Genomic DNA, 57,671 nt, shown 5'->3' on the forward strand with positions numbered 1-57,671 from the left:
CTCAGAGAATTTATTTACCAGACGGTTTACAGCCTGACCTGGGCTCTGGGTGCCTTGCTCACCAAGACCAACCACTTTACCTGTTAGCATAAGGCCCCATGTTGATGCGTTAACAAACACAGAGTCAGAGTTTTTCAGGTGAGATTTCCAGTCTGCGACACTCAACTTATCTTTAATCAAAGAATCTGCTGTCGCGGCATCTGGGATGCGCATTAATGCTTCTGCAAGACACATCAGCAAGATACCTTCTTGAGTATCTAAGCTGTATTCCAGCAATAAAGCATCAATCATCTGGATTGACTTCTTATCGGCACGAATGGCTTCGATAAGGTGGGTCGTTTGGGTAGTGATCGCCGATTTTTCATCCTCTGTCGGCGTCGCTAGTGGCAATAGTTGCTCTAGCCATTGAGACTCGTCCACCATATATAATGGCGAGATCAGTGACCACAACTTATCAAGCGGCTGCCCGATAAATTCCGGTGTCAACACGTTCGTAGCTGTAAACATGTGTGTTCCTCAATCTCACTCCTCGAAAACCGCTTCGAGGATTATCAATGGCTGGCAGTGTATTTTGAGGCCGATAAGAATACTTGTCAAAAACTACGACATTTTTGCCAAAAACTCGCTTTTATAACAAAACATCCACATAGTCACATTCAAATAGGTAATATTTTGTGTTGTAAATTTTAATTTTTTCATTGCATTCACAACAAAATATCAAGAATATCAATAAGATTTTTGTGAAGAGCTCGTTCTAAGAGAAAATGTAGGATCAAGTGGCATATCAACCACTGCAAAGAACAGAGAATTTAAAAAAACGAGAGATAGGTCACGTGAATAAAACATAAAAAAACCATGCATAGTGCATGGCTTTATTCTAATTGATGATTATTTAACCTAAAAAAACGCGTTGTTATCCAACTTGTTTTTTATAACGGGAAGGTGATATTCCCTGTAAGCGAGTAAAAGTATGAGTAAAAGTACTCTGGCTTGAGAAGCCAGTAAACTCGGCAATTTGCCCTAAAGAAAGGTGACCTTGCTCGATTAATTCGCGAGCCATGTCGATTCGCTTTCCGAGAACATATTGATGAGGTGTAATCCCCATCTGCTCTTTAAACAAGCAATGGAACTGACTTTCCCCAAGAAACACTCGCCCGGCCAATTGAGCCACACTAATCTTATGACTCAGGTGCTGCTCAATGTAACGATCAATCGCCTCCAAATCAAAGCGCGACTCTTTTCGACTGGTCTCAAATGCCGAGATATGGCGCTGCATTAACGCAATCACAGTGTCGTTACACGCACGACTTAACAGCAGGTCATCCGGATGGTTGCGCATTTCCTGAACCAACATCTGTATCAGCTTCTGAATTTGACTATCTAACTGGAAGTAGACATGGTCTCTCTCCAGGTTATTGATTTTTTGAAGCATTTCAGGATCATCATTTGTCGGTTTGGGCATATTCAGCACCAAAATATCCGATTGATTGATGACGCCACCGAAAGCATGATCAGAGCATGCGGTAACCACACAACCTTGACCAGGGCCGACAAGATTACCTCGCCCGCGCACTTCAAATTCGGCTTGCCCTTTTAAACCAATCACGATCTGCGTATAAGAATGATCGTGGCAATCCATATAAGACGGAAGTGTGATCAGCTCCGCCGGCTTTGGCAGCATAATCTCTTGATATGAAAGGATTTTTTGTTTATCTGAGTCACTCATTTTAAACAGTCGTCTTTACACGGTCAGCTTACGTCTTCGCATCATATACCTTCTTTGTTGGGTTGCAACTTTTACCCAACTCAATCGACAAGATCAAATCAGCATGATCAAGTTCATTTACATGATCATAGTTCCGGAACGATGATCATGCGAGGTTAATTTACGGTCAGTGAGCAACCAATTTTATTAACAAAAACGGATAGATAGGCAACACCTTACGTATACATAATCAATCAATGTAAAGATCCTTATTACCGAACAATCTGTTATTTTGTAAAACACCGTGCTCCATATTAGATAAGTCGCCCCTGAAACGGATCGAAACCCACTCTTAAGCTCAACATAGAGGGATTTCCCCCCTTACTAATATGCCTCTGATTCAATACATTAGTTATCGAGCTTTAAGATGCATACGATCTAAAGCTCTCGGTATCTCATTGATACCTCTAACTTACTTAGCAGACCCTCGCTAGGTAATTTAGAACCTCTTCTACACGTCGACAAGATTATATCTTGTGTTGCCAGCCCGTCTTCAGGCTGGCTTTTTTTTCGCTTCTCAACAATGAAAACAATGGCATAAGCTGATATCATAGCTTTTGTCTCACTGTCCCTCTCATATGCTTAGGTGCTGCTCTTTCGCTCACAAGTGATATGAACGTCAACCACATTACAACTGAGTTGTAGGAAGCATGATCAAGGACGATACGAGTTGTAAGCCGAACATTGGCGGACATCCGTGAGCGCACATATCTGTAATGAAACAGACCATTTTCCCAATTAAACTCTTCGTTCCATTTCGTCGTTGTCTATGACTACCTGACGAAAACATCGAACACCATGAATTTAATTGGATTGAGCGCCAATCAACGAACGTGTTCTAGCAACGTAACTGCCTACTTGGCAACATCAATACGAGCCATGTAACACGGACGTCTCTGTATTGGTAAAAGCAGTATGTAGTGAGTCCTTTTGTGAATATTTCAGTCGATACCATAGAACAATCCCTCCTTAAACAGCTACCAGGTTGTTGGGGATGCAAAGATAAAGATTCGGTATTCCTATACGTAAACCAGGAATACGCAGAACTGTTAGGGCACACGTCGCCCGAGGAGTGCTTGGGTAAAACTGATTTTGATATGGCCAGCCCAACCACTGAATGCGCGCAAGAATTTCAACGCCAAGATAAACACGTTCTCGAAACTGGCGAGTCACTAAAAATTCTGGATATCCACCCTTATCCAGATGGCCGCTGGCGAGCACATATATTTACTAAAACACCGTGGCGAAATGACAAAGGCGACATCGTAGGCACCATTTTCTACGGAAGGGAACTCACCGACACCGCCGTGATTGAAGTCGGGTATTGGGTTTGTCGTGCAATCAGTACCAACCCAAATCAACAATCCATCTTTCGTTTTTCTGACTTACAACCAAAACCAGAGAAGCTCACATGCCGCGAGCAAGAAACGCTTTTCCTCTTGCTCTATGGCAAAAAGCCTCAATTTATCTCTCAGGTCATGGGCATATCAACAAAAACCGTTGAAGGTCACGTCGCACGCTTACGTAATAAGTTTGCAGCGAACAGCAAGAACGAGCTAATAGATAAAGCAATGGAAGCAGGCTACGGCTCTGTTGTACCCAAAACGCTGCTTAAGCATCAATTATCGGTTGTGTTGAATGGAGAGCGATAATTCGCATCGCTTCTACCTACAAAAACACCGCCCCAATTCGGCGGTGTTTGTTTATTCATGAGGAACCATAAGCCTATGGCGCTAAACGATCAATGTCCCAACTTCCATCATGCTGGGAGAAAAGAAAACGATCGTGAAGGCGATGCTCGCCACCTTGCCAAAATTCGATGCTCTTTGGTTTTACGCGAAAGCCACCCCAAAAGGTTGGTACTGGTATTTCACCCTTAGCAAACTTCTGTTTTAGCTCTAAAAACTTACCTTCCAACACACCTCTGGCAGAAATACGGCTACTTTGTTTGCTCGCGATTGCGGCCAACTGGCTCTCTTTAGGACGAGAAGTAAAGTATTTCATATTCTCTACGGCGGTAAGCTTTTCAGCCACACCAGTAATATGAACTTGGCGCTCTAACGGATGCCAAGGGAAGTGCAAACTAATATTGCTGTTATGCTCTAGCTGCTGGGCCTTGCGACTGCCTAGGTTGGTGTAAAACACAAAACCATCTTTGTCGACGTTTTTCAATAGAACAATGCGTTGAAACGGCATGCCATTTTCATCAACCGTTGCAACTGTCATCGCTGTCGGGTCCGTTAAACCCGCTTCAACTGCTTGCTCTAGCCACAGATTAAATTGATCAATAGGATCAGCTTTCAAATCTTTACGACGCAGCCCACCTTTGGTGTACTCACGACGAATATCAGCAAGTTCCATCTTTACTCCTTCACTCGTTTTTGTCGATTGTGCTCCCGATACTGAGGAAATACAAGGACATCATTGTGCTTGTTATCGTTGCCGCTCACAGCATCACAGTGCTTCATTTGATACCATGACACAAAAAACCAGTGAGCCGATCGTGAACTTACTCAACCCCAAAGCCCTACGTCATTTTTTACTGCTACTGTGTGCCGTTGGCATTTCAGGGCTTGCGCTTACTCATCATTACGCAACTCAATACCAACATGATCAATGGCAACAAAAGCTAGAGAGACAAGCCGCGCAAGTATCACAAGAAGTGGACTACGAGCTGGCAAAGTTTGAACAGATACCAAACCTATTAAGTCACGATCCGAGATTACTCCAAGCAGTAGAGCGCGGAACGCCCTCTCACGAGCTCAACCTATTGTTAGCAGATTGGTTGAAGCAAAGTTTGGCCGATACGATTTACGTTCATGACCGCACCGGGTTAGTCATTGCCTCAAGTAACTTTCAGCAAGAAGATACGTTTGTTGGCTCTAGTTTTAGCTATCGCCCCTATTTTAAAAATGCGCGACGCGGTGAGCCCGCTCAATACGTTGGATTAGGCGTTCGCTCGAATAAACGTGGGTACTTCTTCTCATCTCCGCTGTGGGTAAATGAGGAAGTCGTTGGCGTGATCACAGTAAAAGTGAATTTGGAGCAATTAGAACAGCGCCTTTCGCAAACCACGACTGACGTACTCATTACAGATAAACACAATGTCGTGTTTATGAGCAATTTACCAGACTGGCGCTATCGTGCACTTTTCCCACTGTCATCGAGTGCAATAAATGAACTTACCGAAACGCGTCAATATGGCGATACCTTACCCGAATATTTTGGTGAGTTAACGGCACACAGTGGTGTCACGGAGTTTGATGACAATCAATTGCTTCTATCACCGAATTACCTCGCATACGCAACACACTTATTGGATAAAGGGTTTCGCGTCGTTGCCTTAATTAACCACAACAGCGTTCTTGCCGCCGTTTTACAGGCCGATATCGTCTTCCTGATCTTATATGCGCTCATTGCTCTAATTGCGTTAGCGTGGTTCCAAACCCTAGTTAACAAAGCACGCCTTGCCCATCTCAATGTGAGCCTAGAAGAAAAAGTAGTGCAACGGACACTAGTTCTGAGTGAAGCCAACCAAAAGCTACAACAGACCATCCGCCAATATGAGCAAAGCCAACAAGAGCTTAAACAAACACAACAAGAACTGACGCAAGCCGCGAAATTGGCACTGTTGGGCGAGCTATCAGCCAGTATTAATCATGAGATAAATCAGCCACTTTCCGCACTAAGAACCTATACCGAAAACTCGCAGCGTTTGTTGGCAATGGAAAAATACCCAATGGTCGCCGACAATTTGGACAAAATGCTGACACTTAATGACACCATTTCGGAAGTCATTGCCCGCTTAAAAGTCTTTACTCGGAAAACCACGCACGATTCACACAATGAAATCTCAGTACTGCACGACGCGGTACATACTGCCACCAGCATTTTGAGCAACAAGCTTATTAAGCAAGGAGTAACACTAAAAGTTCCGGCCATCGACTATGATGTGAAGCTGGCCATTCACAGCGTTGAATTAGAACAAGTGCTGATCAATCTCTTCCACAACGCGGCACAAGCGATGGAAAACCACTGTATCGATCCGCAAATATCCATTGCTGTTCAGTGTCATGATGACAGTTGCGACATTCTTGTTTCCGATAACGGACCAGGGATGTCAGACGAAGCCCTAGCAAAAGTGTTCGACCCATTTTTTACGACTAAGCCGGAGGGTCTTGGATTAGGTTTAACAATCTCCAAGCGGATTATAGAGAGCTATCACGGCTCCCTCTGTGCCTATAAACATCAGAACACAGAACAACAAGCAGGAGGGATGACCTTTATCGTGACGCTACCAATAGTCAATCAGAATAAACGTACCCCAGAAGTGGAAAACGACCATGAATAACCCAGTTTTCTTTGTTGATGACGAACCACACATTCGTGATGCCGTGTCTCAAGCCCTGCTGATTGAAGGGATAGACGTCACCTGCTTACCAAACGCAGTAGAAGCCTTACGCGTAATCGACTCAAATACACCTGCGATTATCATTACCGATATCCATATGCCCGTGATGGATGGCTTGGAGTTTATGCGAACTTTGCGAAGCAAAAACGATCACTTTCAATTCATCGTACTTACTGGACATGGAGATGTGAAAACCGCGGTAGATGCGATGAAAAGCGGCGCGTACGACTTTCTAGAAAAACCGTTTTCAACGGAACAGCTCATGAAATCGCTCAACAATGCCAGCGATAAACTGAACTTGTTGCAAGAAAACATCTGGCTTAAGAAAGAGCTCGACATGCAAACTCATGTTGGTCCGAAAATGATTGGTCACAGTAAGGCCATGGTTAGTATTCGTCGCGCCTTGATCAGTGCGCCCACAAGCCAGCAGCTCATTTTTGTAGGTCAAGATGGTACGGGTCGGCGACTCGCTGCACAATTTGCCCACGACATACATGCAACACCGGATAGTGAGCTAATCGCCGCTTCTGGTGAAGACCTCTATGAGCTTTCATTAGAAGCGCTCGACAAAGCCATACACCGCTTAAGTGAAGGAAAACGCCACTGCAGTTTGTACTTACATAGCGCAGAGCATGTATCATTTGAGCAATGGGAATACTTATTCAAGCACCCAAAACTTGAACGTGTTTTTGGCGCGACCACCCAAGCCGAGCCGCCTCTAAAATCCCTGGCGACTCTAATTCACTTACCGACGCTCGATGAGAGAAAGGAAGATATAGGGCCTTTATACAAGCACTTTGTGCGCCACACCGCGAGCCGATATCAGTTACAGCCGCCACATATCAGCCTAGAAGAGGTCAAACACCTCACCAGTCTCGAATGGCCAGAAAACGTTAAGCAGCTACGCCAATTTGCTGAACTTCGTGCCCTCAAGCCAGATACTTTTAGAATGGAAGATTGGAACAGTGAGAAAAGTCTTGAAATTCAGAGTATGACTCAGCGCACAGAATACTTTGAATATTGCTTGTTATTCGATGCATTGCAAAGACATCGCGGCAGACTCAAAGAGGTTCAACTAGAATTACAGGTATCACGCAAAACCTTGTACGACAAACTAAAAAAACATCAGTTGGATAAAGCCAAGTTCAAGGCGTAATAGCTATACTCCGGCGCTAATTATGCTTTTGTTTGATTTAGAAAGTGTAAGAAAGCTCATTTGAAGAGAGAATAACCCTCTTCTCATATTTTATTAGCCGAGCATGCTGACACGATCGGTTAATAATAATAAGATCAAAAAGATAATCCGTAATTATATAAGCAGGGACTGTGATGAGCCGAGATAACTACAACAAACTCAACGATGAAGAGTTGGATTTTGTTGATGACAAAACTGCAGCATTGCTCCTCAATACCCCCAACAGCGCGCGTTTTATGCTTTGGGTTATGGTGCTATTTTTCATTGCAGCAATAGGTTGGGCATCTTGGGCTGAAATCGACAAAGTCACGGTTGGTCAAGGCAAAGTGATTCCCTCCTCACAGATACAAGTAGTCCAAAACTTAGAAGGTGGCTTAGTCAAAGAAATCTTGGTCAAAGAAGGTCAGTTGGTTGAAAAAGGCCAACAGTTACTGCTTATCGACGACACCCGCTTTCGCTCAGATTTTCGTGAACGTGAGCAACAAGTTGCCAACCTTACCGCATCTGTGCTGCAACTATCCGCTTCTATTAACAGTGTTGCCGTTAATCGTGATTTTGAAACGGAAAACTGGCGTCAAAGTGTACTACTTGATTACGGTAAACTGACCTTCCCACCAACCTTGGAAGAGACTCGACCTCAACTCACACAGCGTCAAAAAGCAGAATATCGCGAAGATCTAGATAATTTACGCAACCAACTTTCTGTTATTGACCAACAAGTGCAGCAAAAGCAGCAGGACTTGGTAGAGATCCAAGCACGAGTAAGGAACTTGCGTCAAAGCTACCAATACGCGAAAAAAGAACTCGATATCACCAAACCTTTGGCAGACGAGGGCGTTGTTCCTCGTATTGAACTGCTCAAATTACAGCGCCAAGTCAACGATACCCGTCGTGAAATGACGTCCAGTGAGCTCAAGATTCCCGTATTGCAATCAGCGATTCGAGAATCCATGCTCAACCGTATTGATGTTGCACTCAAATTCCGCTCTGAACAGCAAGAGAAACTCAACAGCGCCCAAGACCAGTTATCTGCCTTGGTTGAATCAGCGGTGGGCTTGGAAGATAGAGTAAACCGAACGGTTGTGAATTCGCCAGTAACAGGCAAAATCAAAACACTGAACATCAATACTGTCGGTGGTGTTATCCAACCTGGTATGGATATCGTCGAGATCGTACCAACAGAAGACACACTATTGGTAGAGGCGAAAATTGCGCCAAAAGACATCGCATTTTTACGCCCAGATCTTCATGCTATCGTGAAATTTACAGCTTACGACTTCACAAAGTACGGCGGTTTAGAGGGAGAGTTGGAACATATCAGCGCGGATACCACTCAAGATGAAGAAGGCAACAGCTTCTACATTGTTCGTGTACGCACCGAAAAAACAAACTTTGGTCAAGATGCAGATTTACCAATCATTCCAGGAATGACAGCATCGGTCGATATCATCACAGGGAAGCGAACCGTTTTGGAATATCTACTTAAACCGATTTTAAGTGCCAAAACGAACGCCTTGAAGGAGTAAACCACATTAAGATACTCGCGATAGGGAGTATTGAGCGATAAGTGATTAAATAAAAAGCACTTATTTCTCACTGACGAACTCTCTAGAAGAGTATACTTGTGATACGAGTCGAATATGCGATCCAATTTGCAGCGTAAAGTTACATTATTAATCAGCTTAAGTTGTTTGTCGTTCCAACTTGGTGCGCTGAACAGTAAAGAACAACGATGGGTCAATACGGTCACAGCGGTGTACGGCGAACGTGCGGGATTGCGCGTAAATACATGGCGAAAGAACCTCGACTTATTTAAACAATTAGAGACTCATGAACAGCTCGCTGGCGTTAACGACTTTTTTAATCAGCTGTATTTCGTTGACGACATAAAACTGTGGGGAAAGACAGATTATTGGGCTACGCCACTCGAATTTTTAGGGAGTAACGCAGGAGACTGTGAAGATTTCACTATTGCTAAGTACTTCTCTTTACTCGAGCTAGGAATACCAGATTCAAAGATGCGGTTAATATACGTAAAAGCCATCGAACTGAATCAGTTTCACATGGTATTAGCTTACTACCCTACCCCAAGTTCTGAGCCGCTCATTCTCGATAATATCAATCCTGACATTGTCCGAGCCTCTAAGCGTAGCGACTTGCTACCGATATACAGTTTTAATGGTACAAACCTGTGGTTGATGAAGTCATCTGCTAGCACTGGAGAGCTGGCAGGGAAAGCATCACGGTTGAGCCTTTGGAATGACTTACGCTCGCGCGAACGTAAGTTGCAGTTAAATAAACCTAAAATTAACTATGACGAGTGAGAAACATGACCCTATATAAGAAGCTTGTGGTGGGGATGGTTACGGTCTTTATACTCTTGTTGGCATCAGTATTCGTAATCCAATTCAACACGACTCGAGACAGCTTGGAGCAACAGCAACGTTCAGAGGTCAACAACACTATTAACACCGTAGGTTTGGCATTGGCTCCTTACCTAAAGGACAAAGATAAAGTCGCGGTTGAGTCCGTGATTAATGCTCTGTTTGACGGCAGCACCTACTCAGTTGTTCGCCTTACAGCATTAGATTCTGACTACCAGATCGTGCGTACTTACCCAGTTAAACCAAGTACGGTGCCACAATGGTTTATCGACATGAATCTATTTAAAGCGATTCACGATAAGCGTGTTGTGACCAGTGGTTGGATGCAGCTCGCCGAAGTAGAAATCATTAGCCACCCAGGCGCAGCTTACGAGCAGCTCTGGCAAGGTTTTATTGGCTTGCTGTCTGTATTCAGTGTCATTTTTCTGGCTGGTTTAGTGGCAATTTCATACATCCTACGTCGCTCGCTAAAGCCGTTAACGGCCATCGTGAATAAAATGCATGAAATCGCGAATAACCAATTTGGTGAACCGCTTGCTCGTCCAAGAACCAAAGATCTTATCGCGGTGGTAGATGGCATTAACATGATGTCTGCTCAAATCGAGCTATCATTCAAAGAGCAAGCCAAAGAGGCGCAACGTCTGCGTGCTCAGGCTTACCTCGATCCTATATCTAAATTGGGTAACCGCTCATTCTACATCAACCAAATCGACCAATGGCTTGCAGAGCAAACGCAAGGGGGTATCGCGCTACTCCATGCTGAATACATTGGAGACATTTACGAGACCAAAGATTACCAACGCGCAGATGCCCACGTTAAAGAACTGTCTCAACGTTTGAAAAACACCATTGATGTACCGGGTGCCACTATTGCTCGCTTATCTAGTGATGAGTTCGGCTTGCTTTTCCCTCATATGGATGAGAGCGAGTTACGCATTTTATCGGACAGCATCGTCAATTGTGTGAACGGCCTAAATACTGACCCAACAGGCTTAGCAAAACCTAAAGCGTCACTAGGGGTTGCACACAGCAAAGATCAGAAAACGCGCTCTGAAATCCTCTCGATGGTGGACAACGCACTATCGAAAGCCAAAGCGCAACCAGACAAGCCATACGGCTTCATTGGCAGTGATACACCTTCTAGTTTGATGGGTAAACAGCAATGGAAAGCGTTGGTTGAAGAAGCCATTCATAGTGATTGGGTTAAATTCCGTTTCCAAGCTGCGAAAAACACATGGGGTAAAGTATTCCACAACGAAGTATTTTCAAGCATCGAAAAAGATGGTGAAACGTATCGTGCGAATCAATACCTATTCGCACTAGAACAGTTAGACGCCACCAACATCTTTGACCAGTATGTCATTGAATCAATGATTAAGATGCTAGAAAGTGGTGAACTTAATGACCCAGTCGCGATTAACATCGCGCAAAGCAGCTTATCTCAACCATCGTTTATTCGCTGGACAACTAGCATGCTGGAAAAACACGCCAAAGTGGCCTCTAAGCTACACTTTGAAATTCCAGAGGAATGCTTTATCGATCAGCCTCACCACACAGCACTGTTATGTAATGCCATTCGCCAATCAGGTGCTGAGTTCGGCGTAGATAACTACGGACGTAACTTCCAATCTTTGGAATACATCCAAGAGTTCCGCCCGAACTATGTGAAGCTCGATTACCTATTCACACACAACTTGCACGACGAAAAACAGAAATTCACGCTAACGTCGATCTCTCGTACTGCCCACAACCTTGGTATTACGACTATCGCATCGCGTATCGAAACTCAAATCCAGTTGGATTTCCTCACTGAACATTTTGTTGAGGTATTCCAAGGATTCATCGTCGACAAGGAATAAAAAGGTTTATCAACGATGAAAGACCCTTTACTGAATTCGCTCATCTACGTTAGCCGTTACTATGGGTTAGCTAACTCGCCAGAAGCGCTAGTCAACGGACTACCGCTATCTGACGGTAAACTGACCCCATTTTTGCTACCAAGAGCAGCGGAAAGGGCCGGATTGGTTGCCAAGGAAAACCGCGCAGAGCTGGAGAGCATCTCTAGCCTAATTCTGCCGGCAATCTTAGTTCTTAAAGGCGGTGACTCTTGCGTTCTCAACAGCATCAATATGGAGAAACGCGAGGCCGAAGTAACCACCCTAGAAAGTGGAATGGTGCCGATCTCTATTCCATTAGAAGACCTACTTGAGCAATACACTGGTCGGTACTTTTTAGTTAAAAAGCAATTCCGTTTCGATGAGCGCTCTCCCGAAGTGCTCAAAACCAACGAAGGCCACTGGTTCTGGTCCACCTTGTGGCAGTCAAAACGCATCTACCGTGATGTTTTAATCGCATCACTTCTTATCAACCTCTTTGCGGTTGCCGCTCCGCTATTCACTCGCTTGGTGTACGACAAAGTGGTTCCGAATCTTGCGTTTGAAACCCTATGGGTACTAGCGAGTGGCATCTTTGTCGTGTTCCTGTTCGACTTCATTCTCAAGTCGCTGAGAAATTACTTCATTGATGTGGCGGGCAAGAAGTCTGACATTCTAATTTCATCCAAACTGTTCAGCAAAGTGATGGGGATTAGAATGGAATCAAAGCCGCCTTCGGTCGGTGCCTTCGCTCGCCATTTACAAGAATTCGAATCTATTCGAGAGTTTTTTACTTCAGCGACCGTCAGTGCTCTCATTGATTTGCCTTTTGCCATTTTGTTCTTAGTGATTATATGGCTAATGGCTGGCGATCTTGTGTATGTACCGATGGTGGGCGTGGTCATTTTGATTATTCACTCGCTACTGATACAAGGGCCGCTGCGCCGCTCCATTGAGGAGGGTTCACGCCTAGCATCGCAAAAATATGCCAATTTGATAGAGAGCTTGGCTGGGTTAGAAACCGTAAAAATGCTCAGTGCGCAAAGCCAATTCCAATACCGCTGGGAAGAGGCAGTTGCGCACATGGCGAACTGGAATATAAAAAGCCGCCGAATTACGGATAGCATTCAAAACGCAGCAGGTTTTGTGCAGCAAAGTAGTAACGTAGGGATGATCATCCTAGGCGTTTACTTGATTGCAGAGGGCGACTTAACCATGGGTGGCTTGATTGCCGCAACCATGCTTAGCGGCCGCGCGATTGGTCCTTTGGTTCAGTTATCCTTACTCTCTACGCGCTACAACCAAGCGAAGTCTTCTATGACAATTATCAATCAAGTCATGGAAATGCCGGATGAACAAGAAGAAGGTAAACGTTACATTCACCGTCCAATAGTACAAGGCAAAATTGAACTTGAACGCGTGACCTTCCACTACCCAGATTCACCGGTGGCGTCGATTCGAGATTTGAGCTTAACCATTAACCCAGGCGAAAAAGTAGCGATCATAGGCCGTATTGGTTCGGGTAAAACCACGTTAGAGCGTCTCATCATGGGCTTGTATCAGCCGACGGAAGGTCATGTTCGCATTGATGATACCGACATCGCACAGCTGCATCATGTCGACATTCGCCGTAATATTGGTTGTGTGCCGCAAGATTCCAATCTGTTCTTTGGTTCTATCCGCGACAACATTACGCTAGGTCGCCCATTAACCGATGACCGTGACGTACTAGACGCAGCGAATCGTGCCGGTGTTACTGCGTTTACGCAATCTGACCCAGCGGGCTTAGAACGCCAAGTTGGTGAAGGTGGTGCAATGCTTTCGGGGGGTCAACGTCAAGCAGTCACGATCGCTCGTGCATTTTTGGGTCGTCCTCCTGTTCTACTCATGGATGAACCAACCAGTGCGATGGATAACCGCTCAGAGATGCACATTAAGCATCAATTAGCACAGTTGAAACCTAGTGAAACGCTGATTCTGATTACGCATAAAACGTCTATGCTCGACATCGTTGATCGCGTAATTGTGATGGAGAAAGGCAGCATCATCGCAGATGGCCCTAAAGCGCAAGTGCTGAACGATTTGAAACAAGGCAAAGTGCGTGCTGTTAGCTAACCTGAATTCACATTGATAAAAGACAAAGGCCCCGTTTAACTTGTGTTTAACGGGGCTTATTTTATTGGGAGCCCGAGATAATTAAGTTCTTCAAGCGCGACCCAAACGAGTACAAGGCCAACAATCACGAATAAAATCATAATCGCCTTTTCATCTTCTTCCATTTTTCAACGCCCTAAAAGCTATTTCAATTAATACACCTTAGGTTATCAGGACAAAAGTCATATTCAGCTCGTTTATAAGGAACTAGCGTCATAGAATGTCGGATATGGGATACAGCTCAAAGATTGCTCTCTTCAAAATCACGTCAGCTTTGGTTGAACATAAGTAATGAAGCCAAAGAGTTCGCAATGCTCACTAAGTCTTTGATTAACCAATATAGTACTCTGTGGTACCTCAACACAGAGACAAATGGTGTAAAGAAAAATTGTGATTACTTACAGCAAAAAATCAGCTATAAAAGCCGCTTTCTAGATATCGTCGAGATGAAGAAATGAATGATTGGATCCAATTAGAGCAAGTGAGCCAGTATTTCACTACGGGCTCCCTCGGTTACAAACTATTGATGGGCATTTTTGTCCTGATCGCGTATCGCATCCTGAAGAGGATTGTAAATAGAGCCATCCTAAATTTGGCAACAACGAAAGGTGTAAAAAAGGCTCGTTTGAGTTTTATTCAGCGCTGTTTCAATGTCGCGCTGCTATTTTTGACCGCCTCTATTTTTGCCATTATCACAGGTATTGGCTATGGCGATGTGTCTTTGTTCCTATCGTCCATTTTTGCCGTATTAGGTGTGGCGTTTATTGCGCAGTGGTCAATTCTGAGCAACATCACTGCCAGCTTTTTGATCTTTTTTGTCTTCCCATACCGAGTGGGTGACCGAATTAAAGTCGTAGACAAAGATGAAGACATCTGCGGTGAGATTCAAGAAATCAGCATGTTTCACGTGTTAATTAAGCACGACAACGGTAACTTGATCACTTACCCAAACAACCAGATTTTGCAAAAAGCAGTGCTAAAGCTGGCAAAAAACAAGCCAGAGCCAAGTAAAGCAAAATCTCGGATTTATACTCGCAGAAAGAAATAACCCACTAAAAAGCCGATGTATCTACATCGGCTTTTTTAATGCACTTCTTTTTAAGTTTTAGTGTTGACCTCAACTTAGCTTGAGGTTTTAGCCTTAGTCGGACGATTAAAAATCAACAATGAAAAAAGGAACCATTGTGTCCAAAATTGCGATTATTTATTTCTCTAAAACCGACGTTACTGGTCAGCTTGCTCGCGCGATTGCCGCAGGCGTTGAACAACAAGGCATTAAGCAGCAAGATGACTGTGAAATCCTCTCTCACCGAATTGAAGGCAATGAGATTATTGAGGGACGTTTTGTGAACCCTAAACTAATGGATGAACTTGCTGAGTGTGATGCGATTATCTTTGGCTCACCGACCTATATGGGCGGTGTAGCAGCGCAGTTTAAAGCATTTGCAGATGCAAGCAGTGAATCTTGGTATTACCAAAAATGGGCGAGCAAAATCGCGGCTGGCTTTACCAGTGGTGGGGCAATGAATGGCGACCAATCTTGCACATTACAATATCTACAAACGCTCGCTAACCAACACGGCATGATGTGGGTCGGGTTGGATAAGATCAGCAATTCTGGGGAGCAAAACCTGAATCGTTATGGTGTACAAGGTGGTATTGTTGCACAAGGTGGTGAAGATGGTCAGTTGCATGCTTCTGATGTTGCAACAGCAGAGTATCTTGGCAAACGAGTCGCTATGCTCGTGAACAAGCTCTCCACTCGCTAACAATAAAAAGAAGCCCCGTAAGATACATCTTCGGGGCTTCATATTTATCGCTTGTTTTGAGCGCTACTTCTTGATGTAGAGGTCTTTCGAGTAGATACGACCTTCTACGTTGTTCTTGGCAAAACCGCCAACCGTAGGACGAACCAAACGCGCTTGCATGTAGTAGTAAATCGGTGCGATTGGCATATCCGCCGCCAACAATTGCTCGGCTTGATCATAGAAACCTTGGCGCGCTTTCTCATTGGTTGCGGCCAATGCACTGTTCATCGCGTTGTCGTACGCTTCACTGCTGTAACGTGCAAAGTTACCCGAGGAACCTGAGCGAAGTAAGCTCAGGAAAGTAGACGCTTCATTGTAATCACCACACCAGGAAGCGCGCATCACATCGAAATTGCCTTGTTTACGCGCCACTAAGTATGACTTCCACTCTTGGTTTTCTAACTCCACGTTTGCACCGAGATTTTTTTGTAGCATCGACGCTATCGCAACCGCGATCGATTTGTTTGCCTCACTGGTGTTGTACAACAATTTAAAATCGAGCGGCTTGTCTTGGCTGTAACCCGCTTCTTTTAACAACTGACGCGCTTTCTCGTCACGTTGTTGCTGACTCCACTTACTGTATTCAGGCGGCGTCGCATCAAACCCTGCGGTGTACTGATGCGCAAAAGTATAAGCAGGAAGGTTGCCCACTTGCGTGACACCATTCGTAATCACATCGCGCATGATGGAGTACGACACCGCTTGACGCACTCGCACATCATCAAATGGCGGACGAGTGGTATTGAACGCGTAGTAATACGTGCACAATAATGGCACCACCGTGTAAGCCTGCTTGTAATCTTGTTTAAGCTTCTGCGCCATATGAGTCGGCACATCTGACGTGATATCCAGCTCTCCTGCCGCATAACGATTGATCGACGCGTTTTGGTTTTCAAACGGAATATAAGTCACTCTGTTTAGATGCGTATCTGCGCTGTCCCAGTAACTTGGACTCTTAACCAGTTCAATGCGCTCATTCACGACCCACTTATCCAATGTGAATGCACCGTTGCTAACAAATTGGTCTGGATCACTCCACGGCTTGTCGCGGTTTTCCACTGTCGCTTGATGCACTGGCATCATGGACGTGTGCCCAGTCATAGCAACAAAGTACGGCACTTGACTGTCCAACTCAAAACGTAGGGTGTATTTATCCACTGCCTTGATACCGAGATCGTCCAAAGGCTTTTTGCCCTCTGCTACATCGGTGATGTTTTTGATCTTGGTGAGTTTGAGATACCAAACATTTGGAGAAGCGGTTTTCGGATCTACCGCTCGGCGCAGTGAATAGACAAAATCATCCGCTGTCACAGGCTCGCCATTCGACCATTTCGCGTCTTTGCGCAAGTGAAAAGTAAAGGTTTGGTTGTCGTTGGTTTCCCATGATTCTGCCACACCGGGAATAATGTTTCCGTCACGATCTTGAATCACAAGCCCTTCAAATAAGTCACGAATCACATGCATTTCTGGCAGACCTTCGGCTTTCGCTGGGTCAAGCGTCGCCGCCTCTGCGTCATTCGCACGTACTAAATGCTGTTCTGCGGCAAGTTGAATGCCTTTAGGTAAGGTCTCCGCAGCAACTGATGTAGCAAGAAAAGGGGTGAATAAAGAGGAAATCAGCAACGCCGTTGAATGTTTTTTAAAATCCATATCGTTTTTCGTTCTCCTAACGCGTCTTGTGAAGCAAGTGCCACAATTAACATTTCAACCGTTGACGAGTTTAAACGGTTCAGTTTAGCTAGGTGTAATTAGCTTAGATATTGATACTACTTCATCAATCAGGAGATTACGGTGAGTCTAATTCCAAGAACGGAAAGAGCGGCATTTTTAATTCGGCCAACATCATACGGTCAATCCGTGCTTGGTGCGCCATTACTGTATTTTCCGGCTCAAGTCGAAAGTGCTTCGCGAGGTTTGATTTTGGCAGGCACTCACGGGGACGAGACGGCCTCGATTGCAGGTTTGTCCTGCGCGCTAAGAAGCTTGCCTGCTGATAACTTACGACATGATGTGATCCTGTCAATGAATCCTGACGGCAACCAACTAGGCACACGTGCAAATGCAAACCAAGTGGATCTCAATCGCGCGTTTCCAACCCAAAATTGGACTGAGCATGGCACAGTGTATCGATGGAGCTCTCACACACCCGTTCGAGACGTACAGGTGAAAACTGGCACTAAAAACCAACTAGAGCCTGAAGTGAGCGCATTAATTAACTTGATTGAACTGCGCAAGCCAAAGTTTGTGGTGTCGTTTCATGAACCGCTTGCGTTTGTGGATGATCCCAAACATTCCGACCTTGCCAAATGGCTCGGCGAGCAGTTCCAGCTGCCAATCGTAGACGATGTCGACTACGAAACACCCGGCTCATTCGGCACTTGGTGTAGTGAACGTGATTTACCTTGCATCACGTTGGAATTACCCGCGATTTCTGCCGATCTCACCATTGAAAAACATCTCTCTGCCTTTATTGCTTTGCTGAGGCACGATCCGGATCTTTAGTCCGCTGTTGGTTAAGCGATCATGTGAGGATCTGTTTGATGTCGGTACTGATATCGCTGATCAACTGACGGGCACTGTCGTCTCTTTGCTGAACCAAGATGATAAACAGCAAATCGGTGATCACGTTTTGCGCGGTACGCGAAGCAATGGATGAGCTGCGATGTTCCGTTTCATTGGCAATCGTATCAAACGTAATATCGGCAATACCGCGCAAGCGACTTCTTCCAGGCGCAGATAACGCAATCACCTTCGCGCCCTGCTCTTTTGCCGCTTCTGCCGCGACGAGAATTTCTTTGCGCTCACCCGAAAACGAGATTGCGATCTGAACATCTTCTGGAGAGAGCGTGCGGGCAACAGCAATCTGCACGTGGCTGTCTTGTTCAGAAAGCGCCGTAATACCAAGTTTAAGCAGTTTAAAGCTTAAATCCTTCGCGGTCAGTGCAGAGCCCCCAATCCCGACCACTTGCACTCGACGCGCTTCACTCAACCATTTTACCGCTTGGTGACACGCTTCGTAAGACAGCGTATTGGTGGTTTGAAACATAGCGTCGGTTTTCGCTTTCACCAGTTTCTGTGAAATAACCGCAATGGGGTCGTCAGCCAAAATATCACTGTGCAGCGGTGTCGACTGCATCGCATGCTTACGGCCAATCTCTTCATTCAGAGCTAACTTAAACTCGCTGTAACCTTTAAAGCCGATACGCTGAGTAAATTTCACAATGCTCGATTGACTCACTTTTACTTGCGCCGCAAGTTCTTGGCTGGTGAGCAGCGCCGCCTTTTCTGCGTTTTCAACAATCCAATCGCCAACCAAACGACCGCTTTGCGAAAGCTGAGTACGCCTCGCTACTATCCTATTGATAACTGACACAACAAAAACCTCAAAAATTTTAAATAAATTATTCCAAAACAGAAATAATAGGCGTTTGATTTAACCCCCTGATTATTCTAACCAAGACAGTTAATCCCGGATGTAATAGACGTATATTTTCTCTCATTATTCCAAATTTCTCCTGCATAAAGAATAACCTCAAGTGTGATTTTTATCACCAAACCTGAATATTTTATTCCATAAAATCGCCCTCAGATTGAACATTACAAAGAGTGCAAAACATGAAAATTGATTTAAGCAGATTGGTGACAGAAAGCCGTAACCCAGCCAGTGCCGAGATCGATACGCTTTCGACAATCGAGATGCTGCAAGTCATTAATGAAGAGGATCAAAAAGTCCCGCTCGCGGTAAAAGCGGTGCTACCACAAATTGCAGAGACAGTTGACGCAATTACCCAAGCTTTTGCAAATGGTGGCCGTTTAATTTACATGGGAGCTGGTACGTCAGGTCGCTTAGGCATTCTTGATGCAAGCGAGTGTCCTCCTACCTACGGCACGCATCCAGATATGGTGATTGGCTTAATTGCTGGTGGACATCAAGCAATTTTAAAAGCGGTAGAAAACGCAGAAGACAACGCGAAAATGGGTCAAGACGACTTAAAAGCACTTCACCTCACCAAGCATGACGTGGTTGTAGGCATTGCAGCGAGTGGCCGTACACCTTATGTACTAGGTGGTTTGGACTACGCTAAATCCATCGGAGCCACGACCGCATCTATCGCCTGTAATCCAGAATGTGCCATGGCAGAAGCGGCCGACATCGCGATTCTGCCGATAGTTGGCGCAGAGGTTGTCACTGGATCTTCTCGCATGAAAGCCGGCACCGCACAAAAACTGGTGCTAAACATGCTCACGACAGGCGCAATGATTCGTAGCGGTAAGGTATTTGGCAACTTAATGGTGGATGTAGAAGCCACTAACGCCAAGCTCATACAACGCCAAACCAACATTGTTGTGGAAGCAACCGACGCATCAAAAGAAGAAGCAGAGCGAGCATTAAATGCCTGCGGTCGCCACTGCAAAACCGCCATCTTAATGATTTTGGCCGATTTGGATGCCGAACAAGCCAAATCACGCCTCGCCGCGCACAACGGCTTTATTCGCGCAGCACTAAATAATAACTAAATAATCCGAGTTCTGAAGGATAGACCCTATGGCAAAAATAACTTCAAACACAGTATCGCAGTTGCTGTCCGCAGTGGGTGGCAGTAGCAACGTAAGCAAATGTGGTAACTGTATGACGCGTTTGCGTTTATCGCTCGCCAACAATGGCTTGGCTGATCAATCAGTTATCAAGCAAATTCCCGGCGTAATGGGTGTGGTGGAAAGCGATGAGCAGTTTCAGATCATTCTCGGTCCCGGAAAAGCTCAACAAGCGGCTGAGATGATGAATCAATTGATCGACAGCTTAACCTCTGGTGACAGTGAAGAAGCAGATATGCCGCAACAAGATCTTTCTGCCGTCGCAGCCGAGCAGAAAAAGCAGATGAAGAGCAAACAAACCAGTGCGGTTCAGCGTTTTTTAAGCAAGTTTGCCACTATCTTTACGCCGTTGATCCCTGGTTTTATTGCCGCTGGTTTGTTGCTAGGTTTTGCGACGTTATTGGAACAAATGTTTGTTCTCGACCAGACACCAAGCCAGTTTATGTTGGATTTGATCGCCTACATGAAAGTCTTTGGTAAGGGTCTGTTTGCTTTCCTAAGTATTCTGATTGGTTACAACGCGCAGCAAGCGTTTGGCGGCTCTGGTGTTAATGGTGCCATTCTCGCCTCTTTGTTTGTGCTGGGTTACAACCCAGAGGCGACATCCGGCATTTACTCTGGCATGAACGAGTTTTTCGGCTTTGCGATTGATCCGCGCGGCAACATTATCGGCGTACTTTTAGCAGCGATCATCGGTGCACAAGTCGAGCGTAAGGTTCGTCAATACATGCCAGATGATCTGGACATGATCTTAACGTCCGTTATCACTCTGTTGATCATGGGTGCGGTAACCTTCTTGATCATAATGCCAATCGGCGGCGAGCTGTTTAAAGGGATGTCTTGGTTGTTCCTCAACTTGAACGATAACCCATTAGGCGCTGCAATCTTGGCAGGTTTGTTCTTAATTTCTGTGGTATTTGGCATCCACCAGGGTTTTGTTCCAGTGTACTTCGCATTGATGGAAGCACAGGGCTTTAACTCACTATTCCCTATCCTGGCGATGGCAGGTGGCGGTCAGGTTGGCGCGTCAATGGCGCTGTATTTCAAAGCCAAAAAAGACGCTCTACTGCGCACTCAAGTTAAAGGCGCTATTATTCCGGGTCTTCTAGGCATTGGCGAACCATTGATTTACGGCGTGACATTACCACGTGTAAAACCATTCGTTACCGCTTGTATTGGTGGTGCTGCGGGCGGCTTCTTTATCGGTTTAGTTTCTTACCTTGGCTTACCAGTTGGTCTTAATACGGTGTTTGGCCCATCCGGTATCGTGGCGATTCCTCTCATGACATCTGAAAATGGCATCTTCCCGGGCATGATGGTGTTTGTTGCTGGCCTGCTTATCTCTTACATCGTCGGCTTCCTCGCGACTTACTTCTTTGGCTGCAAAGGCGTCGATTTAAGCTAAATCATTCTTCCCCTATAGGAATGGACTAGCTCGCGCCCTTGGCAAACAAGGGCGCACCCTCTCTCTACTTCACGACAATTTTTCTTATTCCGTTACTCGGAAGGGGCTTTGTCGTACCTAAAACAATAGAAATGAAAGGTCGTTAATCATGAAAAAGCACATTTTGACTCTACTTCTCCCAACATTGATGGCATCAAACGCAATGGCAGCGCAGCTGTATCAAGCGGAAGATGGGTCAGTTTTAAATATTTACTCTCGTCTTGGTTTCAATGTCACCAGTAAAAATGATGAGCACGGCGATGCAAATGGCGAGTTTGATGGCCGTATTGGTTTAAACGGTTCACAAACCATCAACGAGTACGCGTCGATCATCGGCCAAGCGCAATACCAAGTGGGTGCCGCTGAATACGCAAACCAAGTAAACGACAAACCGTCTCTGACCGCACGTTATGTATGGGCGGGTATTGATGCGAAAGATTATGGTCGCATTACTGGTGGTCGCGTGGCATCTGGGTTGATTATGTTTACCGACATTGGTGATGTGTTCGCCTCTTCCGATGTTTCTATGGCGCGCCAAGCGAATAAAGTCGACAAAACCGCAACGCAAGTTTTCCGTCAAGATGGCACGCTGCAATACCAAAACAGCCTAGGTAATGTCGATTTTTCTGTCGCGTACATTTTAGGAAACAACACTTCTGAGCTCGACTACGGTTACAACGCTGCACTGCGTTATACGCTAGACATGGGGAATTTGGGTACCTTGGCACCAGTGATAGCGATGCAGAAGAATAAAGGTGATGCACGTGAAAGCAACGACACCGATTACACATTCTGGGGCGCAGGTACGCGTTACTACCTAGGTGATTTGATGTTGGGTGCGTTGTACTCGGAAGATGAACTAGAGGGCTATTACTCACAAACCAGTACCGACAAAGTGATGGAACTAACGGCGGTTTACAGTGTAAATGACAAATGGGTACTGCGTGCTGGTTATCGTTCTTTAAAAAACAGTGATGGTGACGAGCTAGAGCTGAAAGATACAACGCTAGAAGTGCAATACAAACTGACGCCTCGTTCTTCTATCTACACAAACTACGTTGATCGTAACGGCTCGCGTGGCTACAGCAATGGACAAGAAGTCTCGTTTGGCGGTGCACACGCAGACGAAAGCTACTACCACTTAGGTCTGCGTTACGAGCTGTAAGCACGATACTTAATGTAAGTTAGCTGAATCCATGAGCTTCTTCTATGTCCGGTCAGTAGTTATTGCCTTTAATGCTGATTTGAAGAAGCTCACCCTCGCAATATGTTTTCTTCGTTACCTGTTTTAACCAACACACCGGCATCAGGAAAGCTGGTGACAGTAGCTAACAATTTTCCATCGACAAAGTGCAATGCCGCATAATCGTGAATGCCATAACAAGTGATGCTCGGTTGAGAACGAGCAAAGGCTTGGAAAACCTCGAACTTCTCACCTACATGAGAAAAATGCGCCGCAGCCAAACCGTCAATAAATCCAAGACAACGCATAACTTGGTATGCTTCGGGATCACTGTCTGTCACCGCAAACTCAAACCAACAAATTGCACCTGCGCTCATGCCACAAATGATGATGCCTTGTTCATAACACTGCTTGAGTATTCTATCGATACCCCATTCGCGCCAAATGGCCAACATCGAACGCGTATTACCGCCACCGACGTAAATGATGTCTTGTTCAAATAGCGTTTCTTTCCAACCAGCTTCAAACTTAAACAGCGGAAAATGGGTCACGTTTTCACTAAGCTTCGCATCGTAAAAACGTTCAATCACTTCATCGGCGTCTCCCGTGGCTGTCGGTAGAAAACAAATGTTTGGATTCTCCTTACCAGACAAAGACAAAATGTATTGATCGAGCGGGCTCGGATTCTCTCCCATCATCCAGCCCCCACCGCCAATCGCAATACAGTGTTTTCGCATTCCTTTGCTTCCTCAATTGTTGCTAAGTTTGTTGTCGCTATTCGCCGACAGAATATATGTTCCTAAAGTGATCAATGAACGCTCGCGTTCTTCTTGGTAAGTGCTCACGTTTTGGGTAAAGCAGATAAAGCGGCAAAATCGCATCCGTTTGCCATTCTGGCAGCAAACTCACGAGTTTTTCTTTTTGTGCAGGGTCGAGTTTAGCCAGTGCAAATTCATCTAACATGGCTACACCACAGCCAGCCAAAGTAGCATCCAACATGGACTGGACAAGATTAAAACTCAGCGTACTTTCTAACTCAATGCTGCACTGCTGTTGAGTTTGCTTATGCGTAAACGTCCACTTATCTAACACCAAGTCGCGACTTTTATAAAGGATGTGCTCTAAGTCACCAAGCTCCTCTGGCGTACTTACATTTGGTTTATCAGCTAAATACGAGCGATGAGCGATCGGTTTACAGTGTAAAGTGCGTAGCTGATGGCCGACGTATCCCTCTGGAGGAGTATCGGTAAAGTAGAATGCGATATCAAACCCAGCCTCAATCAAGTCGAGAGGTGTCTCTGTGAAGATCACTTCGACGCTCACTTGTGGATGTTGCAATCGAAACTCGATCAATGTTTGGCTGAGTAACGCGGCTCCGAAAGAAGCAGACGCCGCTATTCTCAATTTTCCCGATACGATCTCGTTTGCCATGACTTGCTCATTGATCTGCTCAGCGCCTTCGAGCAGTTGCTTTACCTGCTGATAAAACCGCAAACCATCGTAGGTCAAATTAAACTGGCGCGTAGTTCGCTGAATAAGCTGCACCGACAATATGTCTTCAAGCTGTTTAAGTTGCCGACTTACATGCGCATTCGAACAATTCAGGCGCTTTGCTGCGCCAGCAATACTTCGCTCCTCGCACAAAGCGACGTAAAGTGGTACGTAGCTGAGCCATTTTATTTCCATACAGTAATTCTGAATCTCTAAAATCAAACTACTGGAAATAATAGAAAGCCTCTAAACTCTGTACAACCTAAATTTGAAAGGATGAGTTATGAGTGTTTTCGACACGTGGTTAAAAGGTCAAGTCATTAAAGATCACATCACTAATACCAATATCATCGTTGGCGATTACAGCTATTACTCGGGCTTCTATCATCAAAAAAGCTTCGAAGAGCAAGCGGTACGCTACTTGTTGGGTGACCCCGTCACACTTCAAGAATGGCAAAGTAGAGAACCCGATAGCATCGACAAATTAATCATTGGCAAGTTTTGTTCCATCGCTTCTGGAGCCACCTTCATGATGGCAGGAAACCAAGGTCATCGCATTGACTGGATTTCGACCTTCCCCTTCTCTCCTGAAGAATTTGGAGAAGGCGTACAAGACGGTTTCGAGCGTGCCGGAAACACAGTGGTGGGAAATGATGTTTGGATTGGCAGTGAGGCGATGATCATGCCCGGAGTAAACATCGGCGATGGAGCCGTCGTCGGAGCACGCGCCGTAGTGACGAAAGACGTGCAACCTTATTCTGTGGTGGTTGGAAACAACCAAGTCGTACGTCAACGATTCAGCGATAAAAAGATTGAAACTCTACTCAATATCCAATGGTGGAACTGGCCAATAGAACACATTAAACAAGCAATGAAAGTAATGTGTAGCAGCCAAGTGGGTGCGCTTGCGGACTACTATCAAGAGCACATTGTCGATTTGTAGATAAAAAAAGCCCACACATCTTGTTGCGACGTGTGGGCTCAGTGAGTAAGAAAGCTTAAACCGCAGCGACGTCCTCTTCTTCCAAGTTCGCCGAGACTTTAATTTCGTATTGATTGAAACGGAACGAACAACCGCCATGAGTGCGCTTTGTCGTTACTTGTTCGTCGCCAAACTGCACCGTCACGCGAGTGAATACACGCTCTTTGGCTTCGACAATATTTTCTTCTAACGCGACTTCAAAGTCATGTTCCGTTTGTTCTAGCTTTTGCTTTATCGCTTCAAGCTGCTCGTTGTTTTGTGTTTTCATCACGTCAATCTGAGCTTGTTCTTCGTCGGTACGTTCGGCTTTAGGACGTTTCTTAAATTCGAGCTCTTTACGAATCACATCCATCGTGCCTTCTTGAGCGCGTTTGTATTGTTCTTTAAGCTCAGCTAATCGCTCCTTAAATGCAGAATAGCGTGCGAACGCTTCTACCTTAGTGGCGGTGTCGCCTTCTACGCCCAATTGTAAGCACACCACTTTGCCACCGACTTTTGCATCTCCGCCGCTGAGCGTGCCGTTCCTACCGTTCGCGTCTAGCACCGTCAGATTGCGCCCACAAACAATATCGTTATTCATGCTGTGCACCGCCAACTCAATATCTTCGCCGGCTTGCAAATCACAATATTGGGCGTAGCTGGCACGAATCGAACCTTTGGCTTTGACGTGACAACTCTTTGGCTGGCCATCACTCACGGTGTGGCCAATGATCCCTTTACCAACTTGGATGTCGTCTTGCGCTTGTACGTCAGCCGATTCAATGAAGCCGCCTACAGTAATAGAACCCGTCGCTTTAACAATCATGCCAGATTCAATGTTGCCACCGATAATCACATTCCCTTTGAATTTCACGTGGCCTGTATTCACGCCAACGCTATTGAGGCAGAGTGCGTTATCAACTTCGATGGTTTTGTCTTTAATCAGAGGCGTACCGGATACCGATGCAATCAATAGGTTTGGGTCTTGCTTGCTTATCTCGGTGCCCTTGCCTGGCTTCATTGGGCTGTCTTTTCCGGCTTGTGGAGGAATCACTCGCCCTTGAACAGTAAAACCAGGCGTACCTTTGGTCGCAGGCGTGCGGCGCATCACCTCATCGCCTACGTCAACCGCGATAGTTTCACCGAGGTTACGTAAATCAATTTTGTCGCTAGCAGATTGGCCGTCTTTGGGTTTGAGGATGCGTTTGGTGATGTCTTTAACAAGAGGAGTAAAAAGAGCGTCTTTGCCTTTGATAGGTTGCTTACCAACCGCTACAGGTTGAGAAAAAGTTTCGCCGGGTTTGAGCTGAGTGCTGACAACCAACACTTTCTTCAAAGCCAGTTTGTTGATGCCTTTCGAAACTCGCGCTTGAGCAAGGGCTTGAACAATCTCGGGGCCACGTAAACCTCGGCCTCCGTACGCGCCGACAACGTTCATACTGGCGAGCATGTCATTATTCGATAATTCAACCTCAACTTGCGCGTTGCGTTTTTCCGCAATGACGATGCCTTCGTAGGCCTCGGCTTTACGTTCTTTGGCGCAGTTAATGAATCTCACGACTTCCCCCTCAACAACAAACATCTTTTCAGCGTTCATTGCGACGAGCTGCTCGTTTAATTCATTTTGATTTAGCTCACCACCGAGGTCCACTTCTCCCGGAAGACGGGCTATCACCTTGGTCTTATCTTCAGATAACTCAAGACACAGCTTCCACATACCCTTACCACTTTGCTTCCCATCAACACTTTCAGTCTACCCAAATCCGTTTTCTGAACAAACCTCGCATTTCTTATTATAGGGCTCACGTCACTAAAGAAAGTAATCCATCAATAACGCTTAAACAGATATTAAGAGAGCATTTCGATTTAACCTAAAGCTCAATCAAAATACACGCCGAAATAAAAAGGAGCTGGATTTACAGTGTAAAATCAGCTCCTAATAATTTCATTTACAGTGTAAATTTCCCTTTAGTGTTTACAGTGTAAATCGTTCCAAATGTGTCTTACTTCGTCCCTTAACTGCTGCTCAACTTGCCTTCTTCCAGGTAAACCAAATTGCTGAGCACATTCAGTCCAACTACGGTTAAGAAAAAGCTTACTGATCATCAAGTCGGAAGCTGAGTTCAAACCTAAGTTAAGTAACCACTGCTGAAGCCAAGCAGACACGGACTCATAACTGTTACCACCATCAGCATAGCATTCAATTAGTAATAACTTAGCGGGATGAAGTGGACTCATTCCCAAAGGTTGCGGTAATAGAGCTCGAAAAATAGAGGCTTCTAATTTTGGATAGACGTCAGCCACATTGTTAGACAACATTTCTTCAAATAGCGCCTGAGATTCATCGACCCAAGCCGTCTGTTGGGAATCACAAGGTTTGACCATCAAGACTGAATAACAACCGCTAGCAGCATCGCGCATTGACCCTAAACGAATTGCACGGAAGTTCGATTGTAGCCAGAAATGGACCAACTCTTCCGTCGCACCGAAACTCGTGGATAAGTAAGCAATGTGTTTAGCCGCCATTTGATCAATTTGCTGCAGCATTTTTTGACCGATGCCTCTTCCTTGCAATTCCGGATGAACAGCAATTCTCATGACTCGCAGCGTCGATAGATTCGCGACATTCGGAAATCCTAGGTGGTTTGCAATCGTAACTGGGGCTAAGTGTCCTTTAGGACGACGCTTACCAAGCTGAATTTCTTCAACCAATTCAGCGTCAAGCCCACCCTCTTCGACCGCTAATATTACCCCCACAACCGCATTATCTTGCTTAGCAAAATAGAGCTGACTGTTGTCGTCTTGCAAAAGGTGAATCAAATCATTCGGCGAGGTCTGATAATGAGCATTCACCAAAAGAGCGAAGCACTCACGCAGCAAACTAGGCTGCGATATCAAATTTTTCTTATCGGCTTTAGAAAGGGAAATTGAGTCGACCTGTTTAAGTTGATGGTGCGTTAACTCCGCATCCAACAAAAACGCGTCATAGAGCCATGATTCAAGCGCATCATTCATGCTCCAGCGGATGGGCTGTGTCATGTGCCATGTTTTCATTCCCGAACGCTGTTTCTGAAGCCAATCAACAAATTTAATCGTAAAGCCCCGGCCACAACCTTCATAACCGTGAATAGTCGTAGAAAAAACGAGTCGATGATAATGTTCGGTAATGCTTTTGAGCATAGGAACTGGAATTGCAGCCGCTTCATCGACAAGTAACAAATCACATTCAGGTCGACTCAATAATAGTTCATCTGGAGCAATAAATTGAATGGCTCCCTGCCCTGATTCTAATCTGTCCTTCTTAATACGCTGTGCGCTAGGGAGTAAACGTAAAGCATGTTGGTAAACAGGCTCAACGGCTTTTATAGATGGTGCCGTAATTAAGATTCTAAGCGGCTTCTGCTGTAATAAGTTCGCACACGCAATTCCGAGGGCACTTGTTTTTCCACGTCCACGATCAGCGGTCAAAATTAATGGTCGCTTTCGATGTCCTGTCACCACCTTTTCAATTAGAGAAATGGCATGTTCTTGTTCCGTGTAGTGGCTTTCTTTTTCTGCTTGCTTGATGTCTGGAGCCGTTGGCAATGGTTTGTCTTGCTCAATAACAACGAGCTTCTCCCATTGTTTGTGCATCCATTGCTGAGCAAAATTCGCATTTTGTCGCAGCTCAGTAATGACAATAAGAAAACCGCCGCCAACCAATGAGCCAAGCGCGGCGGTAAAACTATTGGCGTCAAAGCCATTTCGAGCATCAAACAATAGAACGTCACACTCTCTGCCTAGCAACATGTGCCCTTGTTTAGACGAAACACTGGATACGTTTTTCAAACCAAAATCACCAACAGAAAACCAACGTTGATGGCGCTGCGTTTTATGGAACTCTGACATCAACGCATTTTGCCAAGAAGCCTCGCCTTGAATGACAACACCAATCCTTTGGAAAGATTGGTGAGCTTGATGTTGAAGTGATGAAAGGAAATCAGATTGTGTCTGCATTTTGTCTATCCAACGTTGAACTGACGCAATGGTATCACATCTTTAATTTGACGCTTCTCAGATATAAAAAAACCGCCCGGAGGCGGTTGATTCAATCATCATTTGTTATTGCAGTTTGGTTTGTACAAACGCAAGAATCTCTTCCATTAAGCTGTCGTCAACTTTCTTCAAGTTCAACGCCAGGCTGCTACCTTTTCGGCTATAGCTTGCTCGACCTTTAACTAAGTCGACTTTTTCCGTCTTCTTACCAGGTTTTGCTGGTGCAAGTTCAGTAATCCAATTTTCGATGCTTTCCGTGACTTCTTTTGTCAGACGAGCAACGCCTTGAGCAGTGCTTCGCTGCCATAAAAACCCTTCGCTAGAGCGACATTTATCTAACAGCTCTTGCTGCTGCTCTGGCGTTAGCGTTGAAAACTGTTTGTGCAGTTTCACGATTGTTGGGCGACCGAGATCGCCAACATTCGGATACGCTTGAAGCAGTTCTAACGGTAATGCTGCGGCTTTTAAAGCGCCACTTACCAACGCTTCACTGCACTGGAACATTTTTGCCAATGCTTTCTGATCCTCAGCTTCACCACTATCAAGCTTAGCCTGCATCTCTTTCCCTTTTTCATATAAAGAGAGCGGCTTGTGAGCATTTGCCACATCAGACAAAAACTTAGCATGGTCAGTATTAATGTTGTCAGCAACATAAACCAAAAAGTCTTGTTCAGCGAGGATACAAGACATGCGACGACGGCTACCATCTAAAACTTCGATCTTGCCATCTTCAGTTCTACGACCCACAGCTGGATATTGTTGGCCACGCTCTTTGAGTGTGACCAAAACATCAGATAAAGCATGTTCGTTTAAGAACGATTGCTCACGAGCGTTATCAACAAATACTGTTGTTTCTGTCGCAACTTTATTTGCAGGAATACGCACAAGTTCAAACTGAACAATATTTTCACCTGCAACTGCTAGTTCAATCGTTTGAGCTTTCTCTTTTGCCGCAGTTTGCGCCTCTTGCGGAGTCACAACACGACGCTTATTCGTTTTGCCAAATAATTTCGCGTTTAATTCAGACGTTTTCAAAGCCATTTACTTATTACCCCTGATTCAATGACGGCCAATTAGAGTGCAGCACACGCTCTAATTCCAGTGCGCTTTTATGAACAGCGTCTTGCGCGGTAGCTAGTGTCTTCTTACCGCCTTCAAAATCGCTTACTGTCAGATCAAATACTGTGCTGTAGGTATCGGCACAGGTTTCAAACGCACGGCTACGAGGAATAGTAGCCATCATAACTTGGTCACCTAGAAGATAGTTCATTTCAGTTAAAACAGAAACTTGCTTCTTATTGTCGTCCTCAAACATGGTTGGCATCAAGCGAACAAACTCAAGACCATTCCAGTCCTCCGGGAACATTTCATATACCGTAGGCAAATGCTGGAAGAAGTTTACTGTTGAAGCCCAGTCCAGACGCTTAGCCGCACAAGGAATTAGCAAGGCATTTGATGCATACATCGCATTCCATACTAATGGGTCAACGTGTGGACCGGTATCAATCATAATGATATCGAAGTCATCAGCAATTTTATCAATCAGTTGCTCTTTCAGCAGACGGACGATATCGAGTGATGGGTCTTCAGATAGCGTTTGCCATGCTTCCGCATTAAACATCGCGTCTTCTGGAAACGCTGAAATCGACTTTAAGTTCGGATATTGCGTTGGCAGCAATACGTTTTTACGTAAAAATTCACTGTCAATTTCCACACCATCAGGCACGTTACCCAACATAATGTCTACCGCAGAATAGATATTATCATGCTCTGCCATGCTGATTTGCGGGTTGAGGAATAAACGTAGCGAGCCTTGTGGGTCTAAGTCGATTAAACAAATACGGTATCGTTTATCCAAATTTAGCGCTAAACATGCCGCTAAATGAACCGCGGTCATTGATTTACCTGTACCGCCCTTTTGGTTCTGCACATTAATAATCCAAGGTTTGTTACCTGAATTCTTTTTACGCTCATGAAATTTAGGCACTTCAGCCGCATCCATGAGCATGTGTGCTTCTTCTAACGTAATTGAATAATGATTCGCGTTGTTTTTAGTAAATTGATGCCCAGCGGCTTCCATTTTACCAATCGCGTCGTCGAGCTTACGGCGAGTTAGACCAGAACGGGTTTCCATCATCGCTTTCGACATTGGTGGGAAGTAGTTATCGCTTCGCTCTTCTAAAACAATTTCAATACGGTCAGCTTGAACCTGCTGAGTCAGCTCCGCTAACTCAAGAAGGTTTTCAATCGTTTTTTCTCTTTTCATGCCAAATTCCGTTGGAAGGATTTATAATTGCAATTGTACAGCAGTAAAGACCAAAAACAACAAAAAGGTGCACGAACATTTTGAATTACCATCACATAAAAAAACACCCAAATCGACGCTTTTATGATTTATGGTCAAAAAGATAACTATTTTTAATCAAATAATCTTCTCATAAGTGGACACCTAAACTTAAAAATAAAAAGTGTTACAGCGTCACTCATTTACAATGTAAATCAATTTTCTACCGGAACGATTATAATCTTAAGCTAAATTACGGATTATGTTAGACCAACCTAATTTAAACGAAAAATAGTAAGTAATATCGGAGCAATAAAGACCTGAACACCTTGATCATGTCTCCGAGTAAAATAGGGCAGTTCCAGCGAAACATCTATGGAAGTATGATCAAGGTATACTTATGATCATGCTTCCGTGTTAATAAACAAATCCGAAAGCATGATCATGGAAAAATTGAGCAGAGTACGGTGTAAACACGCAAATAAAATAAGATCCATTAATCGGAAATATGATCAAGCCTTAGAATCTCTCGGAAGCATGAGTTTTCTTCTCTGATTTACGGTTGAGTGCAGACAGAATGGGGGATTGAGCAGAAATTGACGGTATAGAAGCCGGAACAATGAAATTGCTCAAGTTGCTATGATAAATCACGCTCTCATGATCATGCTTCCTGTAAATAAGCAGAGACTAGTATTTACTTCTAAATATGAGCGACTTGAATGTATTTTAATCAGATGAGTGATATCTCATCAATATGGGCGCCAGAACGATAGATATATTGGCTCTTGATCATCGATCCGAGTATAAATAACATCACCAATGCACAATATAATCATCGTGAAGATCATTATTAAATACTGCATCTGTGGATAACCTGTAAAAACATCATGATCATCGTTTCAAGACTCTTTTGATCATCTTTTCATAACCTTAATGATCATGCTTACGAATAAATATGATCATGCTTTCAGGTTATTGTTGATCATACTTTCAGACTTCTTATGATCATAGTTCCGAAATACATGAAAATAATAGCCTTATAGAACAAAAGCTTAGCGAGAAATTTCAAGCCAGATCATTAGATCATATAATCAATTAAGATCAGATTAATCAAAAAGATCAGTTATTTAAAAAACAATCTTTTTTCTTTATTTATGATCTGTTTTTCTTTATTCTTCGGAACCATAGCACAACTACGGCTAGTGTGATCTGGATCTAAAATGACGGCTGATGAAAAAATTCTGATTAAAGCACCGAGAAGCCACAAAGATGGCCATCTTTTTGAGGTACATGAATCCTCTGCGGATTGGGTAGAGCAGTACCAACATTTCAAAGGGGTGACCAAAAGCATCTTAGAGTTGCTTAATCTGATCTCATTACGAGGCTTCAGCAGCAAGGATGGTTTGGTTTCAACCACAGAGATTGTTGAAGCAACAGATGGGCAACTTACACGTGCAGCTCTGCAACAACGTTTGCGCGCAGCAGTAAATATTGGTTTATTTACTCAAACACCAGTGCGTTTTGAAGAGGGACTTGCTGGTAAAACGATGCTACATAAATTTGTGAATCCAAATCAGCTTATATCTGTGTTGGGAGCAACAAGTCTTGTTACAGACAAAGTTCGCCAGAACGAGAAACAAAAACGTTCGAAAGCATTGGCTCAGACTCAAGTAAACAAACGTTTGTTGAATGAGCACGGGTTAAACACACCTCCCACGATGAAAGATGAAGCTGATCAATTTGTTGTATCTCCAACAAATTGGGCTGGGATCATTGACCAAGCACTTGCGCCACCAAGAACTCGAAAAAGTTATCAGAAATCCATGGTGTCGATCTCTGGCACAAAAGCCGTTATTGAGACGCGATCATCCAAAAATATCATGACTGTGGATGATCTCATGACCCTGTTCGCTCTCTTCACGTTAACGGTTCAGTATCATGATCATCACAAAGATCAGTATCAGCTTGATGCTGCTCACGTACCAAACAAAACGCCGCTATACATCACTGATATTTTGTCGCTCAGAGGCAAAAAAGACAGTGGCCCAGCTCGTGATTCCATCCGTGACAGTATCGATCGTATCGAGTTTACTGATTTCCAACTGCATGAACTCACTGGCCGATGGCTCAGTGAAAATATGCCCGAAGGCTTTAAGAGTGACCGCTTCCGCTTCTTAGCCCGTACCATCACGGCTTCAGAAGAAGCGCCCGTTGAGGGCAGTGATGGCGAAATTCGTATTAAACCCAACTTATACATCTTGGTGTGGGAACCGTCGTTCTACGAAGAACTACTAACACGCGATTATTTCTTCTTGTTCCCACCAGAAATCCTGAAACAGCATACGTTGGTGTTCCAGCTGTATTCGTTTTTCCGTAGCCGTATGGTGCGCCGACACACAGATTGCATGCTGTTGAGCGAGTTAAATCAGAAGCTTGCACGTAACATTGAATGGCGTCGGTTCTCCATGGATCTGATCCGAGAACTAAAGCGTTTGTCTGATGGAAAAGGGAATGATGATCTATTCGTCGTTAATTTGTGGGGTTATCACCTGACGATCGAAACTATGATCGAGAATGATAAAGTGATGGACTACCAGATCGACATCAAATGTGATGTCGAAGAGGTGCTGCGTTATTCGCGAGCGCGAACGACCAACGCAGGAAAGCGTAACATGGCGCCTACGCTGCCAAATCCACTTCGTAATGAGATGGTAACCCGACAACAGCTTGAGGAGCTCTCAGGCATCATAGACGGCGAATTTGAGCCTATTCAACGCAAAGCACCGTCTCCAAGAGGAAATTTAGGGCGACGCGTGAAGCAAAGAAAGCATTTGGTAGAGATCAATGCTGATGAGATCACCATTACTCTATCTAAATACACCTCACCAGAGGCTCTAGAACGCAGTATAACGGCTTTGTCTGCGATGACAGGGCACTCGTATGCCTCAATCAAAGAAGAGTGCTCAGATTACATAGAGAAGCTCGACTGGCTAAGGGTAGGGGATGAGCCGATTCCTTATGAGACATTAAGTAAAACCGTCGAGCTGTTTAACACCCAGAACGATGTTAAGCATCTTACCATCGAGCGCTTGATTGCGGGGTTAGCGGTGCGTCGGAAAGTTTGTCGTCAAATCTTCGATGGTCACATGGATGAAATGGTATTTCGTGCCTTGGATGAAATGGCGATTTAAAAGTGTCGCTTGATGTGTATCAAGCTATAGGTGTGATGTATCGGTTTGAAATGTAACAATGTCTTTCGATGATAAAAAACAGACTTAACTCTTACAAACCACTGACATTAGAAGCCAAGCCTAATACTACTATTTATCCCGAATAGACAACCTTTTGTCCTTTCTGATGATTAATAGATTGGCTCATATTGTTACATTCATTCTGAATAGACTTCGCGAGTTTCTCCTCAGGAAACTCGCTTTTTTTTGCCTAAAATTCCGCTAATTAAGCCTTGATCATTTTTCCGGACTAATGAGGTAAACCTTGATCATGCTTCTTGGATTCATTCCAGTGTAATGAACGCATCAACGCAACATGTGATTCGATTAAGCTATGGGCTTGTTCCTGCCACTTGTTTTGATCACACTGCTGATTACAAAACTCTAACGCCACAACGGTGAGATGCTGAAGTCGTCTCAAACACCAATCTTTGATCAGAATATCAGTCGAGACTTGGCATGCTGCTTGTTCAAGCTTTGCACTCGTATAAAGCAAGGTTTGATATGCTTTCTGAGGGTCTTGGTACCTTGCATGTTGAAACACGCGTAAACATCCATCCAACCAGCAAGCAATCGCTTTACTTTGAAGATCACTCAATTCGGGTCCAAACACGTCATCAGGCACCTGATATAAGATCGTTTCCAATTTTTCTACTTGATCATGTTTCCGCTGTTCGTACCACATGGCGATTTGATCTTGCCAAGTACTCAAATCCATTACGCTGCCTCAGTCCATTGTTTTACATAGTGATTTGGCCCTATTTGATCAAATTCGTCGACAATTATGCTGCTACGTTGACGAATTTCATCGGCATCTATCGAATAGTTTGGCTCATTTTTCACTAAGTTACCAAAAGGTAAGTCAGGATCAGGAACGGCAGAAATCAACAGCTTAGTATAAGGATGCTGCGGATTCTTAAGTATTGAATGCGTGTCGCCCCATTCAACGATTTGCCCTTTGTACATTACTGCGGTTTCTTCCGCGATGTAGTGCGCAGTCGCCAGATCATGAGTGATGTATAAAAAACCAATTCCCAGTTCTTGCTTCATTCGTTGCATTAAATTCAACACTCCCAAGCGAATAGAAACATCCAGCATAGACGTAGGCTCATCCGCAAGAATGATTTGCGAACCTACCGCTAAAGCCCTTGCTAAGTTTACTCGCTGACGTTGCCCACCACTGAGTTCGTGAGGGAACTTATTCAATGTCTCTTCAGGTAGTTCCACCAGCTTTAGGAGCTCTTCCAAGCGGGCTGGGATGTCGCGCTCGTTTTTGACTTGTTTATGAATTTTTAAAGGACGTGTTAGGTGATGGCGAATGGTATGAGTTGGATTGAGAGAGCCAAACGGATCTTGAAACACCATTTGTACTTTACTGCGATATTCTTGTAGAGCCGATCGTGACGTGATCTCATTTATGTCAGTGCCATTGAAAAGGATCTCGCCTTCCGTTGCAGGATAGACTTTGGTTATTAAGCGAGCGCAAGTACTCTTACCGCAGCCTGACTCTCCAACCAAAGCCAAGGTTTTTCCTGCGTACAGATCAAAAGTCACTCCTTGAAGCGCACGAAAGGTTTCCTCTTTCGCTAAACCACCGCCCACTTTGAATTCTTTAATCACATTTTTCATTTGGATGATAGGCTGGCTCATGGTTACGCTCCTTGTAACTCTGGTTGTTTGTGGACGTCATGGATGTTTGGGAAAGAAGCCCATAGCTTTTGCGTGTAGGGGTGTTGAGGATGATTGCGTATATCGTATGCTCGATTGACTTCGACGATTTCTCCGTGACGCATGATTGCAATTCGATCACATAGCTGGCTCATGAGTGCCAGGTCATGAGTGATAAAGAGGACTGAAAAACCGAACTCATCTCTAAGCTGATAAATTTGCTGTAAAATTTCTCTCTGTACCACTACATCTAATGCTGTTGTGGGTTCATCCATAATGATCAGTTTTGGATTTAGAGACAAAGCAATGGCTATCACCAACCGCTGACGCATTCCTCCTGAAAATTGATGAGGATATTCTGCTAAGCGTTCTCGAGGAATATTGACCAAGTCCAACAACTTTTCTGCTCTATCTTTTGCTTGAGCGTTAGTGAGGCCTTGATGGTGTCGTAACACATCTGCAAATTGCTCTTGTATCGTTAAGACAGGGTTGAGTGAGTTCATCGCGCTCTGGAACACCATGGCGATTTCACTCCACCTTAGAGCGGTCAGTTCAGAGTCTGAGATACTAAGGATATCCTTGCCATCAAACCATATTTTACCGCCAGAAATGAACGCTGGCGGCTTATGAAGACGATTTATTGAGAATGCGATTGTGCTTTTACCACATCCAGATTCACCGGCAAGACCAAATACTTCGCCTTTGCCGATATCAAAGCTGACGGACTTTACCGCATTAAAATCACCATTATCAGTGATGTAATCGACGCACAAATCTCGGATCTGGATGACCGGGTCATTGTGGTATGCATGACTTAAGTTAATACCATCCATATAAACACCTTACCAATCTAAAAGATAATTATTATCATTATCAGGTATGGCGGTTTTTAGAAAGTATCAAACTATGAATCAGTGAAGTGACTCGAAAGTTAGGTGAAACAGGAAGTGGTGTAATGCGTCGTTGATAAAACTAAAGAAGAGCAGAATTGAGAGCTAGATCAGCACACTTTTCGTAGGGGGAATTACTCAAATTTAATCGTAAATTTGTCCCTTGGCAAAACTTAAATGATGAATCTATTAAGGAGTTAACGAAAGGGCGGGAGGGGTCACATTTCCCTACAGTTTTTCTTACCACCTTGTTCCGGTTTTGCTATAGATTACGCATCGAAAACATGGTGTGTTCGGAGGAAATATGTCCATTAATTCTATCGACCATGACGAGATGACCAACATCGCTCACAAATGGGAATTACCTGATGAGGAAACCGTTGTGAAGCCAGAGAAAACAGTGAAATCAGCAGAAGCCAGAAGACGCATTGAAGCGTTACGTGAGATCCGTGAAAGTGGGTTGACCATTGAAGAAGCAAGGGAGCTTGGCTTGATACACTGATCGCCTCAGGTTGGTTTAGCAACCCATAGGGTAGTCGACGGACTGCCCTTTTTATTTTTTCACTCTATTACTCTCTTATTCAAACTCTCCATTTATCTGTCTTGCGCCTCAAAAGCACGAGTTTCACACTCACGTCCCGTCCCGAAGAAGTTTGACAATCTGACCTTGTGTTACTAGATATATCAGTAGCGATATGCTTTTTGTTGATTATCGCAACCACAAAGCAAGGAGCGCAAGTATGGTTGATCAAATCCTTTTTTATGAGCCCGATGAGCCCCACGGTTTTCTCTCAAATTTTTGCCATGCCCCAGTCAATATCTCGTCCCAAACTTGGCCCACCAGCGAACATTATTACCAAGCCCAAAAGTTTCTCGATGCTCAGTTGCAAAGTAAAATTCAGCACGCAAGCACCCCTGACGAAGCGTTTGCTTTAAGCCGCAAATACGAACACTTTGTCAGAAGCGATTGGGACGATATAAAGTTGGCTGTTATGGCTTTCATCGTTAGGGAAAAGTTTCTACAAAATCCACCATTAGCGCAGCAATTAATGAGAACGGGTAACGCTTGCCTAACAGAGCATTCTCATAAAGATGCCTTTTGGGGAGACGGGGGAGATGGTAAAGGAGAAAATCATCTAGGAGAGATTCTGATGAATGTTCGAGCAGAGCTGAGACATGTTGAGCCTTACAATCTCGTGAAGTTTATCGATAAAGCCAAATTGCCCACCCAGTGGGGCACATTTATGATGTACGGCTTTATTGAAGCCGCGACAAATAAAGAGCATCTTGCTCTGGTCTATGGTGAGCCAACAAAAAGTGCAGCTCCACTTATTCGGTTGCATTCGGAGTGTCTTACCGGAGATGCTCTATTTAGCACGCGTTGTGACTGTGGTTTTCAGCTTAATAGAGCGCTACAAAACATCGTCAAAGAGGGATGTGGCGTGCTGCTTTATTTACGTCAAGAAGGGCGTGGAATCGGCTTGATTAATAAAATTCGTGCCTATCACTTACAAGATGATGGCGCAGATACCGTGGAAGCAAATGAGCGTTTAGGTTTTGCCGCTGATATGCGTGATTACGCGTTCTGTAAAGGAATGCTAGAGCATTTGGGGATTGACGCTGTGCGTCTAATGACGAATAACCCACGCAAGCTCGCCGCCTTAAAAGCGGTTGATATTAACGTCATTGAACGAGTGCCATTACAAGAAGGGAATAACCCAAGTAATCAACATTACCTGCAAACCAAGGCGAGTAAATTGGGGCACATGTTTGATCCTAAGTTTGTTAACCACACTAAGTAAGTGCTACAGATTTTACAGAAACAAAAACGCCAACGTATCATCGTTGGCGTTTTTGTTAATGATTTGATTCATTGATACTTTTGAATGATTTCATCAATTTCCCCTGAGGTTTTTAATTCAACGAGTCGTGTATTAATGTAATTTTGAGTTTCTGGTTGCATTTGAGGTGAAAAAGCTAGGTAGATTGAGTAGTCAGGAATAACCGAGCTGAAAGGCTGTATCTGAAAATTCTCTAACGGCAAATTGAGTCGCTTTAAGTTGTAAAGGACTCGGGATTCCATCTCGACAAAAGCTGTATCTCCAGGGGTTCGGCTTATCACTCGGTATGCGGCGTTGTAGTCTTTCACGCGCATTTCATTGACACTGCCATTTTCAAAGAACGGTGTTAAATTTGGATAATCAAACCCCAGCAGTAATACAATAGAACGACCATGCATCGTATCCATATTTTTGAATTCTAAAGGCTTCTCGCTACTCGACACCAGTACATGTTTTACAGTGTAAATGGGCTCCTCAGATAAATTTTCCGATTGCACCTTGCCCCAGTTCGGGCTGCCATAAGTTAACCAGTTTGGCTCAGCGCCTTCTTCCAATATGGAAATCATACGTTTAAATGGATAAGTATGATAATTCACTTGGTAATCCGACTCCGCGAAGATAGCGCTGACGATATCGGTCACAATTCCGGAGTGCATTTGTCCCTGTTGTTCAATTTGAAATGGTCGAGCTTGTTCAGCAATGACGTAATAGTTCACTTGATTTGCGGTCACATGAGAACTTACAACAATTAAGCTAAAAGCCAATCTAAGTAGAAGTCTTTTCATCGTATCCTCGATTATTATTTGTGCGTAGCTATATTTAGAGTAGCGCAAGTTTATCGGAGCGGTTTCATATGGATGAAAAAGAGCGATCTCAACGTCGTTTTAGTATCGGCAACCAACTTATGTTGGCGGTATTAACGTTGAGTTTAATCTTTACGGTCATCATTTCTACAGTGAGCTTATATCGAGTTTTTCACGAAGATTTAGCCCATTTAGATGTTGAATTAAAGCAGGTTGAGTCTAGCTATTTATCGAGCTTTTCTGCGAGTTTGTGGGTAGAGGATAGGGAGCTGTTGCTGACACAAGCTCAAGGTGCAATGCGTATGCCCTCGGTGGACTACTTACGTATTGCTAGTGAAGACGAAGTTATCATTGAATTAGGTTCGGCGCTTTCTGAGGATGTTGTCGAGAGAAGCTGGCCGATGCAGTATCGGGTCGGCGATAAAACGTATGATCTCGCGATATTAACGGTTCAATCGGATCTTAGCGCGATATATGAAGATCTTTGGCAGCAGTTCTTTTTTCTACTTACGACAGAAGCGATCAAAATTCTTGTCCTCATCATTGGTGTTCTTTGGGTGGCGTTTCGCTTGTTGGTCAATCCGTTACAATTGCTGTCTGGTGCGGTGAGCGATTTTCGTGGCGGTACAGTGCCGAGTAAAGTGACTCTCCCTAAACGATGGTGCTTTGATGAAGTGAGTGTTTTGGCAGAGAAATACAACCGAAGTGTTGAGAAAGTGAAAGAGCACCAGACTGAGTTAGAGGCTGAACGCGATAGGGCAGAAGTCGCTAATCGTAAGAAAAGTGAGTTTCTTGCCACTATGAGTCATGAGATCCGCACACCGATGAATGGCATTATTGGTGTGTCGTCGTTGCTCAATGACACCGACCTCGATCCCCAGCAAAAAGAGTTTGTAGAGATCATTGACAGTTCTTCTCACTCACTAATGACGATCATCGACGACATTTTGGACTTCTCTAAAGTTGAAGCTGGCAAAGTAGAGCTGGAATACACGAGCTATGATCTTCGCGAGCTACTTGACGATGTCATCAGTTTACATAGTGTCAAAGCCAAGCAGAAAAACTTACAGCTGCTCAGCGATATTGATCCTCACTTGCCAATGGAAGTGCAAGGTGATGCCACACGATTGAAACAAGTTCTGAACAATTTGTTGAGCAACGCGATTAAATTTACCGAGCGCGGCCATGTGAAGCTTCTTGTAGCGTTATCTCGACTTGATGGAGAGACCGCTCATATCCGGTTTCGAGTTGTGGATTCTGGTATTGGTATTGCGAAAGAGCACCAACAAGCAATCTTCGAACGCTTCCAACAAGCTGATGGTAGTACCACCAGAAAGTATGGTGGGACAGGGCTTGGTTTGGCGATAGCTGCACAGTTGGTTAACTTGATGGGAGGGGAAATACAACTAACAAGTGAGCTTGGGCTGGGAAGCTGTTTTGAATTTTCGATTCCTGTTGCTGTAATAAATGCGCAATCGACCTATACCGACCAACTTAATGTATTAGATTTCCCGAAAGCGGAAGACAACGAAATCAGCCCTCAAGATAACGATAAACCTTGGGTATTGGTTGTTGAAGATACCATCGTCAATCAGAAGGTAGTTCGCATCATGTTAGAAAAACTGGGTGTGCGAGTGAGTGTCGCCAACCATGGCGAAGAAGCATTGCAGCTGTGTGATCAGCAGCCTTTCGATTTGATTTTTATGGACTGCCAAATGCCTGTGATGGATGGGTTTATTGCTACGGAGCGAATTCGAAAAATGGGAGAGTGGGGGAAACACGTTCCAATTATTGCGCTAAGTGCCAATGTCATTAAAGAGGATCAGCAACATTGCTTCGATGTTGGGATGAACGAGTTCGTGGCTAAACCCGTTACCAAGACTCGATTACAACAAATATTCGAACAGCATTTACCAAAAGCACTGAAAATCAGCGCTGTGCCTAAATAGTTAACTTGAAATCGATCAAGTTAAGTGCGTTTCTATTCTGTAATTGTAACTCTGTGTGATATAGTGCCCGGCTAGTATTTAAAGTACCTTGAGGCTGTGAATGTCGTTTAATCTATCCCTATTGCCGCCTGACGAAAAAAACAAAATCGAACTGGATAAGCAGGCGTCGTTTTTGGTTTGGAAGCTCAGAGAGGCCAAATCTGGTCCTGAAGCAATAGAAGAACAGTTGTCCAAGATTAACGATGCTGATGAAAAGGCGTTTTTCCAGCAATCGGTCGAAAAGTACAAACGAGTAATGGGTGTCGCTTAACGCGAACCGTGGCAATGGTTCAATCCAATGTGACGAATGAGGTAACCTCCCTATTCCTTTGCTAAGCGAAATTGAAAAGGTTTCGCTTTTTGCTAAAATCCTTCGCATTAAATTTGAATTTAGAGAGACATCCCGATGGGAAGAAGTTTTGAAGTGCGCAAAGCCTCTATGGCGAAAACTGCAGGCGCGAAAATTAAAGTTTATTCCAAATACGGTAAAGAAATTTACATGTGCGCGAAAAACGGTGGTGGTGATCCAGACATGAACTTGTCTTTGAAACACCTGATCGCAAAAGCGAAAAAAGACCAAGTTCCTGCGCACGTTATCGATAAAGCGATCGACAAAGCGAACGGTGGCGGTGGTGAAGACTACACTCCTGCACGTTACGAAGGCTTCGGCCCTGGCGGTACTAGCGTTATCGTTGACTGTCTAACAGACAACGGCAACCGTACTTTCCAAGATGTACGCCAATGCTTTGTGAAAGTCGGTGCGAAAATTGGTGTTGAGGGCTCGGTTTCTCACATGTTCGATCACCAAGCGGTATTCCAGTTCAAAGGCGACGATGATGAAATTATTCTAGAAACGCTAATGATGGAAGACGTAGACGTTACTGACGTTGAGCTAGAAGACGGTGTTATCACTGTATTCGCACCTCACACAGAATTCTTCAAAACAAAAACTGCGCTTAACGGTGCATTCCCAGATCTAACGATCGATGTTGAAGAAATCACATTCGTTCCGCAAACTCATACGCCTGTATCGGGTGAAGATGCTGAGAAGTTCCAGAAATTCCTAGATCTTCTAGATGACTGTGATGATGTTCAGCAGGTTTACCATAACGCAGAGCTGTAATTAATTCGCTCATATCGTTGTAAAAAGGCTTCCTCAGGGAAGCCTTTTTTTGATCGCTTTTTCTCAAGCAGAGCTATGCGTTACGATATTTGGAATAACACAGCGACATGATTACACCAAAACAGATACCTTGAGTTAGCATCGCCGTGCCGCCATAGCTAAAGAAGGGAAGTGGGCTACCCATTACTGGCAACAAGCCACTCACCATGCCCGTATTGATAAAAGCATACAGAAAAAAGCTCATCGCTAATGCGCCACTTACCAGCCGACTAAAAAAGTGGTCAGACTGACATGCAAGCAACATAACGCGTGCAGTAATAAACAAGTACAATGCGAGTAAGACTAAACTGCCAACAAAGCCCCATTCTTCCGCATAGGTCGAAAAAATAAAGTCCGTATGACTTTCTGGAATAAAGCCAAGTGTTCCTTGCGTAGCATTCATCCAACCTTTGCCTTTCATACCGCCTGAGCCAATCGCAATCAAAGATTGGATGATTTGGTAGCCCGAACCCAGTGGATCGGACTCAGGGTGCAAGAACTGTGTTACACGGATCTTTTGATAGGTTTCCATAACGAAGAACCATAAAATAGGTGCTAACGTTAAAATGCTCGCAATAAACCCGCAGATTATTTTCCAGCTCATGCCAGCCAAAAACAAAACGAACAATGCATAAATGATGGTAAAAACTGCACCGTCTAAATCCGGTTGTAGCGCGATTAACCCGGCAGGAATCATTGCAATAAGTAAGCAAAACGCAATTTTCCGACTGTCTGGTCGACCTCCTTCAATATGCAGCATCCAGGCGATCATGATTGGAATGGAAAGTTTGATTAGCTCAGACGGTTGAAAGCGGAAGAAGCCGATATCGAGCCAACGTTGAGAGCCATTGGTGCTATCACCAAATAAAGCGACAGCAAGTAGCAGAGCAACCGCAATAATGTAGAGATATGGAGCTGAGCGCTGATAGCTGGACGCTGGAATCGAGGACATGACCAAGATACAAACTAATGTCAGTCCGCAGCGCGCCAAATGTTTGAAGAGCATCGCCTCATTAAAGCTACTGGCACTCCAGAGAGTGAGCGAACTTAACAGCATGATCGGAATGATCGCCATGAGTAGTGGCAAATCAACTCTTGGGAAATAACGCTTATTCATTTTCAACGACCTAATAACGCACCTATTTTGAGTGCGAAAACAACTAAAACTCGAAGAGTTCAAACTATTCCGATGCTAAGAATCTCGATTTCGAAACAACAGACACCATGCAAAGGTGTGTAAGAAAGGAGAGTGCGCACTGTCTGTTATGGGTAGTTGTGGGATGGATAAATACACTAGCCTCAGATTTTAAGCCAGTGTTTTTATTGTGACTGCCGTAAAAATGTAGCGTTACGAATGAACGGAATTGTATTTTCTGTTTAAGTGAATGTCATTCATCCTCTCTCAATACCATTCACTCCGCATAATTGCCATTGGTCGCATGCACAAGCAGCGTGCGACCTTCTCCCTTAATCTGAAACCATCAAATCACGTTCAACTAAGGACAGTACATGATGGTTTCTCAATCTCGCTCAATCAAAGCTCTTAAACTGGCAAGTACGTTTATCGCCGCATTTGCACTTAGCAGCAATCTGGCTCTGGCTAATCCAAGCGAGCGCACACTCAGTCAATTCAACCAAGCGGCGCAGGGTGACTCTGGTTTAGTTGATACCGTTTACGGCGAATTATCCAAACAACTTGAAGAGCAGGGCGCAACGCCGGTGACCTTGGTTTACTTGGGCAGTGCGGAGACGTTGCAAGGTCGTGAGGCGTTTATGCCTTGGAACAAGATGAAGTTCACCGAGCGCGGTCTTGCCACAATCCAAAAAGGTTTGGACTTAATGGCGAATCAGCCATTACCACTGCAAGAGCAACAACGCTTACAAGGCTTGCCGGAATACCAGCTAGCTACCGCCATGGCAGCTACTACGTTTACCTCTCTGCCAGACATGTTCAATCACTTTGAGCGTGGCTACGAGCTGTACCTTTCTCTGCTCGATGAACCGAGTTTTAGCCAACAACCTTTCGCGGCTACTTCGTGGATTTACCGTTATGCCATTGAAGCGGCACTGCGCGCTGAAGATGTTCAACAAGCCAAAATATGGTTAGCGCAAATGGAGCAATTGGGCGACAGCAATCTAGAAACGCAAACCGCGAAAGCGCTGCTAGCGAAATATTAGGGAGGCGTCATGATTGTTTTTAATCAACTTAGCCGCGATTACGCCCTTGGCAGCCAAACGGTGCGTGCATTACGAGACGTTTCTGGTGAAGTGTTTTCCGGCGAAATGGTGGCATTGTGCGGACCGTCTGGCTCAGGCAAAAGCACCTTACTTAACGTGCTTGGCATGCTGGATACTCAATACCAAGGTCAGGTTACATTTGCAGGCAGCCCATACCCAACCGGACAAATGCAGGCGGCGAAAATGCGTCGTGAAAAGCTTGGTTTTGTATTTCAAAAATTCAATCTTGTCCCCGTGATGACGGCGTTGGAGAACGTGGCGTATCCGTTACACCTCAACGGTTTTTCAAAAGCAGAACAAACCGAGCTCGCTACACAAATGCTAGAACACGTTGGCTTGGGTGAGTTTATTCATCACATGCCCGATAGCCTATCTGGCGGTCAGCAGCAACGCGTGGCAATTGCTCGTGCGTTAGTGCACAAACCAGCGTTGGTGATTGCTGATGAGCCAACAGCAAGTCTTGATAGCCAAACTGCCAACAAGGTCATCGACATTATGAAAGGGCTTGGACACGAGCTAGGCACCACTTTTATCGTCGCCACTCACGACCCTCGCATGGCATCCCGCTGCGATCGAACCATTGAATTGGTGGATGGCAAAATTACCCAAACGTACGCAAGTGTGGAGGAGGTTTCATGGGCAAGCTAATTCCTGTTTCGGTTCGCCTTGCTTGGTTGAATCTGCAACGCAATCGCCGTCGCAGTTTATTGTCGATGCTGATCATTGCCATTGCCGTGTTTGCGTTAACCAGTGCGGGCGGTTTTGGTCTGTACACCTATGACAGTTTGAAAGAGTCGACAGCGCGCGACACGGGGCACCTGACGTTAACCACACCGGGTTACTTTGCCAAAGAAGAAGAGATGCCGCTGAGTAACGGTTTAACTCATGCGGACGACATCACCAAGCAATTGATTGGATTGAATGAAGTGCGAGGCGTGCAGCCGCGAGTTGAATTCAGCGGTTTAATTTCCAACGGCAACAAGTCATCGATCTTTATCGGCATTGGTGTTAACGAGCGCGAATTCGATATGAAAGGGCCGTTTTTAGACGTGCGTGAAGGGCAGACGCTGTCCAACATTCATGCATCGCGTTATGACCCTGCAGAGCCAGAAGTGATGCTTGGCGTTGATTTGGCGAACAACCTAAGTGTGCACGTTGGCGATTGGATTACCTTGCTGGCGACCACTACCGACGGCGCATTGAACGCGTATGACTTCAAAGTGCGTGGTATCTATTCAACTGGCGTGCCTGAGCTTGATAAACGCCAGTTGTACGTGCACATCAACAGCGCGCAATCGCTGCTCGGTTCAGACAAAGTCAGTGCGTTATCTGTCTTCCTGTTCGACACCAGTTTAACTAACCAAGTCGAGCAACAAGTGGCTTCGGTTCTGAGTAAGCAAAAACAGAACTTTGGTGATCAAGATATTGAGATTACGCCTTGGCAAGAGCGCGCGTTCTTCTATCTCAAAGTGAAAGATTTGTACGATCGTATCTTCGGCATCATGGGTGCAGTAATGGCGCTGGTGGTCTTTGTTGCGCTGTTCAACACCATGACTATGTCGGTGACTGAGCGCACCCGTGAAATCGGCACCTTATCGGCTCTTGGTAGCTACCCTCGCGAAATTATTGCTGGGTTCTTGCGCGAAGCAGGGTTACTTGCGGTGATTGGTAGCTTAATCGGCGCTTTGTTTACGGCGCTAGTCACCGTCTTACTGATGGTCGTGGATGTGCAAATGCCGCCACCGCCAGGACGCACAGAAGGTTACCCATTAACGATTTACTTCTCTTGGGAGCTGGTAGCTATAGCAGGATTTGCAGTATTGATGATTTGTTTGGTTGCGGCGTTTTTCTCGGCACGCAAAGGGGTGAACAAGCCAATTACGGAGGCACTGATTTATGTTTAATTTCAAATCACTATTACCAATTTCATTGCTGACGGTAACTGGCGTTGCAAGCATGAATGCCAGTGCGAATGAAACTGCGCTAGATGCACTGCAAGTCGCGCAATTGATTGAAAAAGCCGACAGCTACCGCTTGCAAGATGATTCCTCCAAAGTGGTGTCACTGGTGCGCTTATATCAAGACCAAGAGTTAGATAAAACCCGCCTTTACCATGTGTACACGCGTCCAAATCGTGAATCGTTGGTGGTGTTCAAATCGGCAGTCGAAGCTGGGCAAAAGATGCTGATGATGGGCGATAACTACTGGCTGCAAATGCCAAAGAGCCGCCGCCCGATTCGCATTACGCCAATGCAGAAGCTGCTTGGTGAAGCGTCTATCGGCGACATCTCAACCCTGACGTGGAGCCAAGATTATCAAGGTGAATGGAAAGCGACAGAAACTGTTTCGGTGAACGGAGAGAGTGTCGCGGCTTATCACCTTGCCTTAACCGCGAAAACCAAAGGGGCGAGCTATCAGAAGATCGACTTGTGGTTGTCTGAGCAAGATGCGTTTCCAATTAAAGCCGATCTCTACTTGCGCTCTGGCAAACTCGCCAAGCAAGCGCAATACGGACGCGCAACCGACAATGGCGAAGACTATGTCAGTGAGATGACCTTGCTTGATAGCATTCAGCCGAGCAAAAAGACCGTTATCGAGTATCAAGAAATCGTGCCTTGGCAACTGGACAATAAGTTCTACAACCCAAGCTATCTGCCTAAAGCCAATACGACTCAGCTTTAGCCTGAACTCCGTAAATAGAACCATGAAAACGAGCAAGGAAGTTACATGAAATCGCACCAGCCTAACCTTAACAAAAGCACCAGTTTGTTGCTTGCTGCCTCATTGTGTGTGGGCGCGTCAGCCCCTGCTTTTGCCAATGATGAGCTGAGTTTTGAGTGGGATTGGGCTGTCAGCTACGAAACTGCCAAGCAGCGTGATAGGGCATTTATGCAAGCGCAGGGCAGTTCTCGTGATTCACTTAATGCACTCTTGGATGTACAGGTGAATTATCACAACTTCAATGGCTTGTTTGCTCTGTATAGCCAAGGTTTGTACCTCAATCAACAAGGAAAGAGTGATTGGTGGAGTGAAGCTGATAACCAATTGCTGATTCGAGAGCTGGCTTGGCTAGGGGAGTGGCAAGTCGGTGATACCACTCTTGATGTGAGTTTGGGTAAGTTGCGCGTGGATTGGGGCGTAGGTTATGGCTACCGACCTTTGGATGTGTTTAAGCCTTATCGACAAAATCCTGTTGGCATAGTCGCAGAAGAGGGTGCGGGTGTGTTTTCACTCTCACGCTACAATATGGCAGGCGAGTGGACAGTGATTGCAACGGATTCAAGCTGGGGGCAACAAGACCAGAGTGCACTTGATCAAGCCGCAGAGCAGCAAGGTGTTGGTATTCGTCGTTATGCGCTGGTGGGTGATACCGAGTATCAACTTATTGGTTATTACGATGATGTGCGCCGAGGTTTACTTGGCGCCAGTGCCATTGCGGTGTGGGATGAATCCATCGCCATGCACGGTTCCATGCTGTGGCAAAAGCAAAGTGTTGGCTATCAGTTTCAGCAGGGTGATCTTTACCAACCCGTTTCGGTTGAGGAGCAGGGCAGCGCATTCCAAGCCTTAATTGGATTGAACTGGGCAAACCAAGCCGGACACAACGTGATTGCCGAATATTGGTACGACAGCCGAGCATGGTCGAAAAGCGAATGGCAACAAGCAATAGAACGTGGCGAACTACTCTCTGAAACCCTTAATCCCCAAACGTCTCTACTTGCAACAAGCTACGCTCAAGGGTTTCAGCATGCCAATATCGTTCAGCATAACGTAATGCTGCACTGGAGTTGGGATGTAGAAGCATGGGCTGCATGGAACGGCAAAGCGGATATGGGCTGGCTAAGTGATTTAACTCCTACGTTGGATGTGATGCTGTCGCCACAAGATGGTGGTGTGATTGTCACGCAGTGGCTTAATTACCAATGGATTGATACCGGCGATCAAAGTGTAGAAGTGGAAGTTGCAGCACGCTTTTTAACCGGAGACGACCAATCTGCTTATGCACAAATCAATGATAAGCATATGATTGTATTTAACATCAAAGGGAAATTCTAAATGTGTTCAGCAAAATCAGTGGTGAAAAGTGGATGGCCGCGTAGCTTATTAGTGACCACGGCATTTTGTCTCTTTATCGCAGCAATGACGCTCTCGGTTTGGGGCGGTCCATTTTATATTCATGTGGCGGTTAGCTTTGGATTTGGCTATTCGGCTATCTTCTTCTCATGGCTTGTCGACCGCCTGTTTCCTACCATTCCTCGTTTGGCGGAAGTGGCTATCTCGCTGACGGCTTGCCTATTGTTTGGTGTGGTGAACGCCCAGCTTTGGCTTGGGGAATACTTTGGTATTTCAAGTATGCTGTCGGTAGGTCTCATGGGATTGTTATTCAGTGCCATGTGCTTTTTCTATTTCTATTCACGCGAGCAACATGCGATCGCTCAGCGAGAGTTGGAAGCCATCAAACGCGAGAAAGCAGAGCAAGAACGTGCGCTGTTGCTGAGTCAGCTTAAGCAGATGCAAAGCCAGATTGAACCGCATTTCCTATTTAATACCTTGGCGAATATCAGCGCGCTCATGTCGCAAGATGTCGATAAAGCTAAGCTGATGCTAGAACAGTTAACCGCACTGCTGCGAGCAACGCTAAAAAGCTCACGTGAAGAACACACCACCATAGACAATGAAACGGCGTTACTTGAGGCTTACTTAGGCATCCAGCAAACCCGTTTAGGTGACCGACTCAGTTACAAGATTGAGGTGGAAGAGGGGCTAGGCAGAACCGAATTACCGCCGATGATGCTCCAACCTTTAATCGAAAACGCCATCATCCACGGTATTGAACCGAAGCGAGAAGGCGGCGAAGTCAGCTTACTCATTAAGCGCGAACAACAGAACTTGAGGATTGAAGTCAGAGACACGGGTGTTGGCTTGAATCACGTTAGTGGGCACATGGGCTCTGGCGTGGGGCTAAGCAATCTCAAGCAGCGAGTTGAAGCTTTGTTCGCAGGGCAAGGAGAGGTCTCTATCAGTGAGTCTGCTCAGGGTGGCGTTTGTGTTCGCCTGAGTTGGCCAATGGAATCGTAATCAAGGAAGAAAGGAATGAATACAGGGTTTACTGCCATTATTGCTGATGATGAACCGCTATTGAGGCGTCATCTTGATAAAAGCCTAGCTGAAGTGTGGCCAGAGCTAGAGGTGATAGCCAAAGTCGCCGATGGTGAACAAGCGTTGCAAGCCATTGAGCAAAGCCAACCTGACATTGCGTTTCTTGATATTCGTATGCCAGTTTTGGATGGTATGACATTAGCGCAAAAACTCAATCAACTCGCCAACCCACCTTTGATTGTGTTTGTCACCGCGTACGATGATTACGCTATAAAAGCTTTTGAGCAAAATGCCACCGATTATTTGCTCAAGCCTATTTCAGATGAGCGCCTCCTGACGACGTGTGAAAGAGTGAAAGCACGCCTTGCTAAGCGAGAGCAAGAAAGCAGTAATGTGCAGATGAGCAGCCTGTTAGAACAGTTGCAGCAATTATCCGCTCCACAAACTCCGCAATATCTTCAGTGGATCAAAGCGACGCAAGGGGAAGACATTCATCTGATCGCCACGTCTGATGTGTTGTATTTCAAAGCGGAAGAAAAATACGTTTCTGTGTATGCCCAGCAAGGACAAGGCAAAGTGCAGGAGTATTTGATTCGTACATCGTTGAAAGAGTTGATAGGGCAGCTTAACCCAGAACAGTTCTGGCAAGTACACCGTTCAAGCGTGGTGCAAGTGTGCAAAATTAACAAAGTAAACAAAGACTTTGCTGGCAGAATGTTTGTTCACGTTGGAGAAAACAAGCTCCCTGTGAGCCGTGCATCTCAAAGTTTATTCAAAGGAATGTAATCGCTAGAACTGCTCACTCTTTACACTGTAAACTCGCTGCTCTTAACCCACATTATCAAGGAAGATAAATGAGTTATCGCGTAACCCTGTTAAATGCGACGGGAGAACTGTCTCCAATCTCTGAGTATTTGCATCAGAAACTTGATGATCTGAGCTCACAACTTTCTAGTTACTTTGATTTGAGTAACATTGACCTCACCATTAGCCCGTTTGATCGCAATGACGTACCGCAGACGGGGATTGGTGGCTATTGCTTAAGTGCCTATCGTGTAGAGATTCTGCTTGATACTCAACGTACTGATATTAAAAACGTTATTGAGAAAGAACTGGCCGCGGTGTTAGCGCATGAGTTGCATCACCTGTTCCGTATGCGAGCGGGAGAAAGTGGCGTTGCACTTGGTGATGTACTAATTATGGAAGGGTTAGCTTGTCACTTCGAACGTAAGGTGAATGGCGGCGTCACTCCGACCTTGTTTGAGCAAATCAAAGATCAAGATTGGCGCCCTTTCTACGCTGAGATGAAAGGCAAGTTGACCAGCTTAGATTACAACTTCGACGCTTACTTTCTTGGCAGCGATGAAAGCCGCTGGCCGAAATACATGGGGTATTGGGTTGGGTACAACCTTGTTGCTGAATATCTGGCTGATTTTCAAGGCTCTGAACTGGATTTGGTTGGAGCCAAAGCTGAGCTTTTCTATCAATAACTTCGTTATAAGCCCAACTAATCGGCTGAGTCATAAAAACAAAAAGCGCCTAAGTCATCAGACGTTAGGCGCTTTCTTCGTTTTATAGCGACGATTTCTCTGCAGAGGCGAATGGGCTTATTCGCTGATCGTCACTTTCTCGATAATGATTGGATCGCATGGCACATCATCGTGACCAAGTTTAGAGGTCGTTTTCACTTTCGCTATGCGATTTACGACATCCATACCCGCGGTCACTTTACCAAACACGGCGTAGCCCCAGCCTAGGTTGGTGGTTGCGGTGTGGTCTAGGAAATCATTGTCTTCTAAGTTAATGAAGAATTGTGCTGTTGCAGAGTGCGGTGCATCGGTTCGTGCCATTGCGATAGTGCCAACAAGGTTCTTAAGACCACGGTTTGCTTCGTTCGCGATTGGTGCGCGCGTTGGCTTTTCTGCCATGTCTTCGGTATGACCGCCACCTTGAATCATAAAGCCGTCGATAACGCGGTGGAACATGGTGCCGTTGTAGAAGCCATCTTCACAGTATTTTTTGAAGTTCTTTGAGCTAACTGGCGCTCGTTCTAGGTTCAGTTCAATCTCGATATCACCGAAATTGGTGGTCATAATAATCATCTGGTTTTGCCCTTATGGATGCTAAGTTGGCGGCATTATAGCTAAGACTTCTGAGGATAGCAGAAATAAAAACAGCGACGTTTGGCGTCGCTGTTTGCATAGTGAATGGGTGAGGAAAGCGTTAAACCGTAAAGCGACCGACCAAGTCGTACAGCTCGTTAGCTTTGTGGTTAAGGTTGCCACTGCCTGCACGGTTTTGGTTGGCAAGGTGTGCCGATTGGCTGCTTTGTTGAGAGATCACTTCAATACGTTGTGAAATCTCTTGGCCAACTTGGCTTTGCTCTTCAGTTGCCGTTGCGATAAGCGTGTTCATGTCCATGATGTTAGCAATTGCGGCTTGGATTTCTTGCAGTGCGGCAGAGGCTGCTCGTGCTTCTTCTACCGTTGCTTCACCACGCGCTTGGCTTGAACCCATGGCTTTCACTGCCGCATCCGAGCCAGACTTCAACTGCTCGATCATTTGGTGAATTTCGCCTGTGCTGTCTTGAGTGCGACTTGCCAGTTTACGGACTTCATCGGCAACGACTGCGAAGCCGCGACCTTGTTCACCAGCACGGGCTGCTTCAATGGCTGCGTTCAGTGCCAATAGGTTGGTTTGCTCGGCGATGTCTTGAATAACCTCTAGCGAAGAAGAAATGTTTTTTACGTCGCTCTCTAAACGAGAAATCACCGTGCTGGCTTCTGACACCTCTAGCGCGAGTGCTTCGACAGAGTTCGCTGCCGAATCAACAATGTGTTTTGCTTGTTGTGAGTTTTCATCGGCGTCTCTGGCTGATTGCGCTGCTTGGTTAGCGTTGTTTGAAATCTCGTGCGCCGTTGCTGTCATCTCGGTCATTGCCGCTGCGACTTGTTCGGTCTCTTCACGTTGACCAGAAGCCAACTCGTCCACTTGCGATGCACGCTGTGACATCTCGTTGGTCTCTGAAACCACTTCTTGTCCTACGTGGCTAACGCTCTTGATGATGCCTTGCAGGCTTTCAACGAAGATATTGAAGTTACGGCTCAGCTGCGTGAACTCCGGCACGCTTGATTCTTCCATGCGCGCGGTTAAATCTGCATCGCCTTGTGCGAAAGAGTGAATTGAAGCATCAAACTGCTCAATAGGTTTCATGATGCTGCGGTTAACAAATACGGCAAAGACTGCAACTATCGCTGTTATCGAGGCACAAAACAGGGCTATCGCAGTTAGTGTGGTGTTGAGATCTTCGTGTGCGGCTTTTTCCATGTCTGCCACAATGGCGTCGATATCGTCCGTGTAGAAACCCGTTCCCAACATCAAGTCCCATTCAGGAATAAAGACTGAGTAGCTGAGTTTCGGTAGTGCTTCACTCTGACCGAGTTTCGGGAAGTAATAAGTCGTGAACTCGCCAGTTTTGGCATTTTTTAACAAATCCTGAATCAGGTAATTGCCTTTCTTGTCCTGCAAGTTATAGAAGTTTTCCCCGATGCCTTTGGTGTTTTTGCCCACCACGACGCGAACGCCTTTTGAATCATAACCAAAGATGTAGCCGGATTGACCAAACTCTAGTTGTTTTAAGATAGGCAGAGCCTCTTCCAGTGGGGCATTTTGTGCGAGTAGCGGCTCGACAGCGGAACGCGCCATTTGTACGTAGCTTTTGAGTTCGGCTTTTTTCATCTCCATCATTCGACTTCGAGTTTGCTCTATCTCGTGCTCGTTGTAGGCTGTGGTTTGTACGTAGGTGAACCACATCATGCCTATTGCCATAGTTAGAATTGGAATTATTGAAAGGATATATAGTCGTTTTCTGATCGTCAGATTCATAGAGACGTCCTTCTCTCGGCGCAGCGTTACAAGTGACAAGCTGAATAAGCTTGCCTGATAAAAGTGTTAATACTTATTGTTGTAATGCTTAGAGATTAACCGAGTTACTCAATCAGAAGTACTGGAAATTTGTAAATCTAGACGAAGGTCGTAGCATTTTTAAGCGGGATCACAATTAACGTGAACACGACCCACTATTGCAACGAGAAGTCCCTGTTAACCAATATGAGACGCGATACCTATTCTTTGCGAATTTGAGGTAAAGCCAGTCAGCAACAGGTTTAACGAGGCGCCAACGCAGTGGAGCGTAGAGCCAACCGCGACCAACTAATTGCCACGCACGATGAGTCACGTCCAACCCAAGCAGAAGCTCCCCCTTTTCGTTGAGGGCGTGCAAAATGGTGTTGGCTTGTTCAGGAGCGATCTGAGGATAATCTGCGAATGCATCACTATAGATATCGACGGTTTTGATATGCTGCTTGGCATCGCGTTGTTTTAGCGCCTTCATCTCTTTGGCACAAAGCGGGCAGGTTCCGTCATAAAATATGGTGAGTTTTGTCATTGCGGTCTTCTTGTTTGAGATTTTCTAATCGCTTTTACGTGGCGAATTTTCTTTTGGTTCATTGTTTTGCAAGTAATGCAGCCAATTGTCGCGAATGTTGCCGTAATTGAATTGGCAGAACTCTTTGCGATCACGCAGGTAGTCTTTTTCTACTTCATCGAGTAAGGCTTTGTATTGCTCAGGATCACTACCGTACACCAAACATAACGTTGAAAAGTAACGCTGCAAATCAAAGCTGTGTTCGTCAATGTACTCGCCAAAATCGTAGTAGTCCGGTCTGTCGTCGGATTCGAATGCGAACATGTCGGCGGCGCTAATGGCCATATCTGCGCCATCTTCTAGGAAGTCAATCATTAAAATAGTGGCAAAATTATCGACCGCATCTTCTTCTTTTCCGAGAACAGGGATGCTTTGATCTTCGATGTAAGCATGTCCAGCTTCATGAAGTAAAGTGTGCAATAACGTATCTAGCGCCCCTGTTTTTGGGGATTTTCCGAAGCGTTCTTCATACTGATTATTGGAGAAGTAATTGAGCGACTCCAAATAAAAAGTGTAAGGAACGTATATTGTGTGTGTATCAGGATCATACATTGGACCATCTTCTCCGCCGTAAACCAGCGTGAGAGCTTTATCAAATGGAAAGTAGGCCTGAGATAGCTCAGCAAAGATGGTGTTTACATCGCTGCTTTGAATAGATTGTTGGGCGATTTTTTCATGAGTTGTCTCTACGGGAGAATATTGAATACGAATGTTTTCAGCTGCTGTAGCTGATGAGACGACGCTGAGTAATAGTGCAGGGCAAAGCGAATGAATGTTCATGTGGGACTCTTGTTATTGAATAACTTGTATAAAAAATTATACATGTTTTTGTCTGATGCATAGTTGGGGTTGTACTCATTAGCCAAAGTCGGGACGTCGGTCTCGAAAAGCAATCATGATAACATCGCATATTTCGGCTGCTTGGTTCTCTAGGGCGTTTATCAAGACCTCTTGGATAAGAACGGCGGTGAAGTTATTAGCTATGCATCGTATTCTAAGAAGCTTACTGAGTAACTGTGCTTCGATCTTTATCTGTGAAAATGATAATAGGCAGTTAATCATTGCAAGGTTTAACTATGGGGTTGGTGAATGTCACTGAATTGAAGAAAATTATCAGCGATATGTTATAATCCTGCTCCGTTGTGACGAAAACGTTTGTTGCAGCCTGAGAGTTTCCTTGGATTCGGCTCGTTTATACACCATGAGCCAGAGTTGAAAAGCTACGACAGGAACAGGCAAACCCAATTGTTTTGAACGCGCTCTCGGCGTTTAGCGGTTACAACGGGAAGGAACTTTGTTTGATAGTAATTGACACATTCTGTTTAAGTAAGGGAGCCCGAAGTGGTTCAGAAAGTGTCACCCAGAATTTACTCACAACACGACAGCCCAAGCGATAACGCACAGGTATTGCGAGGGGCCATTTGAAGGAGCTGTATCAGCTCCTTTCACATTTAAGGGCTTGCTAACAGCGTAAAAACTGACACATCGCTTAAGGAGCGCCCCTTAAACTAGCCTAAGGCGCATCTACACCAACTTTTTGAGTATTTTCGAAACAATAAAGCGAGAAAATTTGCTATTGAACGAAGGTTAAACTAACACTCATTCATTACGGAGAATGAAGAGAACAATAATAAGAGGCGATATGAATCATTTAATATCTGTAGGTGCACTGGAGTCCTTCTTGGTCGCAATCAGTGTGCTTTTCCTGGGGCATTTTATTAATGCTAAGCTACCGATTTTAAAGAAATTCAACATACCTGAGCCGATTGTAGGTGGTCTTATTGTAGCCTGCATGATTACTGCTCTTCATTTCAACGGCATCGATTTAGAGTTCGACTTGCCATTACAAAATACGTTTATGTTAATGTTTTTTGCGACAGTTGGTTTGGCCGCAAATTACACTCAGTTGATGAAAGGAGGTGCGAAGGTTTTTATCTTCTTAGCTGTCGCATCGTTTTACATCATCATACAAAACGGCGTTGGCGTTTCACTTGCGGCGGCGCTCGGTTTAGATCCTTTGATGGGGTTAATTGCTGGCTCGATTACTCTGTCTGGTGGTCATGGTACAGGTGCTGCGTGGTCACAAACCTTTCAAGACGTGTATGGATTGGATAACGTCTTAGAAATTGCAATGGCATCAGCGACTTTTGGTTTGATCATCGGCGGTATCATTGGTAGCCCTGTAGCGCAGCGCCTAGTCGAAAAGAACAGCATAGAGTCTGAGTATGGTCGTGGTGGTCGAGATGCCAAAACTCACGAGAAATTCCCGGAGTTGGTGACTTACAATGAATACGAAGAAGATAAAGTAACGGCGAAAAAAGTGGTGGAGAAACTCTTCTTCCTACTGATCTGTGTTACTGGGGCCAAGTATGTCGAGCAATGGGTAAGCACGTATGAAATCTCATGGCTGATGATTCCAGACTTCGTATATGCGCTATTCATTGGTGTGATCATTACGAATTTCTTGGAAGTGACCAAGATTCGTAAGTTAGATGCCGAAACGGTCGATATGTTAGGTACGGTATCGCTATCTCTGTTCTTAGCGATGGCTCTGATGAGCTTGAAGTTATGGAATATCTTCGATCTAGCGATTCCATTCTTGGTTATTTTAGCTGTGCAGTCTGTCGTCTTAGCAATCTTTACGTACTATGTTACGTTCAAAGTGATGGGAAGCAACTAC

The 57,671-nt window shown here is 45.0% G+C and carries 49 protein-coding genes (2 of these 49 only partly in view); 29 read left to right on the forward strand and 20 right to left on the reverse strand.

Annotation, left to right across the window (positions count from 1 at the left end; all coding sequences use genetic code 11):
* Both putA and R7Q48_RS05815 read right to left on the reverse strand, forming a co-directional pair.
* Positions 1–507: the 5' end (the start) of a bifunctional proline dehydrogenase/L-glutamate gamma-semialdehyde dehydrogenase PutA gene (putA, locus tag R7Q48_RS05810; RefSeq protein ID WP_213891009.1), read on the reverse strand. Its footprint begins 2,625 nt before the window's first position; the window shows 507 of its 3,132 coding nt (coding positions 1–507); the start codon lies at positions 505–507; its stop codon lies beyond the left edge, outside the window.
* Positions 508–913: 406 nt separating this feature from the next.
* Positions 914–1,726 (reverse strand): AraC family transcriptional regulator, encoded by an 813-nt coding sequence (locus R7Q48_RS05815; protein WP_213906627.1) that lies wholly within the window; start codon positions 1,724–1,726, stop codon positions 914–916.
* Positions 1,727–2,697: 971 nt separating this feature from the next.
* Between R7Q48_RS05815 and R7Q48_RS05820 the strand changes: the two genes are divergently transcribed.
* The gene (locus R7Q48_RS05820; RefSeq protein ID WP_256903091.1) at positions 2,698–3,417 is read left to right on the forward strand and encodes a PAS domain-containing protein; all 720 of its coding nucleotides are present in this window, start codon (positions 2,698–2,700) and stop codon (positions 3,415–3,417) included.
* A 73-nt stretch (positions 3,418–3,490) separates the two neighbouring features.
* Here the strand turns inward: R7Q48_RS05820 and pdxH are convergent, their stop codons facing one another.
* The gene (pdxH, locus tag R7Q48_RS05825; protein ID WP_005374570.1) at positions 3,491–4,126 is read right to left on the reverse strand and encodes a pyridoxamine 5'-phosphate oxidase; all 636 of its coding nucleotides are present in this window, start codon (positions 4,124–4,126) and stop codon (positions 3,491–3,493) included.
* A 115-nt stretch (positions 4,127–4,241) separates the two neighbouring features.
* Between pdxH and R7Q48_RS05830 the strand changes: the two genes are divergently transcribed.
* From R7Q48_RS05830 to R7Q48_RS05865, 8 genes are all read left to right on the forward strand, one after another.
* Positions 4,242–6,116, forward strand: coding sequence for a sensor histidine kinase (locus tag R7Q48_RS05830; RefSeq protein ID WP_170889918.1), 1,875 nt, complete (start codon positions 4,242–4,244; stop codon positions 6,114–6,116).
* Complete coding sequence (locus R7Q48_RS05835) at positions 6,109–7,332, forward strand: sigma-54-dependent transcriptional regulator (protein ID WP_213906625.1); 1,224 nt, start codon at positions 6,109–6,111, stop codon at positions 7,330–7,332. Before R7Q48_RS05830 ends, R7Q48_RS05835 begins: the two co-directional genes overlap by 8 nt.
* 173 nt (positions 7,333–7,505) lie before the next feature.
* The gene (locus tag R7Q48_RS05840; protein ID WP_005374562.1) at positions 7,506–8,897 is read left to right on the forward strand and encodes an HlyD family type I secretion periplasmic adaptor subunit; all 1,392 of its coding nucleotides are present in this window, start codon (positions 7,506–7,508) and stop codon (positions 8,895–8,897) included.
* A 114-nt stretch (positions 8,898–9,011) separates the two neighbouring features.
* On the forward strand, positions 9,012–9,695 hold the full coding sequence (locus R7Q48_RS05845; protein ID WP_005374561.1) for a transglutaminase-like cysteine peptidase: 684 nt from the start codon (positions 9,012–9,014) through the stop codon (positions 9,693–9,695).
* A gap of 5 nt (positions 9,696–9,700) precedes the next feature.
* The gene (locus R7Q48_RS05850) at positions 9,701–11,614 is read left to right on the forward strand and encodes an EAL domain-containing protein (protein WP_005383568.1); all 1,914 of its coding nucleotides are present in this window, start codon (positions 9,701–9,703) and stop codon (positions 11,612–11,614) included.
* 15 nt (positions 11,615–11,629) lie between these two features.
* The gene (locus R7Q48_RS05855; RefSeq protein WP_005374556.1) at positions 11,630–13,744 is read left to right on the forward strand and encodes a type I secretion system permease/ATPase; all 2,115 of its coding nucleotides are present in this window, start codon (positions 11,630–11,632) and stop codon (positions 13,742–13,744) included.
* 493 nt (positions 13,745–14,237) lie between these two features.
* Positions 14,238–14,831, forward strand: a complete 594-nt coding sequence (locus R7Q48_RS05860) for a mechanosensitive ion channel family protein (RefSeq protein ID WP_017820061.1) — start codon at positions 14,238–14,240, stop codon at positions 14,829–14,831.
* A 136-nt stretch (positions 14,832–14,967) separates the two neighbouring features.
* A complete protein-coding gene (locus R7Q48_RS05865) occupies positions 14,968–15,552 on the forward strand; it encodes a flavodoxin family protein (RefSeq protein WP_017635653.1) in 585 nt (194 codons plus the stop codon).
* Positions 15,553–15,615: 63 nt separating this feature from the next.
* Here the strand turns inward: R7Q48_RS05865 and R7Q48_RS05870 are convergent, their stop codons facing one another.
* Positions 15,616–17,241, reverse strand: a complete 1,626-nt coding sequence (locus tag R7Q48_RS05870) for an ABC transporter substrate-binding protein (protein WP_193239610.1) — start codon at positions 17,239–17,241, stop codon at positions 15,616–15,618.
* Positions 17,242–17,382: 141 nt separating this feature from the next.
* Between R7Q48_RS05870 and mpaA the strand changes: the two genes are divergently transcribed.
* Positions 17,383–18,093 (forward strand): murein tripeptide amidase MpaA, encoded by a 711-nt coding sequence (gene mpaA / locus R7Q48_RS05875; RefSeq protein ID WP_053350131.1) that lies wholly within the window; start codon positions 17,383–17,385, stop codon positions 18,091–18,093.
* Positions 18,094–18,112: 19 nt separating this feature from the next.
* Here mpaA and R7Q48_RS05880 read toward each other — a convergent pair whose 3' ends face one another.
* Entirely contained in the window at positions 18,113–18,964 is an 852-nt protein-coding gene (locus R7Q48_RS05880) for an SIS domain-containing protein (RefSeq protein ID WP_005383578.1), read from the reverse strand.
* Positions 18,965–19,206: 242 nt separating this feature from the next.
* Between R7Q48_RS05880 and murQ the strand changes: the two genes are divergently transcribed.
* The 3 genes from murQ to R7Q48_RS05895 all read left to right on the forward strand — a co-directional run bounded on the left by murQ (position 19,207) and on the right by R7Q48_RS05895 (position 22,796).
* Complete coding sequence (gene murQ, locus R7Q48_RS05885) at positions 19,207–20,109, forward strand: N-acetylmuramic acid 6-phosphate etherase (protein WP_017635657.1); 903 nt, start codon at positions 19,207–19,209, stop codon at positions 20,107–20,109.
* Between the two features lie 28 nt (positions 20,110–20,137).
* Positions 20,138–21,592 (forward strand): PTS N-acetylmuramic acid transporter subunit IIBC, encoded by a 1,455-nt coding sequence (gene murP, locus R7Q48_RS05890; protein ID WP_213969223.1) that lies wholly within the window; start codon positions 20,138–20,140, stop codon positions 21,590–21,592.
* A gap of 148 nt (positions 21,593–21,740) precedes the next feature.
* The gene (locus tag R7Q48_RS05895) at positions 21,741–22,796 is read left to right on the forward strand and encodes a porin (protein ID WP_213866649.1); all 1,056 of its coding nucleotides are present in this window, start codon (positions 21,741–21,743) and stop codon (positions 22,794–22,796) included.
* Between the two features lie 89 nt (positions 22,797–22,885).
* Here R7Q48_RS05895 and R7Q48_RS05900 read toward each other — a convergent pair whose 3' ends face one another.
* Positions 22,886–23,551: a peptidase E gene (locus R7Q48_RS05900; protein WP_054575283.1), complete on the reverse strand. Its 666-nt coding sequence runs from the start codon at positions 23,549–23,551 to the stop codon at positions 22,886–22,888.
* Positions 23,552–23,588: 37 nt separating this feature from the next.
* Positions 23,589–24,500 carry a LysR family transcriptional regulator gene (locus R7Q48_RS05905; RefSeq protein WP_017635661.1) on the reverse strand — a complete coding sequence of 304 codons (912 nt, stop codon included), beginning with the start codon at positions 24,498–24,500 and terminating at the stop codon, positions 23,589–23,591.
* 88 nt (positions 24,501–24,588) lie between these two features.
* On the opposite strand from R7Q48_RS05905, the gene catC reads away from it, so the two are divergent.
* Positions 24,589–25,248, forward strand: coding sequence for a type C chloramphenicol O-acetyltransferase (gene catC, locus R7Q48_RS05910; protein WP_262592630.1), 660 nt, complete (start codon positions 24,589–24,591; stop codon positions 25,246–25,248).
* A gap of 55 nt (positions 25,249–25,303) precedes the next feature.
* On the opposite strand, the gene R7Q48_RS05915 is transcribed toward catC, so the two are convergent.
* The 4 genes from R7Q48_RS05915 to R7Q48_RS05930 all read right to left on the reverse strand — a co-directional run bounded on the left by R7Q48_RS05915 (position 25,304) and on the right by R7Q48_RS05930 (position 31,567).
* Positions 25,304–26,983 (reverse strand): DUF342 domain-containing protein, encoded by a 1,680-nt coding sequence (locus R7Q48_RS05915; protein ID WP_167415796.1) that lies wholly within the window; start codon positions 26,981–26,983, stop codon positions 25,304–25,306.
* Positions 26,984–27,234: 251 nt separating this feature from the next.
* Positions 27,235–29,262 carry a tRNA(Met) cytidine acetyltransferase TmcA gene (locus R7Q48_RS05920; protein WP_256903094.1) on the reverse strand — a complete coding sequence of 676 codons (2,028 nt, stop codon included), beginning with the start codon at positions 29,260–29,262 and terminating at the stop codon, positions 27,235–27,237.
* 105 nt (positions 29,263–29,367) lie between these two features.
* The gene (locus R7Q48_RS05925) at positions 29,368–30,342 is read right to left on the reverse strand and encodes a ParB/RepB/Spo0J family partition protein (protein WP_005374504.1); all 975 of its coding nucleotides are present in this window, start codon (positions 30,340–30,342) and stop codon (positions 29,368–29,370) included.
* 7 nt (positions 30,343–30,349) lie between these two features.
* On the reverse strand, positions 30,350–31,567 hold the full coding sequence (locus R7Q48_RS05930) for an AAA family ATPase (RefSeq protein WP_005374503.1): 1,218 nt from the start codon (positions 31,565–31,567) through the stop codon (positions 30,350–30,352).
* 1,238 nt (positions 31,568–32,805) lie between these two features.
* Here R7Q48_RS05930 and R7Q48_RS05935 point away from each other — a divergent pair.
* Positions 32,806–34,776: a replication initiator protein RctB domain-containing protein gene (locus R7Q48_RS05935; RefSeq protein ID WP_017635223.1), complete on the forward strand. Its 1,971-nt coding sequence runs from the start codon at positions 32,806–32,808 to the stop codon at positions 34,774–34,776.
* A 289-nt stretch (positions 34,777–35,065) separates the two neighbouring features.
* Here the strand turns inward: R7Q48_RS05935 and R7Q48_RS05940 are convergent, their stop codons facing one another.
* The 3 genes from R7Q48_RS05940 to R7Q48_RS05950 are packed head-to-tail and all read right to left on the reverse strand — an operon-like array spanning position 35,066 to position 37,316.
* Positions 35,066–35,533 (reverse strand): transcriptional regulator, encoded by a 468-nt coding sequence (locus R7Q48_RS05940; protein ID WP_065275567.1) that lies wholly within the window; start codon positions 35,531–35,533, stop codon positions 35,066–35,068.
* Positions 35,533–36,465, reverse strand: a complete 933-nt coding sequence (locus tag R7Q48_RS05945; protein ID WP_017821873.1) for an ATP-binding cassette domain-containing protein — start codon at positions 36,463–36,465, stop codon at positions 35,533–35,535. The genes R7Q48_RS05940 and R7Q48_RS05945 overlap by 1 nt, the downstream gene beginning before the upstream one ends.
* A 2-nt stretch (positions 36,466–36,467) precedes the next feature.
* On the reverse strand, positions 36,468–37,316 hold the full coding sequence (locus tag R7Q48_RS05950) for an ABC transporter ATP-binding protein (protein WP_005374497.1): 849 nt from the start codon (positions 37,314–37,316) through the stop codon (positions 36,468–36,470).
* 361 nt (positions 37,317–37,677) lie between these two features.
* Here R7Q48_RS05950 and R7Q48_RS05955 point away from each other — a divergent pair, with 361 nt between their 5' ends.
* Together R7Q48_RS05955 and ribA are read left to right on the forward strand one after the other, a co-directional pair.
* Complete coding sequence (locus R7Q48_RS05955; RefSeq protein WP_005374493.1) at positions 37,678–37,875, forward strand: PA3496 family putative envelope integrity protein; 198 nt, start codon at positions 37,678–37,680, stop codon at positions 37,873–37,875.
* Between the two features lie 238 nt (positions 37,876–38,113).
* Entirely contained in the window at positions 38,114–39,175 is a 1,062-nt protein-coding gene (gene ribA / locus R7Q48_RS05960; protein WP_017635221.1) for a GTP cyclohydrolase II, read from the forward strand.
* Positions 39,176–39,243: 68 nt separating this feature from the next.
* Here ribA and R7Q48_RS05965 read toward each other — a convergent pair whose 3' ends face one another.
* Entirely contained in the window at positions 39,244–39,999 is a 756-nt protein-coding gene (locus tag R7Q48_RS05965; protein WP_005383196.1) for a substrate-binding periplasmic protein, read from the reverse strand.
* A 68-nt stretch (positions 40,000–40,067) separates the two neighbouring features.
* On the opposite strand from R7Q48_RS05965, the gene R7Q48_RS05970 reads away from it, so the two are divergent.
* From R7Q48_RS05970 to R7Q48_RS05980, 3 genes are all read left to right on the forward strand, one after another.
* Positions 40,068–41,966, forward strand: a complete 1,899-nt coding sequence (locus tag R7Q48_RS05970) for an ATP-binding protein (RefSeq protein WP_017633805.1) — start codon at positions 40,068–40,070, stop codon at positions 41,964–41,966.
* Between the two features lie 100 nt (positions 41,967–42,066).
* Positions 42,067–42,276 carry a DUF3283 family protein gene (locus R7Q48_RS05975; protein WP_005374484.1) on the forward strand — a complete coding sequence of 70 codons (210 nt, stop codon included), beginning with the start codon at positions 42,067–42,069 and terminating at the stop codon, positions 42,274–42,276.
* Between the two features lie 135 nt (positions 42,277–42,411).
* On the forward strand, positions 42,412–43,128 hold the full coding sequence (locus tag R7Q48_RS05980; protein WP_005374482.1) for a YebC/PmpR family DNA-binding transcriptional regulator: 717 nt from the start codon (positions 42,412–42,414) through the stop codon (positions 43,126–43,128).
* 73 nt (positions 43,129–43,201) lie between these two features.
* Here the strand turns inward: R7Q48_RS05980 and rodA are convergent, their stop codons facing one another.
* Entirely contained in the window at positions 43,202–44,284 is a 1,083-nt protein-coding gene (rodA, locus tag R7Q48_RS05985) for a rod shape-determining protein RodA (protein ID WP_054576515.1), read from the reverse strand.
* A gap of 392 nt (positions 44,285–44,676) precedes the next feature.
* On the opposite strand from rodA, the gene R7Q48_RS05990 reads away from it, so the two are divergent.
* The 8 genes from R7Q48_RS05990 (at position 44,677) to R7Q48_RS06025 (ending at position 51,995) form a co-directional block, all read left to right on the forward strand.
* Entirely contained in the window at positions 44,677–45,345 is a 669-nt protein-coding gene (locus R7Q48_RS05990; RefSeq protein ID WP_038898418.1) for a hypothetical protein, read from the forward strand.
* A 9-nt stretch (positions 45,346–45,354) separates the two neighbouring features.
* Positions 45,355–46,053, forward strand: coding sequence for an ABC transporter ATP-binding protein (locus R7Q48_RS05995; RefSeq protein WP_213966439.1), 699 nt, complete (start codon positions 45,355–45,357; stop codon positions 46,051–46,053).
* Positions 46,041–47,309, forward strand: coding sequence for an ABC transporter permease (locus R7Q48_RS06000; protein WP_050932314.1), 1,269 nt, complete (start codon positions 46,041–46,043; stop codon positions 47,307–47,309). Before R7Q48_RS05995 ends, R7Q48_RS06000 begins: the two co-directional genes overlap by 13 nt.
* Positions 47,302–48,087 (forward strand): outer membrane lipoprotein-sorting protein, encoded by a 786-nt coding sequence (locus R7Q48_RS06005; protein ID WP_318131799.1) that lies wholly within the window; start codon positions 47,302–47,304, stop codon positions 48,085–48,087. The genes R7Q48_RS06000 and R7Q48_RS06005 overlap by 8 nt, the downstream gene beginning before the upstream one ends.
* A gap of 45 nt (positions 48,088–48,132) precedes the next feature.
* Positions 48,133–49,461 carry a hypothetical protein gene (locus tag R7Q48_RS06010; RefSeq protein WP_318132204.1) on the forward strand — a complete coding sequence of 443 codons (1,329 nt, stop codon included), beginning with the start codon at positions 48,133–48,135 and terminating at the stop codon, positions 49,459–49,461.
* Positions 49,462–50,484, forward strand: a complete 1,023-nt coding sequence (locus R7Q48_RS06015) for a sensor histidine kinase (protein ID WP_256903099.1) — start codon at positions 49,462–49,464, stop codon at positions 50,482–50,484.
* Between the two features lie 15 nt (positions 50,485–50,499).
* A complete protein-coding gene (locus tag R7Q48_RS06020) occupies positions 50,500–51,291 on the forward strand; it encodes a LytR/AlgR family response regulator transcription factor (protein ID WP_005383208.1) in 792 nt (263 codons plus the stop codon).
* A 68-nt stretch (positions 51,292–51,359) separates the two neighbouring features.
* Positions 51,360–51,995 carry a DUF2268 domain-containing putative Zn-dependent protease gene (locus tag R7Q48_RS06025; RefSeq protein WP_005383209.1) on the forward strand — a complete coding sequence of 212 codons (636 nt, stop codon included), beginning with the start codon at positions 51,360–51,362 and terminating at the stop codon, positions 51,993–51,995.
* Positions 51,996–52,112: 117 nt separating this feature from the next.
* Here R7Q48_RS06025 and R7Q48_RS06030 read toward each other — a convergent pair whose 3' ends face one another.
* From R7Q48_RS06030 to R7Q48_RS06045, 4 genes are all read right to left on the reverse strand, one after another.
* Positions 52,113–52,607, reverse strand: coding sequence for a peptidylprolyl isomerase (locus R7Q48_RS06030; RefSeq protein ID WP_167415788.1), 495 nt, complete (start codon positions 52,605–52,607; stop codon positions 52,113–52,115).
* A gap of 121 nt (positions 52,608–52,728) precedes the next feature.
* Positions 52,729–54,390, reverse strand: coding sequence for a methyl-accepting chemotaxis protein (locus R7Q48_RS06035; RefSeq protein WP_025768726.1), 1,662 nt, complete (start codon positions 54,388–54,390; stop codon positions 52,729–52,731).
* A 175-nt stretch (positions 54,391–54,565) separates the two neighbouring features.
* Positions 54,566–54,952, reverse strand: a complete 387-nt coding sequence (locus R7Q48_RS06040; protein WP_025998548.1) for a thiol-disulfide oxidoreductase DCC family protein — start codon at positions 54,950–54,952, stop codon at positions 54,566–54,568.
* A 24-nt stretch (positions 54,953–54,976) separates the two neighbouring features.
* Positions 54,977–55,771, reverse strand: a complete 795-nt coding sequence (locus R7Q48_RS06045; protein ID WP_213871339.1) for a DUF4344 domain-containing metallopeptidase — start codon at positions 55,769–55,771, stop codon at positions 54,977–54,979.
* An 862-nt stretch (positions 55,772–56,633) separates the two neighbouring features.
* On the opposite strand from R7Q48_RS06045, the gene gltS reads away from it, so the two are divergent.
* On the forward strand, positions 56,634–57,671 hold the 5' portion of the coding sequence (gene gltS, locus R7Q48_RS06050; RefSeq protein ID WP_005374448.1) for a sodium/glutamate symporter. 198 nt of this gene lie beyond the right edge of the window; only the first 1,038 of its 1,236 coding nucleotides appear in the window; its start codon is at positions 56,634–56,636; the stop codon falls past the right edge of the window.

This window comes from Vibrio sp. 378, from assembly GCF_033339435.1.

Bases quoted from the DNA above. Each gene is read 5' to 3' on its own strand.
- pdxH (WP_005374570.1), bottom strand. From the start codon at position 4,126: ATGGAACTTGCTGATATTCGTCGTGAGTACACCAAAGGTGGGCTGCGT.
- R7Q48_RS05970 (WP_017633805.1), top strand. From the start codon at position 40,068: ATGGATGAAAAAGAGCGATCTCAACGTCGTTTTAGTATCGGCAACCAA.
- R7Q48_RS05870 (WP_193239610.1), bottom strand. From the start codon at position 17,241: ATGGATTTTAAAAAACATTCAACGGCGTTGCTGATTTCCTCTTTATTC.
- R7Q48_RS05900 (WP_054575283.1), bottom strand. From the start codon at position 23,551: ATGCGAAAACACTGTATTGCGATTGGCGGTGGGGGCTGGATGATGGGA.
- murP (WP_213969223.1), top strand. From the start codon at position 20,138: ATGGCAAAAATAACTTCAAACACAGTATCGCAGTTGCTGTCCGCAGTG.
- R7Q48_RS05835 (WP_213906625.1), top strand. From the start codon at position 6,109: ATGAATAACCCAGTTTTCTTTGTTGATGACGAACCACACATTCGTGAT.
- murQ (WP_017635657.1), top strand. From the start codon at position 19,207: ATGAAAATTGATTTAAGCAGATTGGTGACAGAAAGCCGTAACCCAGCC.
- R7Q48_RS05945 (WP_017821873.1), bottom strand. From the start codon at position 36,465: ATGAGCCAGCCTATCATCCAAATGAAAAATGTGATTAAAGAATTCAAA.
- R7Q48_RS06015 (WP_256903099.1), top strand. From the start codon at position 49,462: ATGTGTTCAGCAAAATCAGTGGTGAAAAGTGGATGGCCGCGTAGCTTA.
- R7Q48_RS05845 (WP_005374561.1), top strand. From the start codon at position 9,012: ATGCGATCCAATTTGCAGCGTAAAGTTACATTATTAATCAGCTTAAGT.
- ribA (WP_017635221.1), top strand. From the start codon at position 38,114: ATGGTTGATCAAATCCTTTTTTATGAGCCCGATGAGCCCCACGGTTTT.
- R7Q48_RS05935 (WP_017635223.1), top strand. From the start codon at position 32,806: ATGACGGCTGATGAAAAAATTCTGATTAAAGCACCGAGAAGCCACAAA.
- R7Q48_RS05895 (WP_213866649.1), top strand. From the start codon at position 21,741: ATGAAAAAGCACATTTTGACTCTACTTCTCCCAACATTGATGGCATCA.
- R7Q48_RS05965 (WP_005383196.1), bottom strand. From the start codon at position 39,999: ATGAAAAGACTTCTACTTAGATTGGCTTTTAGCTTAATTGTTGTAAGT.
- R7Q48_RS05830 (WP_170889918.1), top strand. From the start codon at position 4,242: ATGACACAAAAAACCAGTGAGCCGATCGTGAACTTACTCAACCCCAAA.
- R7Q48_RS06010 (WP_318132204.1), top strand. From the start codon at position 48,133: ATGAAATCGCACCAGCCTAACCTTAACAAAAGCACCAGTTTGTTGCTT.
- R7Q48_RS05920 (WP_256903094.1), bottom strand. From the start codon at position 29,262: ATGCAGACACAATCTGATTTCCTTTCATCACTTCAACATCAAGCTCAC.
- R7Q48_RS06000 (WP_050932314.1), top strand. From the start codon at position 46,041: ATGGGCAAGCTAATTCCTGTTTCGGTTCGCCTTGCTTGGTTGAATCTG.
- R7Q48_RS06030 (WP_167415788.1), bottom strand. From the start codon at position 52,607: ATGATTATTATGACCACCAATTTCGGTGATATCGAGATTGAACTGAAC.
- R7Q48_RS05850 (WP_005383568.1), top strand. From the start codon at position 9,701: ATGACCCTATATAAGAAGCTTGTGGTGGGGATGGTTACGGTCTTTATA.
- R7Q48_RS06025 (WP_005383209.1), top strand. From the start codon at position 51,360: ATGAGTTATCGCGTAACCCTGTTAAATGCGACGGGAGAACTGTCTCCA.
- R7Q48_RS06005 (WP_318131799.1), top strand. From the start codon at position 47,302: ATGTTTAATTTCAAATCACTATTACCAATTTCATTGCTGACGGTAACT.
- R7Q48_RS05950 (WP_005374497.1), bottom strand. From the start codon at position 37,316: ATGGATGGTATTAACTTAAGTCATGCATACCACAATGACCCGGTCATC.
- R7Q48_RS05940 (WP_065275567.1), bottom strand. From the start codon at position 35,533: ATGGATTTGAGTACTTGGCAAGATCAAATCGCCATGTGGTACGAACAG.
- R7Q48_RS05980 (WP_005374482.1), top strand. From the start codon at position 42,412: ATGGGAAGAAGTTTTGAAGTGCGCAAAGCCTCTATGGCGAAAACTGCA.
- R7Q48_RS06020 (WP_005383208.1), top strand. From the start codon at position 50,500: ATGAATACAGGGTTTACTGCCATTATTGCTGATGATGAACCGCTATTG.
- rodA (WP_054576515.1), bottom strand. From the start codon at position 44,284: ATGAATAAGCGTTATTTCCCAAGAGTTGATTTGCCACTACTCATGGCG.
- R7Q48_RS05990 (WP_038898418.1), top strand. From the start codon at position 44,677: ATGATGGTTTCTCAATCTCGCTCAATCAAAGCTCTTAAACTGGCAAGT.
- R7Q48_RS05995 (WP_213966439.1), top strand. From the start codon at position 45,355: ATGATTGTTTTTAATCAACTTAGCCGCGATTACGCCCTTGGCAGCCAA.
- R7Q48_RS06035 (WP_025768726.1), bottom strand. From the start codon at position 54,390: ATGAATCTGACGATCAGAAAACGACTATATATCCTTTCAATAATTCCA.
- R7Q48_RS05930 (WP_005374503.1), bottom strand. From the start codon at position 31,567: ATGAAAAGAGAAAAAACGATTGAAAACCTTCTTGAGTTAGCGGAGCTG.
- catC (WP_262592630.1), top strand. From the start codon at position 24,589: ATGAGTGTTTTCGACACGTGGTTAAAAGGTCAAGTCATTAAAGATCAC.
- R7Q48_RS05855 (WP_005374556.1), top strand. From the start codon at position 11,630: ATGAAAGACCCTTTACTGAATTCGCTCATCTACGTTAGCCGTTACTAT.
- R7Q48_RS05975 (WP_005374484.1), top strand. From the start codon at position 42,067: ATGTCGTTTAATCTATCCCTATTGCCGCCTGACGAAAAAAACAAAATC.
- R7Q48_RS05925 (WP_005374504.1), bottom strand. From the start codon at position 30,342: ATGGCTTTGAAAACGTCTGAATTAAACGCGAAATTATTTGGCAAAACG.
- R7Q48_RS05905 (WP_017635661.1), bottom strand. From the start codon at position 24,500: ATGGAAATAAAATGGCTCAGCTACGTACCACTTTACGTCGCTTTGTGC.
- R7Q48_RS05860 (WP_017820061.1), top strand. From the start codon at position 14,238: ATGAATGATTGGATCCAATTAGAGCAAGTGAGCCAGTATTTCACTACG.
- R7Q48_RS05815 (WP_213906627.1), bottom strand. From the start codon at position 1,726: ATGAGTGACTCAGATAAACAAAAAATCCTTTCATATCAAGAGATTATG.
- R7Q48_RS06045 (WP_213871339.1), bottom strand. From the start codon at position 55,771: ATGAACATTCATTCGCTTTGCCCTGCACTATTACTCAGCGTCGTCTCA.
- R7Q48_RS05915 (WP_167415796.1), bottom strand. From the start codon at position 26,983: ATGTGGAAGCTGTGTCTTGAGTTATCTGAAGATAAGACCAAGGTGATA.
- R7Q48_RS06040 (WP_025998548.1), bottom strand. From the start codon at position 54,952: ATGACAAAACTCACCATATTTTATGACGGAACCTGCCCGCTTTGTGCC.
- R7Q48_RS05840 (WP_005374562.1), top strand. From the start codon at position 7,506: ATGAGCCGAGATAACTACAACAAACTCAACGATGAAGAGTTGGATTTT.
- R7Q48_RS05955 (WP_005374493.1), top strand. From the start codon at position 37,678: ATGTCCATTAATTCTATCGACCATGACGAGATGACCAACATCGCTCAC.